Source organism: Pseudomonas sp. PS01299, from assembly GCF_029960145.1.
GTDB lineage: Bacteria > Pseudomonadota > Gammaproteobacteria > Pseudomonadales > Pseudomonadaceae > Aquipseudomonas > Aquipseudomonas putida_A.
Map to the genome: position 1 here is coordinate 1 of NZ_JASCPO010000001.1, position 56,408 is coordinate 56,408.

At 55.9% G+C, this 56,408-nt stretch carries 57 protein-coding genes and 1 pseudogene; 13 read left to right on the top strand and 45 right to left on the bottom strand.

Annotated elements, in window-relative coordinates:
* From QMX91_RS00005 to argC, 4 genes and pseudogenes are all read right to left on the bottom strand, one after another.
* The coding region (locus tag QMX91_RS00005; protein WP_146469857.1) for a helix-turn-helix domain-containing protein at window positions 1-71 on the bottom strand (71 nt) is incomplete at its 3' end.
* 24 nt (window positions 72-95) lie between these two features.
* Complete coding sequence (locus QMX91_RS00010) at window positions 96-722, bottom strand: DNA methyltransferase (protein ID WP_003465024.1); 627 nt, start codon at window positions 720-722, stop codon at window positions 96-98.
* A 414-nt stretch (window positions 723-1,136) separates the two neighbouring features.
* A pseudogene (locus tag QMX91_RS00015) lies at window positions 1,137-1,292 on the bottom strand (OmpA family protein); the annotation flags it as partial.
* 413 nt (window positions 1,293-1,705) lie between these two features.
* Window positions 1,706-2,635 carry an N-acetyl-gamma-glutamyl-phosphate reductase gene (argC, locus tag QMX91_RS00020; RefSeq protein WP_003465021.1) on the bottom strand — a complete coding sequence of 310 codons (930 nt, stop codon included), beginning with the start codon at window positions 2,633-2,635 and terminating at the stop codon, window positions 1,706-1,708.
* Window positions 2,636-2,749: 114 nt separating this feature from the next.
* On the opposite strand from argC, the gene QMX91_RS00025 reads away from it, so the two are divergent.
* Window positions 2,750-3,634, top strand: coding sequence for a LysR family transcriptional regulator (locus QMX91_RS00025; protein ID WP_003465017.1), 885 nt, complete (start codon window positions 2,750-2,752; stop codon window positions 3,632-3,634).
* Between the two features lie 183 nt (window positions 3,635-3,817).
* On the opposite strand, the gene QMX91_RS00030 is transcribed toward QMX91_RS00025, so the two are convergent.
* From QMX91_RS00030 to QMX91_RS00045, 4 genes are read right to left on the bottom strand one after another with little or no spacing between them, the layout of a single operon-like run.
* Entirely contained in the window at window positions 3,818-4,030 is a 213-nt protein-coding gene (locus QMX91_RS00030) for a hypothetical protein (protein ID WP_223866296.1), read from the bottom strand.
* On the bottom strand, window positions 3,933-4,463 hold the full coding sequence (locus tag QMX91_RS00035) for a uracil-DNA glycosylase family protein (protein WP_077203601.1): 531 nt from the start codon (window positions 4,461-4,463) through the stop codon (window positions 3,933-3,935). The genes QMX91_RS00030 and QMX91_RS00035 overlap by 98 nt, the downstream gene beginning before the upstream one ends.
* Window positions 4,464-4,491: 28 nt before the next feature.
* Complete coding sequence (locus QMX91_RS00040; RefSeq protein WP_003465000.1) at window positions 4,492-5,040, bottom strand: cytochrome P460 family protein; 549 nt, start codon at window positions 5,038-5,040, stop codon at window positions 4,492-4,494.
* A gap of 27 nt (window positions 5,041-5,067) precedes the next feature.
* On the bottom strand, window positions 5,068-5,601 hold the full coding sequence (locus tag QMX91_RS00045) for a carboxymuconolactone decarboxylase family protein (protein ID WP_020309197.1): 534 nt from the start codon (window positions 5,599-5,601) through the stop codon (window positions 5,068-5,070).
* A gap of 51 nt (window positions 5,602-5,652) precedes the next feature.
* Here QMX91_RS00045 and QMX91_RS00050 point away from each other — a divergent pair, with 51 nt between their 5' ends.
* The gene (locus tag QMX91_RS00050; RefSeq protein ID WP_282412118.1) at window positions 5,653-6,561 is read left to right on the top strand and encodes an AraC family transcriptional regulator; all 909 of its coding nucleotides are present in this window, start codon (window positions 5,653-5,655) and stop codon (window positions 6,559-6,561) included.
* 864 nt (window positions 6,562-7,425) lie between these two features.
* Here the strand turns inward: QMX91_RS00050 and QMX91_RS00055 are convergent.
* Genes QMX91_RS00055 through QMX91_RS00070 form a run of 4 tightly spaced genes read right to left on the bottom strand, consistent with a single transcriptional unit; the run spans window position 7,426 to window position 10,104 of the window.
* Complete coding sequence (locus tag QMX91_RS00055) at window positions 7,426-7,992, bottom strand: OsmC family protein (RefSeq protein ID WP_004574805.1); 567 nt, start codon at window positions 7,990-7,992, stop codon at window positions 7,426-7,428.
* A gap of 14 nt (window positions 7,993-8,006) precedes the next feature.
* Window positions 8,007-8,783, bottom strand: coding sequence for an SDR family oxidoreductase (locus QMX91_RS00060; RefSeq protein WP_004574804.1), 777 nt, complete (start codon window positions 8,781-8,783; stop codon window positions 8,007-8,009).
* 59 nt (window positions 8,784-8,842) lie between these two features.
* On the bottom strand, window positions 8,843-9,427 hold the full coding sequence (locus tag QMX91_RS00065; RefSeq protein ID WP_004574803.1) for a TetR/AcrR family transcriptional regulator: 585 nt from the start codon (window positions 9,425-9,427) through the stop codon (window positions 8,843-8,845).
* Window positions 9,424-10,104, bottom strand: a complete 681-nt coding sequence (locus QMX91_RS00070; RefSeq protein ID WP_004574802.1) for a cupin domain-containing protein — start codon at window positions 10,102-10,104, stop codon at window positions 9,424-9,426. The genes QMX91_RS00065 and QMX91_RS00070 overlap by 4 nt, the downstream gene beginning before the upstream one ends.
* 237 nt (window positions 10,105-10,341) lie before the next feature.
* Between QMX91_RS00070 and QMX91_RS00075 the strand changes: the two genes are divergently transcribed.
* Window positions 10,342-10,593, top strand: coding sequence for a hypothetical protein (locus QMX91_RS00075; protein ID WP_047883099.1), 252 nt, complete (start codon window positions 10,342-10,344; stop codon window positions 10,591-10,593).
* A 39-nt stretch (window positions 10,594-10,632) separates the two neighbouring features.
* On the opposite strand, the gene QMX91_RS00080 is transcribed toward QMX91_RS00075, so the two are convergent.
* On the bottom strand, window positions 10,633-11,097 hold the full coding sequence (locus tag QMX91_RS00080; RefSeq protein ID WP_047883100.1) for a hypothetical protein: 465 nt from the start codon (window positions 11,095-11,097) through the stop codon (window positions 10,633-10,635).
* A 34-nt stretch (window positions 11,098-11,131) separates the two neighbouring features.
* The gene (locus QMX91_RS00085; RefSeq protein ID WP_047883101.1) at window positions 11,132-11,668 is read right to left on the bottom strand and encodes a hypothetical protein; all 537 of its coding nucleotides are present in this window, start codon (window positions 11,666-11,668) and stop codon (window positions 11,132-11,134) included.
* 221 nt (window positions 11,669-11,889) lie between these two features.
* On the opposite strand from QMX91_RS00085, the gene QMX91_RS00090 reads away from it, so the two are divergent.
* Window positions 11,890-12,837, top strand: a complete 948-nt coding sequence (locus QMX91_RS00090) for a hypothetical protein (protein WP_242070958.1) — start codon at window positions 11,890-11,892, stop codon at window positions 12,835-12,837.
* Here the strand turns inward: QMX91_RS00090 and QMX91_RS00095 are convergent.
* The 13 genes from QMX91_RS00095 to QMX91_RS00155 form a co-directional block, all read right to left on the bottom strand.
* Window positions 12,758-14,698 (bottom strand): AAA family ATPase, encoded by a 1,941-nt coding sequence (locus QMX91_RS00095; protein ID WP_011078026.1) that lies wholly within the window; start codon window positions 14,696-14,698, stop codon window positions 12,758-12,760. The genes QMX91_RS00090 and QMX91_RS00095 overlap by 80 nt on opposite strands.
* A gap of 105 nt (window positions 14,699-14,803) precedes the next feature.
* Window positions 14,804-15,031, bottom strand: a complete 228-nt coding sequence (locus tag QMX91_RS00100; RefSeq protein ID WP_011078025.1) for a hypothetical protein — start codon at window positions 15,029-15,031, stop codon at window positions 14,804-14,806.
* 68 nt (window positions 15,032-15,099) lie between these two features.
* The gene (locus tag QMX91_RS00105) at window positions 15,100-15,666 is read right to left on the bottom strand and encodes a hypothetical protein (RefSeq protein ID WP_047883104.1); all 567 of its coding nucleotides are present in this window, start codon (window positions 15,664-15,666) and stop codon (window positions 15,100-15,102) included.
* A 25-nt stretch (window positions 15,667-15,691) separates the two neighbouring features.
* A complete protein-coding gene (locus QMX91_RS00110) occupies window positions 15,692-16,174 on the bottom strand; it encodes a ParB N-terminal domain-containing protein (protein ID WP_011078023.1) in 483 nt (160 codons plus the stop codon).
* Between the two features lie 88 nt (window positions 16,175-16,262).
* Window positions 16,263-17,012 carry a hypothetical protein gene (locus QMX91_RS00115; RefSeq protein WP_011078022.1) on the bottom strand — a complete coding sequence of 250 codons (750 nt, stop codon included), beginning with the start codon at window positions 17,010-17,012 and terminating at the stop codon, window positions 16,263-16,265.
* Between the two features lie 12 nt (window positions 17,013-17,024).
* Window positions 17,025-17,372: a hypothetical protein gene (locus QMX91_RS00120; protein WP_256203878.1), complete on the bottom strand. Its 348-nt coding sequence runs from the start codon at window positions 17,370-17,372 to the stop codon at window positions 17,025-17,027.
* A gap of 19 nt (window positions 17,373-17,391) precedes the next feature.
* Entirely contained in the window at window positions 17,392-17,802 is a 411-nt protein-coding gene (locus QMX91_RS00125; RefSeq protein ID WP_011078020.1) for a hypothetical protein, read from the bottom strand.
* A 21-nt stretch (window positions 17,803-17,823) separates the two neighbouring features.
* Entirely contained in the window at window positions 17,824-18,021 is a 198-nt protein-coding gene (locus QMX91_RS00130) for a hypothetical protein (RefSeq protein WP_081664090.1), read from the bottom strand.
* A 96-nt stretch (window positions 18,022-18,117) separates the two neighbouring features.
* A complete protein-coding gene (gene xseA / locus QMX91_RS00135) occupies window positions 18,118-19,512 on the bottom strand; it encodes an exodeoxyribonuclease VII large subunit (RefSeq protein WP_126588705.1) in 1,395 nt (464 codons plus the stop codon).
* Window positions 19,499-19,711, bottom strand: a complete 213-nt coding sequence (locus QMX91_RS00140) for an exodeoxyribonuclease VII small subunit (RefSeq protein WP_011078018.1) — start codon at window positions 19,709-19,711, stop codon at window positions 19,499-19,501. Before QMX91_RS00140 ends, xseA begins: the two co-directional genes overlap by 14 nt.
* A gap of 73 nt (window positions 19,712-19,784) precedes the next feature.
* Window positions 19,785-20,414 carry a hypothetical protein gene (locus QMX91_RS00145; protein WP_011078017.1) on the bottom strand — a complete coding sequence of 210 codons (630 nt, stop codon included), beginning with the start codon at window positions 20,412-20,414 and terminating at the stop codon, window positions 19,785-19,787.
* Window positions 20,415-20,735: 321 nt separating this feature from the next.
* Window positions 20,736-21,443 (bottom strand): DUF2786 domain-containing protein, encoded by a 708-nt coding sequence (locus tag QMX91_RS00150; RefSeq protein ID WP_060765412.1) that lies wholly within the window; start codon window positions 21,441-21,443, stop codon window positions 20,736-20,738.
* Between the two features lie 29 nt (window positions 21,444-21,472).
* Window positions 21,473-21,949: a hypothetical protein gene (locus QMX91_RS00155; RefSeq protein WP_011154398.1), complete on the bottom strand. Its 477-nt coding sequence runs from the start codon at window positions 21,947-21,949 to the stop codon at window positions 21,473-21,475.
* Window positions 21,950-22,335: 386 nt separating this feature from the next.
* On the opposite strand from QMX91_RS00155, the gene QMX91_RS00160 reads away from it, so the two are divergent.
* Window positions 22,336-22,596: a hypothetical protein gene (locus QMX91_RS00160; protein WP_156796376.1), complete on the top strand. Its 261-nt coding sequence runs from the start codon at window positions 22,336-22,338 to the stop codon at window positions 22,594-22,596.
* A gap of 782 nt (window positions 22,597-23,378) precedes the next feature.
* Here the strand turns inward: QMX91_RS00160 and mobI are convergent.
* Window positions 23,379-23,873, bottom strand: coding sequence for a conjugative transfer protein MobI(A/C) (gene mobI / locus QMX91_RS00165; RefSeq protein ID WP_013100926.1), 495 nt, complete (start codon window positions 23,871-23,873; stop codon window positions 23,379-23,381).
* Between the two features lie 260 nt (window positions 23,874-24,133).
* Here mobI and QMX91_RS00170 point away from each other — a divergent pair, with 260 nt between their 5' ends.
* The 7 genes from QMX91_RS00170 to QMX91_RS00200 all read left to right on the top strand — a co-directional run bounded on the left by QMX91_RS00170 (window position 24,134) and on the right by QMX91_RS00200 (window position 29,294).
* The gene (locus QMX91_RS00170; RefSeq protein WP_028621613.1) at window positions 24,134-25,114 is read left to right on the top strand and encodes a ParM/StbA family protein; all 981 of its coding nucleotides are present in this window, start codon (window positions 24,134-24,136) and stop codon (window positions 25,112-25,114) included.
* 36 nt (window positions 25,115-25,150) lie between these two features.
* Window positions 25,151-25,423, top strand: coding sequence for a hypothetical protein (locus QMX91_RS00175; protein ID WP_080922816.1), 273 nt, complete (start codon window positions 25,151-25,153; stop codon window positions 25,421-25,423).
* Window positions 25,416-25,985, top strand: a complete 570-nt coding sequence (locus tag QMX91_RS00180) for a transglycosylase SLT domain-containing protein (RefSeq protein ID WP_013100924.1) — start codon at window positions 25,416-25,418, stop codon at window positions 25,983-25,985. The genes QMX91_RS00175 and QMX91_RS00180 overlap by 8 nt, the downstream gene beginning before the upstream one ends.
* A 10-nt stretch (window positions 25,986-25,995) precedes the next feature.
* The gene (locus QMX91_RS00185) at window positions 25,996-27,030 is read left to right on the top strand and encodes a hypothetical protein (RefSeq protein ID WP_013100922.1); all 1,035 of its coding nucleotides are present in this window, start codon (window positions 25,996-25,998) and stop codon (window positions 27,028-27,030) included.
* 82 nt (window positions 27,031-27,112) lie between these two features.
* On the top strand, window positions 27,113-28,414 hold the full coding sequence (locus tag QMX91_RS00190; RefSeq protein WP_028621615.1) for an RNA-guided endonuclease TnpB family protein: 1,302 nt from the start codon (window positions 27,113-27,115) through the stop codon (window positions 28,412-28,414).
* Window positions 28,415-28,432: 18 nt separating this feature from the next.
* Complete coding sequence (locus QMX91_RS00195) at window positions 28,433-28,804, top strand: hypothetical protein (protein WP_282412119.1); 372 nt, start codon at window positions 28,433-28,435, stop codon at window positions 28,802-28,804.
* Between the two features lie 184 nt (window positions 28,805-28,988).
* A complete protein-coding gene (locus tag QMX91_RS00200) occupies window positions 28,989-29,294 on the top strand; it encodes a hypothetical protein (protein ID WP_043859881.1) in 306 nt (101 codons plus the stop codon).
* A 27-nt stretch (window positions 29,295-29,321) separates the two neighbouring features.
* Here QMX91_RS00200 and QMX91_RS00205 read toward each other — a convergent pair whose 3' ends face one another.
* The 6 genes from QMX91_RS00205 to QMX91_RS00230 all read right to left on the bottom strand — a co-directional run bounded on the left by QMX91_RS00205 (window position 29,322) and on the right by QMX91_RS00230 (window position 37,124).
* The gene (locus QMX91_RS00205; RefSeq protein ID WP_047297001.1) at window positions 29,322-32,480 is read right to left on the bottom strand and encodes a conjugal transfer protein TraG N-terminal domain-containing protein; all 3,159 of its coding nucleotides are present in this window, start codon (window positions 32,478-32,480) and stop codon (window positions 29,322-29,324) included.
* A gap of 11 nt (window positions 32,481-32,491) precedes the next feature.
* On the bottom strand, window positions 32,492-33,892 hold the full coding sequence (locus QMX91_RS00210) for a conjugal transfer protein TraH (RefSeq protein WP_011078005.1): 1,401 nt from the start codon (window positions 33,890-33,892) through the stop codon (window positions 32,492-32,494).
* On the bottom strand, window positions 33,889-34,914 hold the full coding sequence (locus QMX91_RS00215; protein WP_011078004.1) for a thioredoxin family protein: 1,026 nt from the start codon (window positions 34,912-34,914) through the stop codon (window positions 33,889-33,891). The genes QMX91_RS00210 and QMX91_RS00215 overlap by 4 nt, the downstream gene beginning before the upstream one ends.
* Window positions 34,915-35,032: 118 nt before the next feature.
* Window positions 35,033-36,148 carry a toprim domain-containing protein gene (locus QMX91_RS00220; protein ID WP_011078003.1) on the bottom strand — a complete coding sequence of 372 codons (1,116 nt, stop codon included), beginning with the start codon at window positions 36,146-36,148 and terminating at the stop codon, window positions 35,033-35,035.
* Window positions 36,149-36,195: 47 nt separating this feature from the next.
* Window positions 36,196-36,819, bottom strand: coding sequence for a hypothetical protein (locus tag QMX91_RS00225; protein WP_011078002.1), 624 nt, complete (start codon window positions 36,817-36,819; stop codon window positions 36,196-36,198).
* Window positions 36,816-37,124, bottom strand: a complete 309-nt coding sequence (locus QMX91_RS00230; protein WP_011078001.1) for a hypothetical protein — start codon at window positions 37,122-37,124, stop codon at window positions 36,816-36,818. Before QMX91_RS00230 ends, QMX91_RS00225 begins: the two co-directional genes overlap by 4 nt.
* Before the next feature lie 409 nt (window positions 37,125-37,533).
* Here QMX91_RS00230 and QMX91_RS00235 point away from each other — a divergent pair, with 409 nt between their 5' ends.
* On the top strand, window positions 37,534-38,220 hold the full coding sequence (locus QMX91_RS00235) for a DUF1845 domain-containing protein (protein WP_011078000.1): 687 nt from the start codon (window positions 37,534-37,536) through the stop codon (window positions 38,218-38,220).
* 232 nt (window positions 38,221-38,452) lie between these two features.
* Here the strand turns inward: QMX91_RS00235 and QMX91_RS00240 are convergent, their stop codons facing one another.
* The 11 genes from QMX91_RS00240 to QMX91_RS00290 all read right to left on the bottom strand — a co-directional run bounded on the left by QMX91_RS00240 (window position 38,453) and on the right by QMX91_RS00290 (window position 56,185).
* A complete protein-coding gene (locus QMX91_RS00240) occupies window positions 38,453-39,172 on the bottom strand; it encodes a nuclease-related domain-containing protein (protein WP_126588711.1) in 720 nt (239 codons plus the stop codon).
* Window positions 39,173-39,208: 36 nt separating this feature from the next.
* Complete coding sequence (locus QMX91_RS00245; RefSeq protein ID WP_011077998.1) at window positions 39,209-40,261, bottom strand: TraU family protein; 1,053 nt, start codon at window positions 40,259-40,261, stop codon at window positions 39,209-39,211.
* A complete protein-coding gene (locus QMX91_RS00250) occupies window positions 40,248-41,486 on the bottom strand; it encodes a TrbC family F-type conjugative pilus assembly protein (RefSeq protein ID WP_011077997.1) in 1,239 nt (412 codons plus the stop codon). Before QMX91_RS00250 ends, QMX91_RS00245 begins: the two co-directional genes overlap by 14 nt.
* A complete protein-coding gene (locus QMX91_RS00255; protein ID WP_011077996.1) occupies window positions 41,480-42,052 on the bottom strand; it encodes a S26 family signal peptidase in 573 nt (190 codons plus the stop codon). The genes QMX91_RS00250 and QMX91_RS00255 overlap by 7 nt, the downstream gene beginning before the upstream one ends.
* The gene (traC, locus tag QMX91_RS00260) at window positions 42,052-44,517 is read right to left on the bottom strand and encodes a type IV secretion system protein TraC (protein ID WP_011077995.1); all 2,466 of its coding nucleotides are present in this window, start codon (window positions 44,515-44,517) and stop codon (window positions 42,052-42,054) included. The genes QMX91_RS00255 and traC overlap by 1 nt, the downstream gene beginning before the upstream one ends.
* 11 nt (window positions 44,518-44,528) lie before the next feature.
* A complete protein-coding gene (locus QMX91_RS00265; protein WP_011077994.1) occupies window positions 44,529-45,242 on the bottom strand; it encodes a DsbC family protein in 714 nt (237 codons plus the stop codon).
* A 118-nt stretch (window positions 45,243-45,360) separates the two neighbouring features.
* A complete protein-coding gene (gene traA, locus QMX91_RS00270) occupies window positions 45,361-45,705 on the bottom strand; it encodes a TraA family conjugative transfer protein (protein WP_011077993.1) in 345 nt (114 codons plus the stop codon).
* 139 nt (window positions 45,706-45,844) lie between these two features.
* Window positions 45,845-53,239 carry a DUF4165 domain-containing protein gene (locus tag QMX91_RS00275; protein WP_282412120.1) on the bottom strand — a complete coding sequence of 2,465 codons (7,395 nt, stop codon included), beginning with the start codon at window positions 53,237-53,239 and terminating at the stop codon, window positions 45,845-45,847.
* A 130-nt stretch (window positions 53,240-53,369) separates the two neighbouring features.
* Window positions 53,370-53,870: a type IV conjugative transfer system lipoprotein TraV gene (traV, locus tag QMX91_RS00280; RefSeq protein ID WP_052959453.1), complete on the bottom strand. Its 501-nt coding sequence runs from the start codon at window positions 53,868-53,870 to the stop codon at window positions 53,370-53,372.
* An 11-nt stretch (window positions 53,871-53,881) separates the two neighbouring features.
* A complete protein-coding gene (locus QMX91_RS00285) occupies window positions 53,882-55,198 on the bottom strand; it encodes a TraB/VirB10 family protein (RefSeq protein ID WP_047296883.1) in 1,317 nt (438 codons plus the stop codon).
* 12 nt (window positions 55,199-55,210) lie between these two features.
* Window positions 55,211-56,185 (bottom strand): type-F conjugative transfer system secretin TraK, encoded by a 975-nt coding sequence (locus QMX91_RS00290; protein ID WP_261754838.1) that lies wholly within the window; start codon window positions 56,183-56,185, stop codon window positions 55,211-55,213.
* Window positions 56,186-56,408: the final 223 nt, after the last annotated feature.

Sequence of the window (56,408 nt, forward strand, 5' to 3'; positions counted from 1 at the left end):
AGGCTGAAACCTTGGGCATGACCGATTTGAATGGTGGCGCGCTCTTCAACGCTGAGTTCGGAATAAGACATAGGGACAGCACCGTACCGGAAAGGTCAGGTGTTGCACTCAGTTTTCGCCGCCGCCCCCTTATTATCACTGCGAGGTGAATAGCTTTTCTGCCAATTGATTATGCCAATGCGATTCTCTTCGCCGAAGATTTCGTCCATGAGCATGCCAAGTCTAAATAGTTCCCTATGATCAATACAGATAGCCATAACCCCGCCTGGGGTTAGCATCTCACGCATCATCCAGATTCTGGGTGTCATGAAGCGCAACCATTTGCTGTGCTTGGACCCATCATCTTTAGGAACTACATCGCCGAGATCTGGATCGTTTGGATCCTTGTCCCACTTGTCGTTATAGCGGAAGTCCTCGCCGGTGTTGTACGGCGGGTCTGTTACTACAAGATCAACTTGACCACGATATTTATAGAGCGTGACCATCGCAGAAAGGTTTTCACCGTCCCAGATCTCATTCTCTGACTGGGCGGTTTCCTCTCCAAAGGATACTTTCTTGATAATACGATGCAGCTTCGGCTTGACCTGGCGGATGATCTGCCAGGGAGCAGCCCGCCCGGTGTAACTCATAACGATGCCATTCTTGCCAGCATCGGCAAGCGCCGCATCATGCTCCTGCAGCATACGGACCAAGGCGGCCCTCGGCAGTTGTTCGTAATCCATGCTTGCCCCTTGAATTCGTGCGGCGGCACCGAAAAGCTGAAAATTCTAGTACCGCTCGTGGATGCTTCACCATCCCTAGGGTGGCGAGTGTACTTGTGAACGTATTGATTTGGCTGTTAAACCGTTGAAAAAGACGGATCAACTGAGTTCCAAACGGGCTGCGTACTGGCTGGCAGATGCGAATCCGGCGCACGCCGCTCCCTTCTGGGCTCAAGCCCGCGAAGCGGGCATAAAGAACCCGGCCGAGGCCGGGATCCTTATGGGCTTATGGGCCGGCGTATTGGTCTGCCCAGTCCAAAGCCGGTGCCACGGGAGCTTGCACCTCCTGAGGCCAGGTTTTGGAGCCCACTGCAAATCGCCCGTAACCCATTAAAAGATAGCTGGGCATCCGACGAAAAGAGCACCAAGGCACCATTACCCTTGAGCTACAGCGCCGCTACGGGGCACCAGTTTGATTTCAACGCGGCGATTTTGGGCGCGACCCTCGGCGGTGTCGTTGGGGGCAATGGGCGAGCTGGAGCCTGCACCAAAGGTTTGCAGGCGCGAAGGATCGACGCCATTGCTGCGCAAAGAGAAAAAGGGGACTGATTTATGTGCGCCAGGCAAAGCTTGGTCGCCTGGGAATGACGGCGCAAGCCGTCACGAAATGGCGTAAGAAACCCAGCGGGTATGACCCCCGCCCGGTAAAGGTTAGCCACCGACCGGAAGCGAGTCTTGCGTGGTGACCGGGTAACCGGCGCTGCGAAGCGTAGACAGCAGAAAAGGGGATTTATTTTCCCTACTCTAAAACGGCCGCTGTTGGCCGATTGCTGCCTGTCGTGGACGACCGTTTAACTTCAAAGCCTGACTGGATTGCAAACTGCTGACACGCGTAGATTCTGTTTTCGACTCGTTTAATGCCGTCGATGCCAGGCCATAAACAGAGAGGAAACAACCGCTCGAAAATTCGAGCCATAGACTCTAGAGCCAGTGGGTAGTCGGAGTCATGTTCCTGCAACCATCAAATCCAGATTCTGCACCGCCGCTCCAGCGGCTCCCTTCCCAAGATTGTCAAACACCGCAGCCAACAAAACCTGCCCCGTCTCATCATTTTCACACACCACCAATCGCAAACTATCAGTCCCGTTAAGCGCCTGAGGATCAAGGCACGTCAACCCTTTGGCCTCCTGCATCGACATCACCTGTACATGGTCCGCATCGACGTAGTGCTGCATAAGACACGCATGCAACCGCACCGCATCCACGCCCGGCGCCAACAAGCGAAGTTGCAACGGTATGGTCAGCACGATCCCCTGCCGAAAAGCCCCATAAGCCGGCACAAACATCGGCCGCTCCATCAGACCGCTTTGCTGCTGAATCTCCGGAATATGTTTGTGTGCCAGCCCCAGACCATAAACCTGAAACGCGGGCGCCTGTGATGCGCCCTCTCCCTCATGCTCTTGCACGCCAACGCGCCCTTTTCCGGAATAGCCCGACACAGCATGAATGTTCGTCGGATAGTCCCTGGGCAGCAACCCGGCCTCCAGCAATGGGCGCAGCAGCCCTATCGCCCCCGTGGGATAGCAACCGGGATTGCTGACCCGCCGTGCCGTGGCGATGCGTTGGGCCTGCTGCGAGTTCATCTCCGCGAAACCATAGGTCCAGTCTGGATGGGTGCGGTGCGCCGAACTCGCATCGATCACCCGAACGGCGGGGTTTTCGATGCTCGCTACAGCGTCGCGTGCGGCTTGGTCGGGCAAGCAGAGAATCGCGATGTCGCAGGCGTTGATGATTTCGGCGCGACGTTGCGGATCCTTGCGATGTTCGGGGCTGAGCGTGATAAGCCGCAGATCGGTCCGGTCGCGTAGACGTTGATGGATTTGCAACCCGGTGGTGCCTTGGTCGCCGTCGATGAATATAAGAGGACTTGCCATGGAATGCTCTCGGACATAGGAAATCAGGAGTTCCAATCTTCAGTGAGGGGCTAAGATAGGAAAAGTTGAATTTCTAAACGATGAAATTCAGCTTTTCTGAACAAGGAGTGACTCATGCGCGAAATCAGCCTGGACCGTCTGCGCACGTTGGTGGCCATTGCCGACCTGGGTTCGTTTGCCGAGGCGGCCCGTGTGCTGCACCTCGCGCCACCCACGGTCAGTTTGCATATTGCCGACCTGGAGTCGCGGGTTGGCGGAAAGCTGTTGTCGCGCACACGTGGGCGCATTCAGCCTTCGGCGATTGGAGAAACGCTGGTGGAGCGCGCGCGGCGCCTGTTGGCGGATGCGGAGCAGGCGCTTGAGGACGTGGAGCGTCAGGTGCAGGGCTTGGCCGGGCGTGTGCGGCTGGGTGCCTCCACAGGGGCCATCGCACAGTTGATGCCGCAAGCTTTGGAGACGTTGGGCCAACGCCATCCCGCTATCGATGTGCAGGTCGCGGTGCTCACGTCGCAGGAAACTTTGAAGAAGCTTGCCGAGGGCTCTTTGGAGATCGGTCTGGTCGCGCTGCCACAGACCCCGGTGAAGGAATTGCGGATCGAGCCATGGCGGCGGGACCCGGTCATGGCCTTCTTGCCGGCTCGCTGGGAATGCCCGGATGTTGTGACCCCCGGTTGGCTGGCCGCCCAGCCATTAATTCTGAATGACAAAACTACTCGGCTTTCGCGCTTGACCTCGGAGTGGTTCGCCAGTGATGGACGGCAGCCCACGCCGCGTATTCAACTGAACTACAACGATGCGATCAAAAGCCTAGTGGCGGCCGGTTATGGTGCGACGTTGTTGCCGCATGAAGCCTCCACGCCATTGCCCGATACCAGGATCGTCATGCGGCCATTACAGCCCTTATTGTGGCGTCAACTTGGTATTGCCCACCGTGGTGGGGACGTCGAGCGGCCTACGCAACATGTGCTGGATGTGTTGTGGGGGTTGAGTGCGGGCTAGGGCGATGTTGTCAGAGAAAGGACCGCTTTCGACCCGGTCATACGGTGATTGAGGTCCCAGGCGTCAGCTACCGCACCTGAAGCCGTCGTTCATCGCTCCAAAGCCGGTGCCTGTCTCCGTTCGCCCAGGCCAGGGTGTCGTAGTACTTGTGCAGCAGCTCGGTAATGGCGGCGGTGTCGTCGGTCATGGGGTTTCCTTGGGGTTGGCGGTGAGGACTGCCTGGACGCGTGCTTGCAGCGCGGGCAGCACGTCTTGTTGGAACCAGGGGTTGCGCACCAGCCAGCGATTGTTGCGCGGGCTAGGGTGAGGCAGGGGGAACGCTTGCGGCCAGTGCTCGCGCCAGGCTTCGACCACCCGGGTGAGCGGCGTCTTGCCAGTACCGAGGTGGTAGTCCATGGCGTAGCTGCCCAGCACGATGACCAGCGACAGGCGCTCGAAACGCTGCATGAAGGCTTCGCGCCAGGCGGGGGGCGCACTCCGGGCGTAGCGGCAGGTCACCGCTTTTGCCGGTGCCCGGATAACAGAAGCCCATGGGCAGAATGGCGATGCGGGTAGGGTCGTAGAAGGTGTCGCGGTCCACGCCCAGCCAGGCGCGCAGACGCGCGCCGCTGGCGTCGTCGAAGGGCACGCCTGAGGCATGGACCCGGGCCCCCGGTGCTTGGCCGGCGATGAGGATGGGCGCACTCGGGTGAAACTGGAAGACCGGCTGCACGCCGTGTGGCAGATGCGGTGCGCAGCGCGTGCAGGCGCGGACGTCGGTCAGAAAGGCGTCGAGTGTCGGCATGGCGCGCTTCCGGAAAGGGTGGCTCGCGCAGGACGGAGGTGCCATCCTGCGCGAAGCGTAACCCGGCAGCAAGTCAGTGCTGGGTCAGTGTCGGATAGCCCTGGATGAATACGCGGTCGGTCTTGGCCGCCGGCACATGGCAGCCCATGCAGTCGGCTTCGTAGCTGACGGCGACATTCTTGGCGGGGGCGTCGGCCTTGAACAGCGCCCAGCCCCAGCCGTCGCCCCACAAGGGGTTGCTGGCGAAACGGCCTTTGGCGTCCTTGACCATCACGAACCACACGGCCGCATCGGAACCCCAGACCACAGGGTTGCCAGTGGTCATGGCGCTGGTTTCGAGCTTGCGGATCTCTTTCACCAGCGTGGCGCCGTCCAAGAACTTGCCGGTCTTGCGGTAGTGCTCGGCCGAGGCCTTTTCGGTGTACACATCGTGCAAGCCGCGAGAGGCGGATTTTTCGTCCAACACCGCATATGAGCCCAGGTGGACGAAGTTTGTGCGGAAGTCTGTGGGGCGGCTGATGCCGCCCTGGCTGTCCACATAGGGCGAAAAGTCGCCGGCCGTGACGGCCAGTGGCAGGACGAGGGCGCTGGCGAGCAGAGCGCCGGTGAGTGCGATTTTCATCGTGTTCTCCTTATATGCCTATGGAGATCAGACGGCGACCACGGGGAAATCCACCGTGGTGTCGGCGATGTGGTTGGTGTAGTTGGTGAGCGTGTTCAGCGCGACGTTGGCGATCACTTCCAGTATCAGGCCGTCGTCGAGCCCCGCGCGGCGGTAGTTGGCCATGGCGTCGGCCGACACCACGCCGCGTTGCTCGACCAGCGCGCGGGCAAAGCCGGCGATTGCATCGTCAAGTGCGTTGGCCGCCTGGCCGGTGCGGGCCGCGGCGATGGCCTCTGCCGACAGTCCGGCACCTTTGCCGATCAGGGTGTGTGCGCTCAGGCAATACTGGCAGCGATTGGCTTGACCGGCAGCGAGCGCAACGATCTCGCGCTGGGAGGCATTCAGGCGGCCGGTGCCCAGCGTTTCGGACAAGCCGAGGTAGCCATTGAGCGCCGCCGGCGCGTGGGCCAGCGTGGCGAACAGGTTCGGCACCATGCCAAGCTTGGCTTTGACGGCCTTGAGTGTGGCAGCGGTAGCGGCGTCAGCGGTGTCGATGGTCAGGGGGGCGATTTGGGTCATGTCTATCTCCGTAGTGGGTGAGGTGCAAGAGCACGTGGGCATGATCGCCCTTTGTTTGGTACGATATGGCACGTAAAGTATCAAATACGTAACCTATCGTCTTATATGGAGAGTGGAATGGCGGATCGACTGGCCGGCTTGCTCCGGCACTACTCGCTTTCGGCGCGCGTTTTTCACAGCGGCGCCTTCTGTGGGCAGCATCATTACGCGGCGCCGCATGGCTATATCCATCTGGTGCGGCGCGGCCCGATTACGGCGCGTTCGCCCGTGCATGAAGATCTGCTGGTTACCGAGCCGAGCCTGCTGTTTTATCCGCGCGTGGCGTCGCATCGTTTTGTCGCCGCCCCCGGCGATACCGCTGAGCGGTTGTGTGCGGAGGTCGACCTGGGCGCTTCGACGGGCAATCCGTTGGCCATGGCCTTGCCGTCGATGCTGCTGATTCCGTTGGCGGACTTGCCCGGCCTCGGGCCGACGCTAGAGTTGCTGTTTGCCGAAGCCGAGCGCGACCAGTGCGGTCGGCAGGCCGCCATCGACCGCTTGTGCGAGTTGCTACTGATCCAGTTGCTGCGTTATCTGATGGATGGGCGGCTTGGCGCCACCGGACTGCTGGCGGGCCTGGCCGACCCGAAACTCGCGCGCGCCATAACCGCCATGCACGATGCGCCGCAGACCGCGTGGTCGCTCGAGGCGCTGGCGGCGAAGGCGGGCATGTCACGCGCGCGCTTCGCCGCCGCGTTCAAGGACGCGGTGGGCGTCACGCCGGGCGACTATCTGGCCGACTGGCGGATGAACGTCAGTTGCACCCTGCTCAAGCAGGGGCGGCCGGTGGCGGTGGTGGCCGACCGCGTCGGCTACGGCAGCCCGAACGCTCTGGCGCGCGCCTTCCGCGTGCGCATGGGCTGCGCCCCGCGCGACTGGCTGGCGCAGCAGCGCGGTGACGCGGCGCTCAGCGGTTCGTGAGTTTGAGTTCGATTCGCCGGTTCTTGGCGTAGGCGGCGCCGGTGTTGCGCTCGTCGAGCGGGTGAAATTCGCATCACGCCGGAACAACTGGCGGAACTCCAGGTGGCGATCCGTCAACGGCTGGTCAGTCTGTTCGTGCGGCGCGGCCGGCTGGACAAGGCTGAGTCAGTGGCGCAGGTAGCTGGATGACGCTGTCCCGCCCTGAGCCGACGCTCACAGGCGGGGATTTCCAGTGTCGTCATTGTCGGCTATTGGCCGGCAGCAGCCCGTCGTTGCCTGATGGATCCAACCCCTCCGCTGCTATAGTGCAGTCGGCTTCTGACGTTCAGTGCAGCCGTCTTCTGAAAACGACAGGTTGAACGCCAAAGAGGGGGCGGGAGCGCTGCAACCGGAGCAGCGTCAGAGCCTCCAGAATCGCCCACACAACGCGGAAGCTGTCAGTCAGGGGGCAAGCCTACCTTGGCACCAGAAACGCGCCCAGGAGGCCGCAGGGGGCGATTTTGGCCGCTGCAACTGTCCAACCTTGGCCGGGCCTCGCCGGGCCGAGTGGGGCGGCCTTCGACCAGGGCGGGCCGGCGACCGTCCGTCGGGCATGGAGGGGACGATAGAGAAAACGGACAAAATCGTACGCTAAGCGTGCGGCCTGTCAGGTTGAGGCCCTAGAGGTTGCAGGCGAGTCGTCAGAAAATGCTGGAATCGGCCCTATTCTGACACTGCCCAAGGTTCCGGCCTGACGCCCAGTTAGGGCATACCTCAAATTGACACTGCGTATTCCAGAGAACGTGATGACGGAAGGTTGAACCTTCCGTCATAGCGCATCTGGTTTGGCCTCCCGTCAGCCAACCACGGGAAACACTGACTCGATCATTGGAGAATGGTCAGCTTGGCCTTGAGATCAATGGCTCTCGCGAAGTTGTGGTAATTCGGCGATGTTCGCTGCACCTGCGCGTGCAATGCTTTCAGCGCCGCCGAATCCGCCGACGACTCCATTTCGACCTCATACTCGACCTGGTCGTACCCTGGATTGATCCCAGGATCGATTCCAAGAAAACCTCTCAGATCGAGGCTTCCCTTCGTGCGGATAGTCAGCGATTGCAACTCGATGTTCATTGCCGCCGCATTTGCCGCGTAGGTTGCAGTCATGCATGCGTTCAACGCAGCCAGGATCAATTCTTGTGGATTAGCGGCCGTGTCGGTACCGAGCAATTCTGCCGGTTCGTCCGCGTCGATGACAAAGCCGCGCGCCAAGGCCGTGTCACCTAGTACGAGCGGCATGGTTCGCGCACGCGTCCGGGTGCCACCCTCCCAGGTTGTCACGACGCCGAACGTCGCGATGCCTGCGGCGGGCTTTGCTGCGACCTGATCTGCAAACTCACGCAATGCGCCGACGTTGATCCCGTTGCCGGGAGTTCCTTTAATGTTTGTGTTCATTTCTCGTTCCCCCATTATGTGTTACGCCCGGCCATCACGCCGCCGTCAACGTCCCAGATTGCGCCCGTCACCCATGCTGCCTTGTCCGACAACAGGAAGAGGATGACCTCGGCGACGTCTTGTGGCGTCCCAACCCTGCCGATTGGGTGGAAGCTGTTGAATCCCTGTAAGGCGCCATGAACCTCGGCCTTGGGTATGAATCCCTCGTAAATCGGCGTTTCGACAACCGCCGGAGAAACGGCATTGACCCTGATTTGTTTGGATGCCAGCTCCATCGCAAGGTGCTGGGTCAGCGAATGCAAACCTGCTTTTGCCATCGAATACGCGGACGACGGCGTAGCCGCAATCGCCTGCTTGCCCCACATCGAGCCGATGTTCACAATGGCGCCGGGACGCTCGCTGGCCACGAGATTGGCCACGACTTTTTGTGTGATGAAGAAGAACGCTTTATTCAACGTCAAATATTGTTCGTAATCACTTTCCGTGTGCTCAAGAAACGCCTTCGGGAAGAACACCCCAGCCGCGTTGACCAGAAGATTGATGTCCTTGTGGTGTTCATCGATGGTATGCAGGAGTCGCTTCACATCTTCGGCTCGCGAGAGATCGGCAGTCAGGGCGGTCACGGTGCCCAACGACGACAGCGCCTTGCGGGCCTCTTCGGCCTTGTCTTCACGGTGACCGACGATGACGACGCTTCCGCCTTGCTCAAGAACCATGCGGGCAGTTTGCAGTCCCATCCCGCTAGTGCCGCCGATGACCAACAACTTCTTGCCATTAAATTCAGTACTCATAATAATCTCCTTAACTACCAACTAAATGGTAGGGTTGTGTTGCAAAAAAAGTGCCGACCTCAGGTCAACACGGTGGAAAGAAAAGTGTTTCCAACTTCGGCCGGTCCGCGTGACGACCGCATGCCACGGCCCACCATCATCGAGCCTTCCAACGCGCACAAGAATGCCTCTGCGAGAGCCTCTGGGGTGGAATTCGAGGTGATCAGCGCGGCACGCTGACCATCGGCAACGACAAGAGTCAACCAGTCGAGATTGACTTTAAAGAATCGCTCGACCTCGCTCACAACGGCGTCCGGCAGCGAGTCCGACTCGGCACCCAACATGCCGCAGACACAAAGGCGCCGGTCCTTGGCGAAGGTGCGTTCGAAAAGTGCCGCATACGCAGTTAGCCTGTCAGGCGCTTTCGCATGCTGCCCTTCGATGCTCAGCAACTCCTCACGAAACCGGTGCGTGTAGCGCTGTGCGACCACGGCCACGAGTTCACCCTTCTTGGGAAAGTGGTGGTGGATACTTGGTTTTTTGATGCCTACCAACTGGGCCACGTCGTCGTATGAGAAGCCGTTGTAGCCGTGCTGCTGTACCAACCCTTCAGCGGCATCGACCACCCGCTCGGCGGTCGGCGAGATTTCGGAGAAATGCTTCATGCAAGCGCCTCATTTGATTCGGCGACTGGCAGGTGGCCTGTCTTGACCAGGATGGTGCAGCCTGTATTGCTGAAGGGACGGTGAGCACTCAAATGCGGACTGCGCATCCATGTGCCGGTAGGGTAGCTTCCGAACTCATCCTCAAAGACGCCTTCCAACACATAGATTTCTTCACCGCCGTAGTGACGATGCGAATTGAATCGTGTCCCCGGGGCCCAGCGCACCAAAGCCGTATGTTGTGTGTCGAACTCAGAAAGTGGCATCACCGACAGACCCGGCACGAGGCCTGGAAACCAGGGGCCGTTACGGGTGTCGACCACGGTGCGTTGGCTGTCGGCTAGATCAAGATGGCGCAGCTTGACGAACAACGTGCAACCCGTCGCGGAGCTCGGTGCATGCGAAGAACCTGGTGGATTCTTGATGTAAGTCCCAGGCCCGAAGGTCCCGGATTCGTCGCTGAATTCGCCGTCCAGGACCAGAATCTCCTCGCCCAAGTCGTGCTTATGATTTTCAAAAGCGGAGCCCGGCGCGTATCGCACGATCGAGGTGGCACGCGCCACTTCGTCGCCATCACGCTCCAGTAACTGGCGTTGAATCCCGGTCGCTGGCGAATCGACCCACTGTAAGCTTGAAGGCTCGACGACAACACGCTGCGAAAGATCTGAATTGAGTTTCATGGCTTTATTTCATCTACCGACTACTTGGTAGGTAAGTTATAAGATCCCGATTTGTTTGTCAAATAGCTTTCGCCATTTTCTTTCATCCATTGAAAAAACAATGAATTGGTTACAAGAACTCGCGAAGCTTAGCGTACGATTTTTTCCGAATTCTCTATCGTCCCCTGATGAGAGCCGTGTAAGCAACAACCATAATCCTGTGCGACTATACTGTTTTTACATACAGTGAGGCGTGCTATGCCCTCTTCGGAACTGCCGCCATTCGAGCCCGTGACGCTCGACGAGTTGCGTCGCATTTGGTCGGCGCATGAAGATCCCGATATTCGCCGCCTGGCTCTCGAAGTAGTTCGATATCGGCGTGTGCTGGCAGATGTCGACAAGCTCTATAAGACCGTCCACCAGTCTTGGCGCGACCAGGTGGGCGGTGATCTAGTGGCCCTGCACCTCTTGAAACTGGTCATGTATCACGAACGGATGCGCTTGCCCTAATGGCTGGCTGCTTCGTTCTACAGCGCCAGCAGTACGCCATCAGGATTGAATGCGCTCGAAAGTTATTTGGACAGCGCTAACACGTGCGCGATATGCAGCGCGGGAATCTTCCTCCAGCTTCCTTAGGATGGCGCGCCCGGCCAGACTCATTCCGCCGTCACGGAGGCTGCCAAGCTCGAGAACCGCGCTCAGGGCCGCGTAATCACGGTTGAACTGCTCCCCGTCATCTTGATCAGCCGTTCCGTCCTTGATCTTTTCAAAGTAGGACATCACTGCCTCAAAGCGGTTAGTGGCTGACTGAATTATGGTCTGTTCCAGTTGGGGCAACGCTGGATCTGCATTCAAAGCTTCATCGCACCGCCGAGTCAGCAGGTCGTGCAGCAGATCGGCATCATTGGCCGCATCCACGCAATCGCGGTGGAGCGCATTCTCCAAACTGCTCTTCAGCCAGTAGCTGGTTTCCGGGTTGCTGAGTACCGCCTGAATTTCTTCGTTGATGGCCATTGTTGGATTCCTCTGTCCGGAAAGCGTTGTGTGCTCAGCGTTCCGCCGTCGAAGCACTGGAAAGATTGCGGTGTTCCTGGGCAGCCATCGGTTGCTCCATCAGCTCAAACGACGGTGAAATGAACTCGGCCGTGATGGCAGCGGACAGCGCCTCCAGCTCGAAGTCGGTCACCTGAAAGCTCCCCGGCCAGATCCTGATGAGTGCCGATTTTCGTGCGACAAGGAATTTCTCCTGTTTGAGCATGGCCTCGTTGACGGCGATACCAACAGCCTCGGCAAGCGCATCGCGGCTCCTGAAGAAATGAGTCATGGAGGAAAATTGGTAGTCGATCAGCACTCCGTCGACGATCACTTGATTCGGCTTCAGGTCGATGACGACGCGATTCGCCACCACTTTCCGCTCCGTCCACTCAACAAACCAGGCCCCGAGAGCGCCAGCAGCAGCGAGGGTGCCGGTGACTATCCAGGTTCCCTGGCCGGGAGCCTCTACACCAGGTAACAAAGCAAGTGGTCCCAGCAACGTGAGGGGCATAATCCCCAGCCCCAGGATGGCTTTCGACAGATCATTCATTTGGAGAACCTTGATCGCTGATTTCGAGCGATTATTCCACGCTGTCAGCGCCAGCAAGGCCGTATTCAGGCCGTAAAGCGGTCAGAAAACGCTCTTCCTACTCAGGGAGATCATTTCTGTTTGGAGTACTTGTATCTGGCCCTATCAGGCATTGCGCCGGAGGCCGTTGGGATTTCGGTAGGAAATGAGACGGTGGCCACCTCCTACCAGGAACCACCAGCATGGAACTAAACCGCCTCCCCGCTTGGCTTCAGGCTTACCGCGATGGCCATCGTCAAGGCAACGCCCAAGCGCTAGCAGCCTATGCCGATTACTACTGCATGGACGGGTCAGCCGACATGGAGTTGGATATTGAGGAGCGGCTTGGCTACATCCCTCCGCCGATGGTCTCGTATGCAAGCCGAACGGGCACACGCCGCAACCTCGCAGCAATGCGCGGGGCGGGTTGGCGCTTACTCGTTTCTGCGGCCGGGGTTCTGCGCACTGAGGGGTTCCAGCATTACGCCTTGGACAACGGAGCGTGGAGCGCTTTCCAGCAGGGCACGCCGTTCGATGAGCGTGCTTTCGGCCATGCCGTGGATCTACTTGGCGAAGACGCTGACTGGGTTGTCCTACCTGACATCGTGGCAGGTGGGATGGAGTCGCTGGATTTCAGCCTGCGCTGGCTGGATCGGCTAAAGGGATTCCCTCAAAGGTTGCTCATTGCTGTGCAGGATGGAATGGAGCCAGACGATGTGCGTGAGTTCTTGAGCCCATCCGTAGGGATCTTTCTGGGAGGGAGCACCCCTTGGAAGCTACAAACCATGGCTGCCTGGGGTGTCCTTTCTCGACGCCGCAACTGCTACTACCACGTTGGCCGGGTCAACAGCGCTCGACGGATCGGAATGTGCGCTGCCGCCAGTGCTAATTCCTTCGACGGTACTAGCGTGACACGCTTCGCCGACACGCTGCCTGCGCTCCATGCCGCGCTGTGCTATGCCGATGACCAGGGTGATCTTTTCTCTCTAGCCAAGGAGGACGTTGCAGCAACGCCATTCAATTGTTGTTGGCCGCTGCCTTCGAGACAGCACTGTTTCATGGAGCCCACCATCATGAAGATGGGGTTATCTGAGCTTTCGCCGCCGTGGACATATCAGACGCCCAGTCTCGGAGATAACCAGGAACGATGAGCTTGTGTCGAGCTCTCGATCCACCAGTGTAAAGGGCTGCAAAAGCCCTGCTCGCTGCAATGCGGTCACCAGGTCCTACTTGACTGAGCAAGTCTGGTGCGAGCATCACAGCGTCGATCTCTGAATTGCGTGCGTCCATGACCCGGCCGAGCTGTAGCGGGGCTGTCCCTGACGCATCGAGGTTGAGTAACGATGCTTCGAACTCTGATGAGCTATAGCCCTTACTGAGCATCCGGTCGATGCGCTGAAAGCTACTATTTTTGCTGCCCATGTCCGCCCGGAGATCATCCCAGTGGGTGTACCTGAAGAGCGCGCTGTGGGTTGGCCGTACCTGATCATGGAACAGGCCAATGCAATCGAGAATGAACCGGCGGAAAGTGTTGATTGCTCCAGGTAGCAAGCTGAAGGTCGCGCCAGCGCTCCCCAGGCGCTGAAACCACTCGAATAATCCCCACTCGGAATCAACCAGGATGGTCACGGCCCCAGTGGGAACCTCTGGCTTGTCGTAGTAGATAACCTTTGTCTCAATGCCGTTGTTGCCCTCGAGCGAAGCCAATTTCAGTATTGGGTGTTTGTCGATGAGGGGGTTTATGACTCCCTCGATCTGCCGGCCGGCGCGAATGGAGTGGGTGATCTCGTGCTTGCGGAGTGTGCTGGCCCGTTGGTAGTAGCTCCCATCCAGGCGCTGGCATGCGTCACCCAGGGTAATCACGGGTTGGCTACAGCGGTCGAGAAATACAGAGAGTGGCCAGCTCAGGTCGTGCGCTTCGTCGACAATGATGTGGGTGAACTCCAGGCCTATGACCGCCTCGTGAAGAAGGGTCATGTGCTTGATTCGGTGATAACCGCGAAGCGGGAGCTGAAGGCGCTGATCGGTAGGTTCTATGGTCTGGTCCCACAGCCTTTGGGCATACCCTACCAGCACCAAGCGATCTACGACTTCGAGGGTAAGCCCTTTGGGGATGTGCTGCTCTGATAAGGCAAGGTCAGTACTGTTGCAAAAAGAGGCAACCATTCTCGCGCAGGCCGTGGCTACTTGGGCAGGGCTGAGCCTACCGATCGACCCGAAGCCTAACCGGGAAGCGATGTCTTCCGGGGTAACCTGGTGCCGAGCGGATGCCCGTTTGCCAGGCCTGTAGTAACCAAAACTTCGCTCAAGCACATGGTTGGCAAGATCTCCGAACGTCATTCCTCTTACGTTCGCGGCTCCGATTCGCTGCATCAGGGCCTGGAGCTGCACCGCGGTGAACGCCAGCACGAGTGGTCGACATGATGAAAGCGAGTCCACCAAGCGTTCGATCATGTGGGTTTTGCCGGTACCAGCCAGGCCCTGGATATGGATGCTTTCATCGGGTTCGGCGTGGATAACGCGAAACGTCCGGCTCTGCTGATTCGACAGAGAAATTGTTTTCCCCGATGGGGTTTCGAACGAATGCTTGAGCGGGTTGAGCTTTTGGGTGTGCGCCGCACAGAAGTTGAAGTCCCAGTGGCCACCATTCAGGAATTGCTTCGCGTCCAGCGCCTCCTCATCCAGGAAGCGCAGCCGCAGCCTAGGCATAAGCGCCAGCCCTCGCTCAAACAACTCTCGCTTAAATCGGCCGGCAATCAGGCTAGAAAACGTACCAGGTGGATGCGTTTGGCTCAGTTCCGTTCCGACTGAGATCAACTCGGCCAGGGCCTTCTCAACGAGCATTTCGCTTTTCGGCTTTCCGTCCAGGGCCGGTAAATTCTGGATGACAGCTACCGACGCCACTTGGGCCACGTCCCATTGCCCCAGCAGAACACGGGCAGAACCGCTCGGATCAACCAAGGTATCGGCCTGTGAAGCCAGCAGTGGGATGTAAAGAACCGGGTCGGTCACGCTTTCTTCTCGATGGAATGCACATCGTCGACCACCACAGCGCTAGCGCCGGCGGCGGGGCTCAACTATCCAGTGTATGCCAGGCGAGCTGGAGATCACACTGTCTCACCGCCGGTACCAGTTGAGCTGGTAGCACCTGGCGTCCTCGGGAATGTCGCCAGGTGGCCACCGCAGGCAGTCGAGATACAGACGCTCAGGTTTGCTCGGACTGGGCCGGGTACCTTGCACCAGGTAGGCCGACCCACCGGAAGTGAGGATGTAGTCGCCAGCGCTCAGGTCGTCAGCGCCATCGATGTAAAGCTTGCACGGAGTGTAGGGCAGGCGGCTGGCCATATCCTTTTTCCTCAGATTCCAAAGATGGTCAGGGCTTGGGTGCAGCCGGCGATATTTCCACTCCAGTTTTAATCCGTTGACTTCGAGCCAATTTCTTTTGACCTGATCAAGGCTTCCAAGTTGGGCACGACATTGGCGTCTAGGTGATCCCTCATACTCTGGCTCAGATGGTGCTGGTTGGGAATATCAATGCCTTCTTGACTGGCCCATTCCCGCAAAACCCCCAGCAACACCATGCTGACGGTATGGCCATCATCCATATACTGGAGCAGAAAAGCCTTGAGCCTATTCCGTCCCTCATCGGAATGCAGGTCAAAACCTCCTGGCACATCATGTAAGCGATGCGCGATCACGTTGCGATTCTGGAGGAAGCGATCCAACTTTTCGTCGAAGGTGGGATGCAGATCAACCCGCTTCCGCAGCGCTTTGAGCAGTTGTCCCAGTGTGGCTTTTGAGTGTCGTTCAAGCAGAGTGTGAAGCTGTTCAACAGTTTGCAGTGGCTCGCCATGCAAAGGATACGTTAGGCAACAGCTCAACAAGTGCTCAACACCCTGCCCGGCGATCACCGCAAGGCCCAATGTCTTCAGCACATCGTCCTGAACAGGCTTGTAACCCGATTGCACTTCATCTTTCATGATTTTATCAGTCCTTGAGAGCGCTCTAGGGAGCATGTTCGCTTTCGATTTTGCAACGCGCGAAAAGAGCATTGATACGGGCTTGTAGCTCAGGGTCAGCTGCGGCTGCCTCACGAAGTGAGGGCATTTGCTCCATGACCAGATCAGATGCATTCTCTCCAAACTCCTCGATCAGCCTCTCGAGGTTCCCTACCGTCTCTTCGGGGGCGATGGGCTCGCGACTGGTGTTGGCGAGGAGTGAAGATACTGCACAGGCCTCTTCGTCGAGTTGCAGCACACGAATCGGGACGATATCTATCCCCAACTCCGAAGCCGCAAGCCACCGAACCAGACCTCCACCAGGAATGATCTCATAGCGTTCGCCCACCTTTCGAACGAGGATGGGCTCCATGATGCCCAGCTCTTTGATACTGATAGCCATAGCATCCACCTGGCTCTGACTAGGTGGCCTCGCCGGGCCGCTAGCAGGCATGATTTTGCTAGTTTGGATTACGGTTGGAGTGCTCATCAATTTTCCCTTCAGTTCTGAAAACCGCGGCCCAGTTCGTCGGGGGCTTGGCGATACCGCGATTTTCCTAGCGGAAATTTTCTATCGACTAATTCTTCGAGGGCATAACGCTGGTGATGAATGCCGCGCCTTTCAGCGCATCCGTCCAGATGCGGAGAGTTTCGACGGATTGAGGTCTGGCCAGAACCTCGGCGCGCTGAGTGTCCAGGCTGCGCTGCAACTCCTCCAGCTTCTGTGCTGGTGAAACATCTAGGTCCAAGCTCAGGTAGTCCTGCAGGGCTGAGTGGATATCAGACAACAAGCTGGACACCCGACTACGATGCCATTGCGCGGTAGTGTGGTTGGCCCAACGCGGCGCCTCCTCTTGCATTGATTTGCGCAACGCCAGGTGGCTCGGCAAATAGACGGCATGCCCCAACACCACCTGAACAACAAGGTGCAGTTCCAGTATCCGCAACTGCTCGGCCACTGTATCGCTGGGGAAGGAGAAGCGGGCTTTAACCAGTTGGCCGGCTTCCCGCGCCCACTGCTGGCGTTTTTTGGCCCTGGCTTTCTCTGCGCGGTCTTTGCGCTCCTTGGCATGCTCGACGTTGTACTTCACCGAGTCCAAAAGTGCTGCGGCGTTGGTCAGCAACTCCCGTTGCTCGTGAGAAAGTTTCCCGCCAAGACGTCCAAGCAGCGAATTGTTCTGCGTAAACGCACGTAGCTCGCGGGCGGCGGTGGTAAGGCCCGTCTGCACACTGCGCATTTCCTTGGCGCTGAAGTACGCGCCAACTTCCATCACCACGTCCGCGGTAATTCCCGTCGCCTTCGTCAGCTCATCACGTTGATTTGCCATGATTATTTCCATCTATGCTGGAGTAAGGATGCGATAGGCGACGCCTGGAACAGCTAGTGGGATACCCAGCGCATAAAGCCAGGGAGAAATCATACCGCCGAACAGCGCCGCCCCCAGCAAGGCGTGCCCGAGAGCAAAAATCAGCATCCCGCCGATACCTCCTCGATAGACGCCGACGAAACTGATAAATACGGCCGCGCCAGCCGCTATGGAAAGCGGGATGTTGGCCATTGCAAGGGGGTTTGCACCAGCGCCAAAGATCAAGGCCCCCAACATGATCGAAAGCAGAGAAGCGGCCCTGAGTGGCATATCCCAGCTACCAGATCCATCGCTTTCATGATTGTTTTTTTGTGTGTTCACTCGGTCCCTTCCGTAGAAATCAGTTGAAGAAGCCCTCGGCCTCCAACTCTTTGTACTGCTGCTCAAGAATCCAACCTCGAATCTGCTCAGCAGACAACCTGCCAGGCGAAACCTGCAAATCCTTGGATGCAGCCTCGCGGCTTGCTTCAATCTCTGCCTCTTCGGCCAACTCGATCAGCAACTCATCCTCTTCGGTGCGACTCCGGCCAACGGCGATCCTTGAAAAATCGTACTTATTGGCGCAGCGGCGGCAGAACAGCAAGGCCACCTTCGCATTCTCGACTTCGACCTCCGCCATTTCACCTCGAAGCCCACGCCATGTCTCGTTTGCCACGGTAATGGTTACGGTCGATTGCCCGTCAGTAATCCAGGCATTGCACCGCGAGCAATTCGTGATGACGTGCTTGATAGGGGTAACGGTCGCGGTCACAGGGATTCTCCTACTTATTGCTCAGCTCCGACCATCATATTGAGCCTTTGAACGTTTCTCCCAGTAAACACCGAGCAGAACCACATACCAAAATGCAAGGACAAGCCAAGCGCCCCAATGCCAGCGGCGCGGATCTGGATGAACGTCAAATGCGAAATAGGCGTAAACCAACGCGGTGATCGCTACCAAATTTCGGAACAAGCTAGCTACGGTCGTCATTTGTCTTTTCCAGTGCAGGTGGCCAGGATAACGGCAATTCGCACAACCCCAACTCACTGAGACAAGTTTCCCATACCTCTCGAGGATGTGACTCCATCAATGCGGAGTCGCCACATCCGCAGTGACATGGCCATCGGCAAACGCCAGATCCAGCTTGCCCGCATCGCGAGCCTGCTCGGCGCTGCTGATTATCACCCCACCAGGGCCACGGACTAAGGCAAATCCTCTCCCGAGCAGTGCAAGCGGGTTCGTCTTGTCGAAGACCGTGGATGCAAGCTCCAGACGCGAAGTTTCCTTGGTGATCAGCGCCATACTCAGGGAAGCCACCCTCGAGGCGGCAAACAGCCCCCTTTGGCGCTCAGCTACACACAGGCCAGCCCCGAGCCTTGAAAATCGATCCTGCGCGAGCTGGAGGGCCATGCGCTGTTGGCTGAGGAGGCGGTCCCGGCCTTTGTCGAGGCTGCTTTGCTGTTGCAACAGTTGCCGCTGCTCCCTATGGAGCGTTTCCGTCACACGCCGGCTGAAGGTGCTCCAAGCGCGATCCAGATGCGGGGCTTGCCCAGACACCAGGCGCAAGATCATGCCGTTGGCCCGCTCGACCTGAGCCCGAGCAGTTGAGGCCTCAGACATGAGCGCTGTTTTGATGAACCCGATGACCTTCGATGGTGTGTCGAACCGGCGGTGTGCCACGAGGTCAAGCACGCATTCGTCGATCTCGTGCCCAATGCCGGTGAATACCGGAACAGGCAAACGGCAGACCCAAGCCGCAAGGTTCGCGTCGTTGAGCCAGGCCAGATCGCTTTTCGCCCCACCCCCGCGGATGATGCATACGGCGTCGAATGGCTGCTGTTGATGTTGCTCATGAACCGTCCGCAACGCAGAGCGGATGCTGTCTGATGCGTCACGCCCCTGGAACGTCGCTGAGAAATACTCGAAGCCGCACACTTCGGCCGCAGCCAACTGCTCTGCATCACGCCGAAAATCGGCCAGCCCAGCAGCCTCGTGCGGAGCCACAACCGCAACGCGCCAGAACCCTCCTGGAGAGGGAAGTCCCCGCTGTAGGTCGAACCACTGCCGCTCCTTCAGGGAAACAATGATCTTCTGCATCTTGGCCTGCATGTCACCCAGCGTGTAGCTCGGGTCGATGCCGGTGACCATCAGGGAGAAGCCAAACTGAGGGGAAAAATCCGCCCTCACTTTCAGCAGGACGTTCATTCCTGCTTGGGGCAGGCCTCCGGTTGCCTGCTGCCACTCACCAAGTACCTTGCCGGCGACGTTCGCAAACATGGTGCACCGTGCTTTCGCGACCTCGGCTCCCTCACGCGACTCCAAGATGTCCATGTAGCAGTGGCCGTTCGGACGGCGCTTGAAGTCGCTGAGTTCCGCAATAACCCAGCTGCTGTCTGGTACCGCAGCACGGACAGCCTTCTGGATCTGGGTAAGGTATGCGCTGAGAGTGAGGTGCTGCTCAACCGGATCAGGTGCGTTCACCGGACTGACCCTCTTCAGCGCCCAAGGTTGCCTGAACAACGCTCTCGATTCGGGTAAGCCGGTCGGCGCAGAACTTACGTGCATCCGCAAATTCGCGAGCAAGGGTCTCCAGCTCGTCGATGCTCACCTCATTGCGCTCCAGGCGCTTTACCGTCTGGTCGATGAAGGCGATGTTGGCTTCGTAGGTGTCTCGGCTCATGTGGGAAGTCCTGGGGAAGATGAGATCAATCAACGTGCCAATTGTCGCAGCTTCCCCAAAGGACCCAACCCTATCAGCCTTCAGGCTGAACCCACGTTGTCTGACCCTCTGGGATCACGCCCCGATTGCAGCCGTATTTGGACAGGTACAACACCCTGCTCTGCCGCAACCAGGCCTCAACGGTTGGAACGATCATCGCGGCATACTCGGCAAGGCTCGGGTGTTTCTTCCAGCCGCCATTGCCGATCGCGGATTCCAGCGAACGGTCATACCAGGCGTTGACCAGTTGCTCGACTCCAGCCAATTCTTCGCCGGCGGACGGTGCGGAATGGATCAGGTTATGCGCCTCGCGTTTCCTTTGCTCTCGGGTGGCATGTGCAGCTGGTAACGCTCCGAGGGAGAAAAGAGCGTCCTCAAAATTGAGGTGACGCTTCTCGTGAGTAGTCGAGTCCTCGGCTACACCGGGGACGAAAGAAAAACGGCAGAGCTTGCAGTAGACCACGCCACTGTCCTTCCGCTCGTAGTGCTGCTCCAACGAGCGAGCGATCCACTTGCGAACTTCGTGATAGCTGCGTGCCTGAAGATGATGCTGCGCCATCAGGTTGAGGCGCTGCGCATGGCTCAGTCCTGGGTGAAGGGCCTTTGCCTGCTTGGCGAGTTTTTTGAGGTTTTCGATATCGCGGAGTGTGATTGGGTTTTGCATACGGCAGCCTCCAAAGGCTGATGCTCTGTGTCCACTTCGGAGCACCCATAAGGGTTCCGTTGGTTTGTCGGTAGTGCTTTCGCTTTGCCAATGTGGACGGCAGGCACCTACCCGTGTGCCGAGAGGAATATCTCTGTCTCGATTGCGAACGTCAAGTGTAATGTCGAATTTCGCCCGGCTGGTTGAAATTTGAGCATCGCCGGGGGAGCGTTCCCAGACCGCCACGCCAGGACTTTATCCACAGGCTTACCCCCACTTTCAGGGGACAAACCTCGGGCGAAAAAAATCCCGCTCGAGCGGGACTTATTCCTGGGCCCTGCGTCATTCCAACTCCAACTGCCTGTGCTCGTCACGCCCCATGGGTTTGTGCAGAGAAACGCTTTCACCGTCCCTTTTGCCCTGAATGTAGGCTCGGTACGCATCCATATCCAGTTTTCGGCGTTTCATCTTTGTGACCGGAACACCTGGATAATTTCTCTGCGTATAAGCGTGGATTGCCCTTTCCACTTCTTCCGTAACGCCGGAAAATTCCTCTACTCGTTTGTGTACGCCGATGATCCATGCTTCCGCATACAGCACCCCCGCTTTGCGCCTTTGAACTGTGCCCTGAATACTGACTCCTGAGAGGTATTTTCTCTTGGAGTCTTTCAGTTGCCGGATAAGCACCTCATACGCATAGGCCGACATTTCAGCGCTACCGATTTCTCCAATAAAAATCAGCGATTGCCCGTCAGGGCCATAGCTGTAGAAACTCACACAGCCAAACGCTTTAGAAACCGTCATCGACAACATGCGAATCCATTGTGGCGGAACGCTTTTGGCTTTACCGATCCGCAGGGAAAATTCTTCCGTCTGGGTGGCATGCACATCGCCTATCTCCAGCTTGAACTTATCCATAAGTTTGCGGGCTTGCCGCATTGCTGCTTCGGCCTCATGCGGGTTGCTGGATTTGGCGAGCGCAAAACATTTCTTGATTCTGTCCAGTGCGCGAGCGCGCTTATTCTTGTCTCCAGTCGCGCACTCACTCACCGCTCAATCCTCCGCTTCGCGACACGTTATTAAGCATGACGCTTCAGCGACAACCAATATCTCCCCGTATTGGGGTTGCTCAGCAAGTATACTTGCTCCATCCCCTCAAAGGAGGTGTCCAACTTTTGGACGCCAGCCCCGAAATACTCCCCCAAACGCGACAACACTTTTTCCTGTTCTGCTTGCGGCTGGTCTTTAAGTTCATCGAGAACCATCTTCAGCTCTGTGATAGCGGCGGCAAAAAACGTTCTTGCTCGCAACGCATCCGCTTGCCCGAGCGTTGACTCGTATTCACTAAGCACTACCGCCATCGCCATAGAACTACGCTCACGCAACCCTGCGCACTCCTGAGTGAGTACGATTGCAATTAGGAGATCATGACTGCCCGGAATGTCTGCATGCAGCACCTCCAATATTTCCTCAGACCACTCCTTATCCGCAGGGAGGTTGTATCCTTCAAGAGAAAAACTACCGCTGGCCCCGATCAACTCATTAACGCCGTACATAAAATCCCCTTGTCCCTAAATTTGTGGTTCACCTTAACAACATGCATCCATCCGCTTCGCGACACGTTTAAAAGCGCACGAACGCAGCATCGAACTAGATCTTCCTGTTTGATTCGTAACTGATTCGGTTCATCAGGCAGTAGTCGACAGTGTATCCATCTATCCGGGTAACGATTTCCCCAGTCAAATCGAGCAGAGCAGATGCCCCTGCGTAAAATCCAATTCCGCCGCTGGCATATTTTCCGCTCCGAATCTGGAATCCTTTGGCGTCAGTGATGGATACGCCGGATATTTCGTGCCATAGGAGAAATACACCCTCCCCGTACAGGCCGTCATCCCGCACTGAAAAAAGAACCTGCCGGAGTTGGCTCCCATGGGCAACGCCTATGAAATCGCCGTTTGGTAGCACCGGCGGGAATAACCTGCCGTCATCTCTTTTTCTAAACTCCAAATGTCACCGCCTGTTCATTGCCGTGTTTCGCCGGCTCTTTATGTTCGATATCACGCTGGTGACAACCAATGCTGACTTGATCGACAAGCTTACGCAGCAAGCGATGCCGGTAATGCACATGCCAGTGAAAACCATCCCGTGGATTGCTGATGTCCATGCTCCGAGGTATGGCAGGTTCGCGAAGATCATTCGCTAGGCCCTCCCCTTACGCTCGCAGATTTGCCAGCCAAGGCTTTCATCGCCGCCCGCAGTTTCGCGCAGTCGGTTTTCGCATCGCTGAGTACATACCTCGATCCGTAGTAGGTCAGCCAGGCGGTTGCTAACCCGGCACTCAACGCGCCGATTGATCCAAGCAGTAGTTCCAGTTGTTCGCTCCCGAGCATGAGATTTACTCCCTCTCAATCCTGGCTGCTTACTCCAGCCCGCAAATTTGCGCTGTGCCAATGCTCCCACCATCGCAATCAATCCCAAGGATTTAGTGCGCTCCGAATCCGCTGCCCGCCCTCTACCTGCCCGCAGGTGCTTGCTCACTTCCGTTACACCCCCTTCACCCGCTTCGCGACACAGGTTCAGGAAAACCACCCTCACACCACCTCGCTTGCTTATGGGAGTCTGACGGTTCACCTCACATAGAGAGAAAATCGCATTGGGGCTAGTTTCATGCGCGCCGCTCTGAAAGGCCCGCGCAACGGGGCGTGTAGCGATATCCACGTCAGATGGTTGCCGTGAAGGGGTGTCGTCATCGCCAAAGGGGTGTCGTGAAGGGGTGTTGTGAAGGGGTGTTGCTGGACTGAAACGCCCGCCCGCTAAGGCGTCGCGGCTATTCAGCCGGGTCAGTTTGCAGCAAACGGTACTGTGAAGAGGTGTCGTCATCGTCGAAGGGTGTCGTGAAGGGGTGTCGTGAAGAGGTGTTGTAGGTCGGAGCCCTTGATTTTGTTGGGCTCCACCATTTTTCGGCACAGTTCCCAGGCGACTCGCTTAGTCGGACGTTGCGGGGTAATCATGAGTGATGAACGCAGAAATCGAGCCGTCAACCACGCCAGCTTTCTTCACCGCAGGGACAAGCTGACGGCGGACTCGCTGAATGACCGAGCACGTTTCCCGGATCTCGGCGAGCTGGATTTCGTAGGCCCGAACGATGTTCTTCAAGGGCTCCTTGACGAATGAGAACGACGAGACCGGGTACTTGCTTCCCTGACCCTTATTGATTGTCCGGATGACCCGCGGTTTCTTGGCTTCGCCTTCCTTGAGCCTCGGCAAAATGACTTTCGCCCATTCGATGGTGACGGCATTCGGGCTGGATTGCCGGATACGGATCACGATCGGTATGTGCCCTGGCTTACCTGCGTGCAGTGAAAGGGCTGTCTGGAAGAAAGAGTCGCGCAGCTCCTCCGCTCGGCCGACAAGGCTGGAATAGACGCGATCAAGCTCCGCTACTGCTGGGTGCTTGGGGGCTTCAGAGGGTGAGTTCATATGTTGCTCCTTTGTGGATGGGAGCATTTTGCGGGTCGACAGAGAAGGCGTGGATCGTTTTCAGACGCTAAAACGTCCTGAAAACGAAGCCCAAAGCTTTCAGGAAGGCTGATTATTACGGTGCGTCGTCATCTGGTGACCGGGTGATGCAGATATAGCGCTTGGGATTCTTTGGATGTGGGGTTTCATGTGCTGCGGGGTCATTCGCGTCGTCATCTGACGCACTTCTTTTGTCATTTTTTGCTGGGAGCGGCATTCGAATGGGTAACGCCTTAGGTCTGGATATTGGTTACAGCAACGTGATTGGCGTTTTTGGCAGTGGGGATGGGCATCCGGAGTCGATTATTCGCCCCTCGCAGGCCGCTCCCTTGAGCGTTCTGCCTGGGGATTCTGGGTTACGCGCTGGAGAAGTAATCGTGGAGGTTGATGGAGCGCCCTGGGTGGCATTTGCCGCGCCCGGCCGTGTTCAGGATGGACGAGAACTGCACGAGGATTACACGTCTTCGCACGCCTATGAGGCCCTGTTTAAGGGAGCTCTGCTGCATGCTGCGGGTGATAAAGACGTGATTGACTGCTTAGTAACTGGCCTTCCTGTCTCGCAGGCTCGCGATAAGGCCTATGTGGAAGCCCTAGTAAAGCGTATGACTGGGACGCATCGCATTACGCCAAAGCGAGAGGTTACCGTTAAGCGAGTAGAGGTTGTTGCTCAGCCGATCGGGACTCTGACAGAGATCTACTGCAACTCAGATGCATCGGAAGTTATTGAGGAGTCAGTTTCGATCATTATCGATCCGGGATTTTTCAGTGTTGATTGGGTCGTATTTGACCATCGCGAGCTGGTAGTCAACTCCAGCAGCAGCAGCCTCAAGGCTATGTCTGTTGTACTTGAAGCGTGCAATGAAGAGATTGCGAAGGATCATGGCGGTATTCCTGGCGTAGAAAAGATTGAACATGCGCTCCAGTCGGGTAAGTCATACATCCTGATTTATGGCCGCAAGGTTGAACTTGCAGAATATCTAGAGCGTGCTGCCGAACGTGTTATCCCATCCGTTTTCACTGAGATTAAGCAAGGACTTCGATTCCTGAAGGGCCGTGCTATCGACTGTGTGATCCTCGGCGGCGGGGGAGCCTCATTGTATGAGCCATTTGCCAGAAAAGAATTTCCCGATGCATTGGTAGTCAAGCCCGTGAACAGCGTAAAAAGCAATGCCGAAGGTTTCTGGCATATCGCACGCTCTTAATTTAACGGGTGCGCAAGGACGCGCTAAGGAGGGAATGTGGATAAAACGATGAGACTACAATGTCGAGTCACGCCAGCGACACAAGAATTGCACGCGCATCTTGAAACTATTGACCCCGATTATCGGGGTAAAAGACTTGTTGCAATGGCAGCGCTATATCTAAGCATGATTAGTGCGACCGAAGATGCTAAAAGCAAGCAAGCAGATACTCAGCAAGATAATATTGTTGCTGATGACAAAAAGGAACAGGTCAGTAATGAGCCAGCCTCTCGTCCAGTTGCCAGCTGGATAAGGGGGGCAAATGTTTAATATCCGTATCAGTTCTTTTATTGCAGTATCTGCATGCATTGCCATAGGTACTTCAGTGAGCGCTAAAGCTAATGGCTTTTCATTAAAAGGAACGATGTGGGAGCGAGCGTCAATGGCCTCCGCATGCAAGCCGGACCCTCTGCTTCTATATTCACTAGCTCTAAAGGAATCTAAAACATCTGCCGGAAAAGGGATGATTGCACCACACCCGTTTGCGCTTCGCAATGAACCTAGTGGCGCTCTGTACCCTAATACCTACATGGATGCCAAGGCTGTACTCGGCAAATATATTGCCGAAGACATCCTCACCGACATAGGGATTATGCAAATAAACTATCGTTGGAACGGCAATAGAGTAGCGCGCCCGGAGTTTCTTCTTGACCCCGAGGTGAACATCCGCGTTGGTGCTCAGATACTTTGCGAGTCGATTGCTCAATATCCTGTCGATATGCAACTTGCTATTGGTGGGTACCATACACGAAACCCAAAGCGTGAACTTGACGCACGCGAGTATGCGAGTAATGTGCTCAGCATTTGGCGTTCACTACAGCGTTTAAAGTAAGGGCAGGGACATGCGAGTTAAGATCAACGCATCGATGATACAAATGGGCCTGCGCTGGCTGACATCTGGCTTGCGGGATTTCAATGTCATTCTCGCCGAGCAGCGCTTGACTCAAAGCGATATGGTTTGGCTTTCGTCTTTGAGCGCGAACCAGCGTCAGTTGAACGCTGTAGATGCCCTTCCCGTTTCTCTCTACCGTGTTCACTACAACACCCTGAAAGTCGGCAGGGGCTACCTGGACGATGAGGAGTTCAGGGAGATTGGCAACAAGATGGTCATGTTCATGGAGTTTTGTCATTTCTCCCGCGTCAACGAAACAAGCCCTATTCTGGCTGTAGGCCTCGACGATGTTGGGTATCGGGTGTTCGAGGCAGGATCTTTCGACTCTCGCATGATGCTGGTGAGCCGCGGCGGGTTCTCGATTGGCACCAGGTGCAACCTCAGGAAGCTGAGGATGAACTTATCATCGCCAGATGATCAACTGAGAGACGTGACCACCGTATTGCTTGGCGACCTTCGGTACTTCCTGAAGCCTGGCGTAAGTGGCATAGGCCGGGTTAAAGACTATCCGTCTACGATGCCCCTCGATGTGGTTGCGACCGAGTTGCTTCAGCAGAAGCTACAGCCGAAGCTGGTCGCGCAATGGACAGGATTGAATGCAGACGAGGTAGTTCGGATGAAGCGCTCCTTGCTACGGGATACCCCCCTTGTCCAGTCCCAAAGCGGGCGCATACAGGCACCGAATAAGACACTGGCTGAAAGCCCTCTTCACAGCCTGCTCTACCTCACTGTGTACAGGCTGCTCGCCGACAATCCTCTTCGGCGGACGAATGCTCGCGCGGTGGTTGCGGCTCATCGTGAGTATGTGGAGCTGTGTAAAGCGGTTGGCGTCGAGGCCAGCGATATGATCTCCCCTTCCAATGGCTACCAGCTCAGCAACGCAATGAAGACCGGAGACATCACTCTCACCCCATGCAGCAAGTGCAAGGAGATCAATGCTCGTTACGCGCTCAAGCCCGGCCGATGCATCTGGTGCAACCACTGAACATCCTCTGCCAGGCCCGTAGCCAGGCGGCATGCCAAGCGGACGACTTGGGTTATGGGTGAGATGCTGTAGGGTCGGAAGCATGCAAAGGCGAAAAGTGACCTTTAGGCTTTACCCCAATGTCAGCCAGCAAGAACGGCTGGACGGCTGGGTGCGCCTGCACGCCGAACTGTACAACGCTGCGCTTCAGGAGCGCATCGAGGCGTACCGCAAAGCTGGTATCAGTATCAGCTACTACGACCAACAGAACACGTTACCCGTCATAAAACAGTTTCGGCCGGAGCTGGTCGAGCTGGGTAGTCATGCCCTGCAAGAGACCCTGCGCCGACTGGATCGAGCCTTTCAGGCGTTCTTTCGCCGGGTCAAAGCTGGCCAGTCACCGGGATTTCCCCGCTTCAAATCCAGCGCCCGCTACTCGGGCTTCTCCTACCCCGATCCAGCCGGCTGGAAGCTCCAGCAGCTCGGCCAGCGCGGCGGCACGTTGCGGCTGGGCAGCGGCAAGGGCGCGATGATGATTCGTCTGCGGGGCCGCCACCGTTTCGCCGATTTCACGCCGAATGACCTGACCCTCAGCCGCCGCCGCAATCACGCCACCGGCCAAGATCAGTGGTATGCCTCGATCACCCTACGGGTGCCCGAGTCCGCCTGTCGGCGTGAGCGAACAGGCGACGATGCAATTGGTATCGACCTGGGCGTCAGTCACTGGGCCAACTTTGATGATGGCAGCCAGATCGAAAACCCCCGCTGGCTGCGCGAGGCGCTGCCCCAGTTGGCCAACCTGCAACGACAACGCGCCAGAAGGAAGCGGGGTTCGCACCGCTATCGGCTGCTAAGCCAGGAAATCATCCGTCTGCACCAGCGCATTGCAGATGGACGGCGCGACTTCCTGCATAAACAAACGACTTCCCTGGTGCAGCGCTGCGCCCTGATCGCCACGGAAGAACTGCAACCCCAGAACATGAGCCGCAGCGCTAAGGGCACGGTTGAGAAACCGGGCCGTCGCGTGCGGCAAAAGGCTGGACTGAACCGGGAAATTCTCTCGGCCGGCTTCAGCATGGCGCATCAGATGCTCACCTACAAAGCGCACGAAGCTGGTTCCGTTTTGCATCTGTCCGATACGCGCCGATTAAAACCCTCGCAGCGCTGTTCAGCCTGCTGGGCCATCGTGCCCAAACTGCTCAGTGAGCGCATGCACCGCTGTGCCTGTGGCTGCGTGCTGCCGAGGGATCAGAACAGCGCCAGGGTCGTACTGCTCGACGCCTGGATACTGCAAGACACGCCTGGGACGGGCGTGACGGCGAGACTCAAGCCGCTGTCCGCGCAAGCGGTCAAGCCCAAGTCAACGACCCGCGAAATTCCGACGACAACCGCACATGCGGTTTAGTGGCGGAAGAGTTCATTGGTGAACGAGATGCGAAACGACAAAGTTGAGTGCCAGTGCTGCAAGAAAATGATGGTCCCGAAGGTGGTCACTAGCGCCCCCTTCTACACCAGCGGCGTCCCCGTTGGTGGCCGGGACCCGGAGTCTTCGGTTTGTCCGTTTTGCCTGTCGCCCAAGTGGATGCTGACTGAGCAGCAGGTTCTCACTGGAGCAAAAGCGAATGCTGAGTTTTTTGGCATCATGGTGTTGCTTCTGATCAACATCGTCGTGTTCGCCCGCTTGGGTGCCGAGGCGTTGGGCGTGAGCCTTGGCCTGTCTGTTTTGATGTTCCTGTTGCGGGAGCGAATTGCCATCGCGGTGAAGGGTTGGCTGGCCGAACTCTTCAAGGGATGAATTGGGCAGTCGATAGAGAGAAAGGTTTCGTTGTGCGCCAGGCTCGCCCGCAGTCGCGAAGGTGAGGTGTCTACCCATCCAGGGAGAGGCCTGCCCTAGCCAGTTCCTGCCATTACGTAGATTCGCTTGGGTTTACAGCGCGCTGTGAGATTCTTAGGGTAAGAACTTTCGAGGGGTGAACGAGATGCGAAACGACAAGGCTGAGTGCCAATGCTGCAAGAAAATGATGGTTCCACGTGTGGTTATGGAGCGATCGATTTATGTCGATGGTGTGCAGGTCGGGGGTGAGAAGCCTCTCAAAAGCATCTGCCCCTTCTGTTTGAGCGAGGAGTGGAATGGGATGCCTCGGAAAAGCGGGCTTGCTCGCTTGCGTCGTGATGCCATTCTTGGGCTTCGAGCGATTTCTTTGGAGCTGACTATCATTGGTGGAATCGCCCTCTTTTTCGCTGTCATGGCGATCTACCGATTTGTCTTTGTCGGCTTCAACTAAAAAGGGGCTATAAAGCCCCTTTTTTACTCATTCGATTGACGGTCTCCTCGGTCCGCTGGCCTGTTTGGGTTGTTCAGCATTTTCAATTGCCGCAGGTCTAAAGTTTTTGGGCAGGGGATTGTGACGATTGCCCGCAGCGACAGTTTCCACAACCGGCCGGTCAGCAGATGTTCCATCACTTCCTGCTGCCTGGTACGTCAATGAAGCATGGACGCCCTTCGCATAGTCTTCATCCCCGCCAGACGCGATCATGGCTTCCGAGTAGGTGTGGTAGGAGGACCACTGATAAATATCAGAGTCCGTTGGCATGCCTGCCCGGCTAGCTGCTCGAAGTGCGGCTTGGCTATCTGTCAGCCCCAGTTGCTGCCCTTCAGAAACGTCATTGCTGAATTGTGTGTTCTCGTTGCCAGCCAGGAAGTTCGTAAGCGTTTTGCCGCCCGACTGGATGCTCTGAACCGCCGATGCGGCCTTGATCATCAAGCCCTTATCATCGTAGTTCTTACCGAAGGTCGATAGTTGCTGCGCGGCCTCTGAATCTGCCGCCCCTCTAACATCCTCACTGTTGCGAGCATGCGCGAGTTGTGGGGCTAGGCTGTTCTCCGCATGACGGTTTCCGACAAGCTCAGCACCTTGGTCTTCAGCCGCTTCCTTAGCAGAAATGTTCATGTCCTGAGCACCTGCATATGCGTCACTGTTACCCTGCCATCTTGAATTGAACTCGCCTTGCAAACCTGAGTTCCCGGCCGTTGCTGCGCCGGCTTTGTCTGCTATGTTTGCAAACTCTCCCGCATTACCCTGAGCTACGTTGAAGTCGAATGGATTGAATTGGCTCATGACCAATTCGCCGAGCCTGCCTTGCTGGTTAATCGCCCGGATTGCCGCCATCGCCCTCTGCTCGTCCGTATTCGACGACATATCTTTGATGCTTTGGCTATTAAATGCTTCAGCGAAGAGCTTTTTCCCTTCATCAGTTGCACCAGCCATGCGCTGAAGTTCTAAGCCAGACTCTGCTCGAGATACCCCGCCTCTCGATAGCGACTTGATCGCTGCATCGCGAAGATTGAGGCCTTGACTTGCCCTGATGGTGTCTTGCTGAGAAGCCGCTTGGCTGTACGTATTCTGTGCCTGTAGAGCTTCAGTGCGGCTTTGATTTATCTGATCAGTGTTGCTAACACTACTTTGGGCCATCGACGAGTCACGGAAGGCATCACCGGTGGCAAATGTCAGGTCACGGGTGTTAGCGCTCTCCACGGAAGAACTTAACTGCGAGAGAGATTTTTCGGCAGTTCGACGCTCTGTGCCGCTCATTTCGGAAAGCGACTTGCCATCACTGGTTTTGAGGTTGGCCATGATGCCTTTCAGGCCGGCTTGCCCACCAAGCGCTGAGGCTGCGGTTGCCATGTTTATCGACGACTCAGAGAAACCACTGCTTCGAAGATTCTCAACTGCCTGGTTATAGGAAGAGCTTTGCTTGAGAGCATCGCTAGCTTTGATGCTTTCGCCCATTTGCGTCATCGCTTCGCGCCCCGTACTCGTCGAGGCTAGTTGCTGGCCTGCCGCTGAGAGGTTGCTCTGGTACTGGCTCGTGGCCGTTTGCGAGGCGGTTTGGGCGCTCTGAAGGACTGCACTCGCAGCTTGGTCGCCGGTTATCGTCTCAGCAAGCTGCGGCGATCCCGTTCTGCTCACCCCGGAGCTTACCTGGTCGGAAGTAAACGAGGCATTTTGACTGAGAACAGGTGCGCTATCCTGGGCCCGAGGATTCACGTCTTCGGACTTGAATTTGTCGCCTGCCGTCATTTGGCTCATGACGCTGTTGGCAACCATGGCAGAGCCGGAAACGATGAACAGTGCCAATGGAGGCACGGACGCCGCAAGCAGACCGCCAATACCCAGTGCCTTGCCGATGGCTTTGTCTATGTCCATGAGTTGGAGCATTGCGAAACCAGAACCTGTGGGGTCGTAGCCGTTGAATACGGCTTCCATCTGGGAGCCTGCATACCAGAGGGTAAAAGCATTCACGATACTCAACAGCGGCATCCACAAACCCACCGCCAGCGGCAACACGAGATACTTGCCGAGGATAGAAAGGCCAGGCCCACCCAGGAGCAAAGCAAAGGCCATGAACGGCGTCATCGCATAGAGCATGCCCTCGAAGAAGGCGATCATCGGTCTCATGTAGTGTTTGAAGCTGTCGCCCTTCCCCGCCCATTGAATTTCTTGCTGGTTGAGCGATTCGCGAAGAGCCATTGCGGCTCTTTGCTCTTGCCAATGGTTCATGGCATCGACACGGGAATCGTTGAAAATCGGCGCAATTAGCGAAGTCAAAACGTAGTCCTGAGCCGACTTGCTACTCAGTGCGAGGCTCTGAATAGCTTGGTCAGTAGCGGCTTGAACCTGGATACCGCTGGTCATGCGGTTGGTCTTGGCCTCTTCGCTGAACCCTTTCTGGAGAATGTCCTCTAGCACGTCTGTATAGACGTTCTGCAAATGGGCGTTGAGAAACGACCGCGCCTCTGCACAGCTTTTCATGGTGCCGGCGGTACCGTCATAGACGTAGATGAACATCGATGAGTTCTGGTTTGACAGCACCTCCGCCCAGCCAGGCGATCGGTACAGGTCGGTCAAGGTCTTATCCGTTCTCAGCGCCACGGGGTTCAGTGAACAGAATGTCATGTACTCGTTCACCGATCGGGGCAGATCCCACCCGTCCGCTTTTCGGTAGTTTTGGAAGCCGTCCAGTGCCATCGGGTTCCGAAGAGCGTCGCGCACTTTCGACAATGTGCTCAGACTCGAGAACAGCCCGTAGTCGGTCATGCTTGGAGTAGAAAATGCCTGCTCCGCGGTTTTTGTAATGCCGTAGGCCACCGTTGAGATGACTGAGCCGACAAAGGCAGGGCCAAGAGGCACGTTGTCCACCACCCGCACCTGCGACGACACCGTATCCTCGATAACAGTGGTGGCTGTAGGCCCGTAGAACATCATGTAAAGGACGAGCACAAGGCCCGCCTTTCCGAAGGTAATGGCCTGGTTATTAAAAACTGCTTGGAAAGCCAACAGAAAAAGACCTATCAGCGCGCCAATACGGGCAAGATCTTCTGCGTCACCGCTGCCTGTGATCATTGCGCAGGCATTGAGCATGATCTCAAGGAACTCGGCGCTGCCTGTGGTGTAGATAGTGAAGTCCATAGATATCTCCGTTACGCGCCTGCGTTATCGTTGATGGTTCCCTGTGGCAGAGTTCCGCTATCAAACACAGGGGCCATCTGGAGCATTTTTTCTGCTTGGCCATCGGCATCTTTGCCCTGCATTGCGTCCTCGATGTACGAGCGGTATTCGTCCATGAGCTCACCCTTTGTAGCCCGCAGATCCTCGATCACCTTCCCTGCGTCCGCCATGTTTAGGCTGGTCAGGCCCTTCTCTGTGTGCCCAAGCAGCTGGTAGATCAGGCTCATCGATGCATCAGCAGCAATTTTCTTGGCGAACTGATTCAGGTAGTCATAACCGGATTGCGCCCCTGCCTTCTGGGTGATCTTCATCAGATTCACCCCTACGCGGCTTGATGCGAGGTATGCAATCCGGTTTCCGTCAGCAGCGGTTGCAGTGCCGTTGGCAAAACGCTCAAGGATTCCATTGTTTTGAAGATCCTCAAGGATTCGGGTTTCGAGGCCCTTGAAGCTGGTGAGAGTGCGGATGTTCGGTTCTGAGCAGTCAGGGTCATCCTGGTCGCACTGGTAGACCTTGACATCGAGATTGGTTGAGCCCTCAACCAGAATCTTCAGACCTTCGCCGGTGATCAGCTTCGGCATGGGATGCGCAGCGAAGTTTTTCCCCCCGCTGGCGTCGTTGGTGAGCGACACGTTGTAGCTGCCGACCATCGACATGATGAATTCCGCGTTTTCGTCGCTGCCGAATAGGATCTGCGACTGGAGGCCAGACTTCATCATGGCGCACCACAGAACATTCCCTGTGTTCTCACATTGAACGGCCTTACCAGAGGCAGCAATCCGGTTGGCTGGTGAGTCTTCTTTGGTGGATTTCGCGGTAAAGAAGTCAGATGAGACGTTCGACCCGAAGGCCGTCATCGCGGATTTGAAGTCGGTGCTTTCTTCGTATGCCTTTTTGGCATTCGTAACCAACCCACTCGCCAGCTGGCAGCTGTTGGAAAACATTTGATTGAGCGCCTGGATCTTGTTGGCCAGGTTGCGGATCACACCACCTGTCTGAGCGTCCATCGCATCGAGGGCCAACTCAAAGGCAAAGCCCGAAACAATGCCAGCCGCGTTCGACGCCACATTCCTCATGAGCGCTACAAACTCTTCGCCGTTGATAAAGGAGAACGAGCCGCTGTAAAGGTTGATCCCCCCGCATCCACCCTTTGCGCTTGGCGGGGTAATGCTGATGAGGTTGGCGGTGGATATCCGATTCCGAAGGACAACGGACCCGCCGGTAATAACGCCGCGTGTGGCTGTTTTATATGCCCCTGGACTGGTGACGTTGATCATGCCGCTGAACATTTCATTGACCTGCTGTTGAATGTTCGCGTGAGCCCCGAAGGGCACCATCAGCGCTACAGCAAGGGCGATCGGTTTGATTTTCACTGGGCACCTCCGTTGTCTTTTTGAAAGGCGCGACGAGCTTCATCGCGCATCCGATTCACGAATTCGTTAGGGTTTTTTGTTGCGTCGGGCGGTGCGTCAGCCAGTTTCGTGGCGTCGATCAAACCCATGGTGTTAAGGCGGGATGTAGCGTTGTATTCCTGATCGGAAATCAGCCCTGCTTCATTCGCTGCCATTAAAATCCGAGTGGTTGCCGTCTCCATTGAGACGGTGCTGAAGCTGACGATCTTCACGTCATTCGGAGGGATGACTAGGGCCAGCGCAGGCGAGGTGATGATGCCCAGCTGCTCTGCGAGCCCAGTGTCGTACTGTGTGTTTGGGTATTTGCCGCCAGGAAGGGGGGCCCCATCCATCGAGACGGGCATGACAGTAAACCCGTACCTGAACTCGAGAGCAGAGACCGCTGCCTGGGCCTGTTCGCACAGAATGCAGTCGTTACCGTTGTAGAAGAACATCAGCGCAGAGCTGCCAGCGATGAGCTTCAACAGGGTTTCTTTCTGCTTGCCGGCCGCAGTTGCCAAAGCATCTGAGGCGGCGTTGGAAGCCGGATAACGCATGTCCTCATCGAGCAGTGGATCATTTCGGATTACGTCAGCTGAGCGGCGTGAGAATCGCTCGGCCTTGTCCATCATGATTCGGTTGGCCCAAAAATATGCACTCACGTTCTCTTTGGTAGGGTTATCCATTGCTGCGTCACGCAGTTTCGGAAGCATCTCCCGAATCCACGCCACGCTGCCGGTCGGGGGCAGCTCGGGCGCGGCTGGTTCGGAGGCTTCCCTTTCGGCTTGAGGTGGGGCCGCTGGAACCGGCGCGGGCTCGAGTTTTTCGGGTTCCTGTTCAGGAGGCGGATCTTCGTACCAGAACCAACCGCGCTCTTTGTCCTGGTAGAACGAAGAACCACCAACCTGTGGCGTTTTCGACTCGGTGGGCTTGGTCTCTCCCGCAAGGGATGTGCTGCTTATAGCGGCAGCAAGCAACAAGATGGGAAAATTTAGGGGCGTCATGAGTCCGTCTGGCCAAGATGAGGATGCTCGAATTGTGAGCGTTGGCCAACAGGAGGGGGCGCGTTTTCAGGCGCTTTTACGGTCGGAAAAAGAGGGGGAAGTTGAGAAGGCCAGAGGCCTATCGCTGTGCGCGATAGACCTCGTGGCCGAGGAAGCCGAGAGAACCACGTTCACGAAGAACGTCATTCCAATCGACACCTTTGGAGCCGTCAGGGATGGGCATGTCCGGCAGCATTATTTGCGCCTTGATCCCCATTTCCCACAGACGTTTTTTTAAGGCGAATGCCGCTTTTTGGCCACCTTCTTTGCGGTCCTTATCAGCCCAGATTCGGACTGCTTTAGTGCAGGCTGGTGGTACGAAGCTCTCCAACAGGTAGGAATTCACCAAGGGCCATACTGGTATACCCATAGCTGTTTCCACTGACAGGGCTGTTTCCAATCCTTCACATACATCCAAGACTTCTCCTGGATGCGATGTTGGAACCGCGCAGCCGGGAAGCTTGCGGTAGCTGGGGATTGGGAACATTTTTTTTGGCTCAGCGAGATCGGCTTTCTCACCTTTCATTGTCAGGTAGTGACGGTTGATGGTCACAGCCTGGCCTTCAGGATCGATGAGCGTACACACTATCCCTGGATGCTTAGAACGCTTGCCGGCTTTGTCCTTGTAGGTCAATTCCGGGTGAAAGCGAACGTAGCGGCTCAGCTCTGGTCGATCCCAAGCAAGAATGCCTCGGGAGCGAAGATAGAGCCTTGCTGGTTCCGCTGATGGGTCTGTGAGAGGAACGGTTCCCTTCCACAGGTTGCGCATAGCTTCACGCAGCCAATCGTCTGAAGCCTCTGGTTTTGCTGGGGCTCGCTCCTTACGGATTACAACGCTTGGGATAAATCCGTCAGCGGTGCGTCCATACGGGTCTTTGACCCGGAGCAATGCTCCAACCTCCTGTAAAGCATGATGAAAGCTCCAACGGTTGACCCACATCAGCAAGGCTATGCCATCAGCCTTGACTCCGCAGGTACGGCAGATACCACCGCTCGACGATCCAGCCGTCTTGCGGAAAATCTTAAAACCGTCTTCCCCACCATGCACCGGACATGGAACCCCACGTCCTGCTTTCTTGTGTGCCGGCACCAATGAAGATGCGAGGCTTGCGTAAATGTCATGCCAGCGGCCATCAGCGGCTACCAGCACATCTTGCTTCTCTGGGGCGTAATTGCCTTCTGAGTCTTTGGACATGGGTACCTCCGTTTGGTTGAGATGCGCCCCGAAGGGCGCATTGCTGGCTATTTCACGATTTTGATTTCCCAGGAGTTGCGGTAGGTATCAACCCACTCCTGTTCTTTCTTACCGTCGACAAGGACCTCTTTGAGCACACTCACGGCGGTTTTGCCGAGGAATGTCAGGGAGATATTGTCACCTTGTTGCGCTCCAGATTGACGTAGCTGAGCGTTGAGCTCGATTCCCCACACCAGGTGTTCACCGATACGCAAGAAGAACGACTTTCCGTTCTTCTTGAGAAACCGATAATGGGCGAAACCTGAACCGCGGTATTCGCCGGTAACAGACCTGCCAGCAACGCCTTGGAAATTGAGTTCTGGTGCGCGCTCATCTTGATCTTCATCGCCTTGGGCGACTTGGATCTCTTGAGCTGTTTCTTGATGCGCGGGCTGGGATTCGCGAGGGATGAACTCCCCTTTGATCTCGCCCTGCTCTTGGTTCTCGATCGATGCAACCTGGTTGCGGCCTTGCGGCCGGTACAGTGTGTTGATCACCACCGGTTCAAGCGCTTGGTGCAGCGTTTCATTGCTTTCTGGCCCGGGAAGTTTATGAGCCAGGCGCTCTGAAACAATGCACAGGCCTTGCGGCAGTCGGAGATAGCTTGGAACATCGAAGTCAATACGGATCATTTCTCTTCTCCCTGGCGACGCAGGTAGGAGGGAATGTAGTAGTTGTCATAATCGACGCTGCTACACCAACGGGCGTTGGGTAAGGTCTTGGTCGCTTGAGGAGCCGAAGCCTTCAGACAACCGCGTAGGTAGCTCAGAACACCACGCAGGATCTGCTCAGCATTCAGGATTACCACGGCGAGGAACACGCAGAGAGTCAAAGGCAAAACATGCTTTGCAAACTGCGGTGCGTATACAGCTCCCAACGTAGCAACGAGGAAGCCAAACGCGGTCAGCACTTTAACTTTGAGGGTTGTAGATGCCATTTTTCAGTTCTCCATTTTTTTAAAACGGAGAACGCCCTAACGGGAGTTCCCCGTCAGGGTTTTTTTGACACAAAAAAAGGAAGCCAATGGCTTCCTTTTTTGATCGGCGCTACGCGAACGCAGGCTTGGTTTTTAAGCTGATAAGCTCAGCTTGGCTTGCTCCCAGACGCATACACGTCATGGGTACCAGTGGCAGCAGCATGCTGTCACTTAGGGTCAATGGCCTCCAGGAGGCGAATTCTTAATCGACCTTGGCCGATGAGTGCTGTAATTCTCGCCGCCATTTCAGTCTGTCGTCAACCAGAAAAAATCACTTCAAATTCCGACGCTAATCGTGCGTGAAATCGCGATCCAGATACTCCGCAAGCTGGTGCAATAGTCCGGCCACCAACATCCGGAGAAACCGCTAATGGCGACCACTCAACCACAACCGAAGAAATACCAATACTCCAAACCATCCCTCAAAGGAAAGATGGTACTGAACACTGAGCAGGCGAAGTTCTTCGCCGGCAACCGTTTCGATAGCCTCATGACGGCTCTTTTTATCATCGACGTTACGTCCCGCAAGCTGGCCAAAAACCTCAAGACCTTTGATCACAAAGCGGTGGTTGATGCGGTCTCGAAGAAAATCGAGCGCATGGAAGTAGCCGTGCGTGACGAGTCTGAGCGGATGGACACGCTTTTGAAGAGCCTGGGAATCAAAGAGCTTGCAGGGTACAGCTCACCACTGACTCGCGAATTCGAAATCACCAGCCCGGAAATCAAGAGGATGAGCAGCCTGCTTCAGGCATTTGACCATCTGATTATCCAGGTTGATACAGCTTGGCTGCATGAGAAGATCGATAGCTCGGAAGCTGAGGAGTTTCGTGCAAACAAGAGCAACCAAATGGCCCGGCTGATCCGCTCGCTCGTTGGCCTCGGTCAGAGCGCGCGTGCAAAGGCATACGCGAGCAAGGTCGCAGAGCTTCAGGAAGATATCGAGAAGGCTGAAGCCAAAGTGAACGCTGACAAGGAGGAGCGCGAGGCGGCGGGTCACATTGAGCCTGATGGCAATGCCGACCCTCTCGATTCGCTTCCTGAAGAAGCCGTTGCTTGATCGCGCCAGTTATGAAAACGCCCCGCATTGCGGGGCGTTTTGCTTAGGAGAGTCATTATGCTTGATGATCTTACGTCAACACCGGCAAGAACCAGTAGAAGACGCAGAAAAGCGACGGATCAGCCTCCTCCACGCGAAGCTATCCCACTGTGGGTAGAAGAGCTGGCCACCGACGAATCACTTGAAGCGCCGCCAGAGGCGGTATTTTGGGATACGGTCGCGATCATCTCTGTCACTGCTGCCGTTCTTGTTGGGGTGGCGATAGGTGTTCCTCTCGGGGTCTATCTTCATGGCACGTTATAGATCCATCCTCGCCTCGGCGCTTCAGCTTCTCGACATGCCGTCTTGCAGCCCAATACCCCCCCTTGATTCTGCGCTCGCTCAGCGCCCGGCAGATTGACACAACATGGCCCCGAGTAAAAACCGGGGCTTTGTAGGACTGGATTTTACGAATCACGCCCCAAATGCTGTAGACCCGCTCAGGCATTCCATAGGTGAAGCTGGCCTGCCCTGCCATCACTGCGTAGCTGTGGATTTTCTGAGAGTGGACTCCGGTGACCTTCTGAACTGCCTTCACGTGTGCGTAGTTCTGCATAAGCGGGTTTTGCACGCGGTATTTCCTTCGGCCGACAATCTGCAACCAGCTCTCGGGAGCTTCCGGGTAGGTGATGATCTTTCCCTTGAAACACTTCGTTTCCAGGACAAAGATCCCGTAGCGCGACACGATGATGTGGTCAACCTGTGTCGACTCTCCCCTTGTCTTGCCACGATAGATCGCGTTGGCGAACACCTTGTATTCGCCACTTAGGCATACGCGGAGCATGAAGTTCACCTTGTACTCCCCCCACCACCCTCGGTAGGCTGGGAATTCAAGTAGACGAACGTGGGCGATGCCCGCGAGAACCCCCAGAATCAAAACCGGGGGTAGGTACAGCATTAGAAAGTCATTCATACCATCGCAAATCCGCCCTTACGGGCGGATTCTCCATTAGAGCTTCGAGCAGCAATCTGTCCATCGCCAGAACATGTACATGGCATCGTTCCCAGTACCTGGAACATGCCGACTAGGCCCACCCTCCCAAGTCTGCGGCGGTTCTCCGAGCCACATTGCTCTGCTGTTCTGCGACTTTGGCCAGAACTGGGTCACTTTGTACTGGCTTTTCGGAATCGTCGGGTAGATACCCGCCTTGCACACGTTTTCATCACCCATAGTGCGTCGAGCGAGGCCCCTGCGGTGTTGCTGAGCGATCACTCGCGCAGCCAGCAATGCTGTCGTCCGGTTTGCATCTTGCGCCACGGTTACGCCGGCAAATGGATAGATACTCCCCCATGTACCTGTACACCACCAAAGCGACTCAAGAGGTTCCTTTCGTGCGGTAACCAACGCGGATTCGGCAGCACATGCCGCAATAGCGATTGGGTTTGCCACTGCCGCGGACTCGGGGTGCTGGAAGAACGCCAACGTACCGTTGTTCCAGGTCGGGTCGATCTCAGTGAACGAGATGATATCGAGGTCGAGATAACCGTCCGGATTGCATTTGGTAGGCGTGTAGAGATCGAGGATCTGAAGCAGCGGGAAGGCATACAGGTGAGCGTGGTAGAACGAACCGGCGGCCTGTCCTGTCTGGGTACTATTGTCCTGCCGAAGCCGACCATAGCTGCGCTTGTTGCCAAGCGGGAGCGTCACACCGCCTAGGGTTGGCGAGCAACCAGGCTTGCGGACAGTTTCAACCATCCGGGCCGGCTCCCACATAGCAGTGATGATTCCTGGCTTGTAGATCGAGGACGAGCCTTCCTGGCAGATACAGAAGACCATTTTTGTAGCCTTGGCGGGTGCTGTGCCGGGGGTTATTTGCACACCAGATACACGGATTGGGAAAAGGCACGCCCAGCAGATGTCGGTGAACAACTTCGGACCAAAAAGGCCAGAGTCCTCACACATCACCTCACCGGACGAAGCCGTATCAGCCGCTATCCCTGGCAGGGAAAACATACCTGCAATCATCAGAAGTGCGGCGGCTATTACCTTATTGATGCTCATGATTGGCCTCCTCGAAGGCTGATTGAGCAACCTCGCGGACGATGAAATTTTCTGTGTCGGCTGTTACGACAGAAGGTGCGCGAAGGATCTGGAAGCGCTCCGCCATGTCAGGCGGCAATAGGTAGAGGGGCGCATCCAGGCTGTCCTGTACGCTGTTGAACAGATCCCAACCAGAGGAAGTGGGAATCTGAGTAGCCATTACCGTGACGGTCAGATTTTCCCCGTGGTCTGCGTATTCACGCTTCGCCAGGGCAACCTGCCAAGGCTGCGTCGGATCGATTACTACCAGTTTCTGGTCAAACGGCATCATGTCGAGTGGATTAATCCTTCCGGCCTTTTGAACGACCCTGCCTTGGCTATCGAGGATGTCATCGGGGACAATGACCGATGGGTCGACGAGGCGGGTGGCACTCTCAGTTACCGGCGGCAATGGATGCCCTTTGTGGTTATCCCAAAACCGGGCGATTGCTCGCTTTTTCATGGCGTCGGTGTCCAGCTCTGCAATGCGCTGTTTCGCAACCTCCATGAGGTCTGGCTCTATGATTTCCTGTGTGGAGCCAATAGTGCCTAAATCCCCCCGCTTCCCCTCCTTAACCGCTCCCTCGATATAGCTGACAGAAGACGACCCAGCAGCTTTAGCGATCAGAGCATCATTCGGTGCTTCGAGAGCCACGGTGGGGACGGCTGAAACGCTGTGACGTTGGAATGCGAGAGGGTCAAGCAGAACGCTTACAGTGCTTTGCGTCTCTTGCGTGAGAAGGTGCATTTTGGTCACAGCATCGCCCATCGACATACCATCAGGTATGCCTCGAAAAACGATGCCAACACCAGGCAGTCCGTCAAAAGACAGCAGTATGTCTTTGAGGGCGGTAGCGCCCATCGACCACGACACGAAAATCAGAGTGCGATTTCCATCGCCCAGAGGATGTTTTTTCTCGCGATCTGAGCCATCCGCGCTAGCTAGCCCTGAGTCGCTCTGCTGAACATTTTCATCACCGGCTTGAATGATGGCCTTTTCAGCCATCTCACTCACCCAACTCATGTCATCTTGGCCGCTTTCTGCGCGCGCGGCATTCGCATTTCGGCTGATTTCCCGAACCTGCTCCAGGAGCACAGGATCGAATTCCTTGATGTCGTACTTGCGAATGCCAAGGTCATCGCCGGCGATGGCCATCGTGCAGCCAAAAGCCAACCCAATGCACATGGCTAATTGCTTTTTCACCATATTGGATACGCCTTCCCGATGATTTGGTCTGTCGAAGCTGAGCCCCAGTAGCGGGAGTCGAAAGAGTCTGGCGTGCGGCCGAAGAACCAGTAACGGCCCTCGCCTATTTTCCCTTCCCGAACATATTGCTGGGGATCAATGCCGTGCTGGCTGGCGACCTGAAGCCCTTTGCCTACGGACACTCCATTGATGGTTGTTTCATCAAGCGTGACTTTGGCGTGATCGCCAGGCATCCCCTCAAGCACCTTCACGATGATTGTGCCGTCAGCAAAAATCGGACTCAGACCTTTGGAGTGAAAGGCGTAGATTTCACCGCGCACCAAGTCATCCTGCTTTTTATCGATGATCCATAGCCTGTAAGGGGGCAGGCATAGGGAGTCCTGGCTAGCGATAGCGATCGAGTAACGGGATGCCAGCAGCACAATGCTGCCGGCAACCACTGCCGAAAAGAGTAGGCCTTTGCCGATAAAGGCCACCGAGAGTCGCTTTGGAGCTCGATCTCGCTCAACCTTCGCCATTGCCCTTCGAACCTTGGCCTGAATGCTGAAGGGGTTCGACAAGGCCATTACGCGACTTCCGCCGGATCAGGGTTGTACTCGACACCTCGATCACGGAGCACGCGCAGAATTGCCTCATCCTGCGGAACGCCGGTGAGCGTGTAATTTCGGATCGCTTGCACATCTTCGGGTGCGGTCGAGTAGAGGAGGATCGAGTATGGGTCCACCGTGAGTCGCACGATGCCGGCACCGCGGGGGGTGAGCATGAATATCTCGGAGTAATGCCCTTTGTACGACTTAACAGTCTTCAGGATTCGATACCCGCCCTCACCCAGCGGCAGGCGCTTGTTTTCCTGGATAGCATCAATAGCTTCGGCCTTCTGTCCTAGCAGTAGGGTGAACGCAGAGTTTTCAGCGATGGCTTGTCCGACTTTATTCTGATAGAGGTCGTTGACCCCCTGGGTAATGACGATGGCACTACCGCCATATTTCCGGAATCGCCGGTAACCGTGCTCGATGAACTCACCAACGTTGCCCTGGGAGAGAAGCGACCAGGCTTCGTCAATGATCACGATTTTCGGGCGGTCACGCTCACCAAGGTACATGTCCTGCTGGATCTGGTAGATGAGCTGAAGGAGTACGACTTGCTGAAGGTGTTGACGCCCCTTCAGTTCCTCAAGCTCGAGTACGGTGAAGGGGTTCTTGAAGTTGAGATTGTTCTTACCGTTGAAGAAGCGGCCGTACTGTCCCTTCGAGGTGAATGCGAAGAGCTGATGACCAATATCTTGAATACGCGGGTCTGGGTCGGCAAGGAGAGAGTCAGCAATGCTGTCGACAATCATCGTCTTGCCAAGCGTTTCCCAGCATTGTGTAAGGTGCCTTTTTAGCCCTGCGGTTTGGAAGTCGATCAGAGGTACGGTCGGAGCAGCCATAGCAGAGAGCAACCCAACCAGGACATCCTCCTCCTCGCTGTAGTCTTCAATTAGCTCGAAGGGGTTGAGGCAGAGGTTCGACTCCTGGTCAAAGCGTGCAAAGTCGCCCTTGTACGCTTCAGACAGCTTGAGGTAGGAGAGGCCCACATCGATGACCCAAACCTTCGCCCCAATACTCAGATACGACGTGATGAGATAGTTGGTCGCAAACGACTTCCCGGAGCCCGACTGAGCGGCAATCATTGCGTTGTAATTGGTGTCGGAGTCAAAGAGGTGGAAGCTGACCGGCTGACCGTTTCGGGAAATGAACGGGGCCACATGAGTTCCTGTGCCCTTCCAGTCGCCATAGATTGGCAGCAATGGCAGTGCTTGGGTGAGGCTCAGTGTTTTGAACCGGAACAGCTCCTTCATCGCATCCGGGTCGGCGCACATCGGCAAGGAGTTCACGAACACGGGCAGCACACAGAACTTGTCCTCCATGAGACTGAAGCCCTGCGTAGCAAAGTGGCTCTTCGCATTCGATGCCGCCTGAATAAGGTCTTCGCGGTTCCGGCCGAACACCACGAGGGTCATTGTCGCTTGTACGTTGGGAAGCCCTTTGTCTAGGTCTTCAAACAGCGTGTCATAGGCCTCCTTCGTTTTCCGTAAAACGGGAACGAAATGCACCATCGGGCCGAAGCTCTGGTTGATGGACCATTGGCGGCGTTTCGACAGCTTGTCCTTTGTCTCCAGCTGGGGAGGGAAATACAGGGTCATATTGATAATGCAGTTGCCCCGGATGCCGCCGCGCTGAGACAAAATGTCAGCGAGATACTGAGAGGCATCGCCCTGCCACATGACATCAGGAAAGCGCTTGGCCGAGAGCGTTTTTACGAAGCAGTCCTCTCCGATCTGAAGGTGGTCTTTCTTCACGTCGAGGCTGCGGTTGTAGTCGAGGATCTGCTCATTCAAGGGCTTGTCTGTGTCCGCTTTCATGTCCGGATCTTCGCGCCACGATGCTGTTGGCCCCTGGTTCAGGATGGAGGAGAAAATTTCTCGGTAGGAATCGTTGGTGAGGGGCACGGCTGCCAGGTTGCAGCTGTCCAGCGAGGTTCGCAGTCCGTCGAAAAGCTCCTTCGCCGCGTTCGCTTCTGTCTGGGTAGGCAAAGCATTGGCGATCGGAATAGTTACGGATACGACCAGACTCTGCTCACGAATTCGTACACCCGAGATTGAATCAACTGGGCGCATGGTGCGGTCGCTGAAATAATCGGCTCGCGCGTTTGTCACCTTCTCCAACAATGCTTGAGTTTCTACGGGAAGGTCAGTGCGGCCGGATTCACGGAAGGCCCGGCGCAGACGAAGGAATCCCGTCTTCATCTCATTGATATTTTCAGTGCAAATGAGGCTGAACTGGATCGTCGTCTTCTCAGGCCAGTCGACCGTTAAACCAGCCTTCAGGCGGTCGCCTTCATCCCCGTTTGAGCCTGAGAGAGGGGAACACAGGAATGCGAATCCTAGGCGGTTCCCTTCCAGCTGGAACAAGTAAAGATTCGGCTCGTAGGCAAGGCCGTTGATCAGTTTCGAGAGCCGAGGTGTTGAGCGGATAAGCGCTTTGAGCATTTCTGAATTCCTTAGAGGGTGCGATTCGATTCAATCCAGGCGCGCAAGCCTTCTTCAGGCTTGCCTTCTCGGGTCAAGCCATCATCACGAATGAGGAAAGGAACATTTCGAGCGCCAAGAAACTGAGCAGTCATCCGGCGCTTCGAGATCACATCCAGATCACACTGAGCGGTCGGGAGCTGTTCGAGAGGAGTTTTCATGTCGCCGGACGCGCCGGCTTTCCACGCAGCAACCTTGTCTTTCGCGCAGAGGAGTTCTTTAGTACGCACAGCGCTCTCTTGGCTGAGCAGCGGCAACATCAGCACGTCGAGTCGATACCCTTCGGGCAGAGATGTGCGGGCTTGTTGAATGATCTCTTTGCAGAACCCGCAAGCAGGGTCGGAGAACATGGTGATCGCTTTCTCACCGTTGCCGACAGTGAGAGGGGCGAGATCCTTGAAACCGAGGTTGGTCTTATCCACTGGAATGTAGTTGGCGGCGATCCGAGCATCCTCGATGGTTTTCAACTCTTTCTTCGCCCACACGTCATAAACCGTTCCCTGGATGATGAATCGGCCGGTATCGCTAATGATGGCGAATTTGCCGTTCTTCTCGATCGCCAGCATTGCAGACGCAGGAAGCATCACTACCTTGTCTGCGTTCTTGTCCGCAGGGCTCGCAGCTACTGCGGTGCCAGCCACTGCAAGCAGCGTCATAGCAAGAATGGTTTGGGTTGGTTTGAACATGGGCTTACCTCCTGAGTCGATTCACCCAGAGTATTTGGCCCGGAAAAGAAAAGGCCTCTTTTTCAGGACGTTTTAGCGTCGGAAAAAGAGGCCTTTCAGAGAGGCGTTCTGACTTAGATCAGAAGCCTACAGGCAGGGCTTGGAGAGCGCTGGTGACTACAGCTGCTGCTGGGATAGTTGCCGACATTACCGACTCGATAACATCCGGCGCAGCATAGAGGCCAACACCGCCGCCAACGCCAGTAACGAACGGCATAAGCGATTGGCGAAGAACGCCAGCGCCGATGCCGGTGAGGATCATCAGGCCGATCAGAATGCGGCCGAGGGTACCTTGCATCCACTCGGTCAAGGTAATCCACACGCTATCGAACGTATCGCCGCCGGTACCTGCGAGCGCGGTACCGGCAGCCACCATTGCCGCTGCGATGGCCATCGTTTGGAGGGTTGCTTTGTTGACGTGCATTGGTCTTGCTCCTAGAGGTTGACATGCGCAGGGGCTGCGCTCCGGAGACATTTTTCGTGCTTTCCGTAAGCCTGTGTTTCGCTTTCAAGCGCATTTGTCGACGGAAATTAAAAAGGGCCGCTTTATGCGGCCCTTCCCTTTACTTGTTGGAGACTGGAGGTGATTCGGCACCAGAGTTATCGATGCCTACCAGGGTAATTACCGGTTCGCCATCTGGATAACGCCACATTGGTACGGAGATGCTGTTTGAGCTGAGAGCCTGCTGCTCACCATTGATGAACCAAAGGTTTTTGGCCATGCGGCCATCTTCATCAGTACAAACGGCTTTTGCCAGCCAGGAGGTTCGACCGACCACAACCTCCAGTTTGCAGACAGGGGGCTTATTCCTTGCGACCGAGATGTCAACCTCGCCTGCTGCTGTGTGGCCCATTGCGCTGGCGACATCCAGTTTCACCGTATACACACCCTCTTTTTCAAGGGTCGCCCGGCCATAGTCCCCCGAGCTAGATAGCGTCTCCCCGTTGAGACTGAACGTTTTGCTGAGTATCTGATCCTTAGGGTGCCCGCCGGTGATTGACGGCCGGATCAGAACGCCCAGCGGGGCACGATTCGCGTCGTTATCCCCACTCCAGGACAATTTCACATCCCACGGAATCGGCTCCAAAAACTCCATCTCTGTTTCGGCATAGCTATAGTTGCCCCGCGAGTCGGTGATGTGAGCGCCGAATGTGTAGATCCCCGGCTCAGTCAGCCGCACGATACGACTGGTCTGGTTGGTGTCCTTGATCATTTGGAGGCCAGCGTAGGGTGGGATATCCCACTCGATGGTTAAGCCCTCGAATTCTCGGAACAAGCCAAGAGATCGAGCCGTCATGGTCAAGTCTGCCGGCGCATACTTCGCCGAGTACTTCGTGTTGATCTTCCACTCAGGCCAGTCATAGGACCAGAAAATCAGGCGGTGCTGAGTTAGACCCAAACCGCCTCGATCCTCATACCCATTGATCCAAGATCGGACGCTGATGTGGCTCTCTTCTTTCTCCATGTCCTCCCGAGTGGGGGTGTACTTCACTTCGGTGGAGTCGACGACTGTGCCGTCCGGCAGGATGAACTCACCATCCATTGTCATATCCATTTTTGGGTACGGCATCATCAAGTTGGCGACCCAAGTAGCTTCCTTTCCTACCTCAGGACGACGCGGCCCGATTATCTGTACACGAGGCGGTCGGACAGGTCTAAACGCAACACCTGCGCGGAGGGTTTTGTAGACGCGCTTATCCTCTGGGGAGTCTGAGTACTTCAGCCTGGCCGTGAGGTATACACGATCAGCGGAATTACGGCCCAGTCGGTAGGAGCCTTCCCCGGCGACCCAAGTCTTACCGCGATCCTCCGACCATTCCACAACCATTCCGGTCGTATCGAGCGTATTACCCTTGAGGTCCGTGAGTTTGAACGTGCCGCTATCACCAATAAACACGTTTGCTGGGCCTTTGAGGCGGGCAACAGGCACGACATAGGCAATAACTTCGACCGTAGGCGTCATGGATTTCGCGCCGCTATGGCGGTTCGTCAACTCTGCCCTCAGCAGATATGTACCCCGCTGAAAGATCATGCTGAGCCGTTGCGGCAGCTTCGCATTGGCCTCAACGCCTTCCCACGACACACCGCCGTCTTTGCTCATTTCCCAGCGAACCTCACCAATGTCTCCTGACTGGTAGCGATCATTGGTGACGGCGTAGAAGCTGCTGCGAAGAGGAGCAGGGCCGATAACGCGCAGCGCCTGAATTGAACCATCAAGAGCTTCGCCGTTTAGCACGGAAAGCACCATTGGCGAGCCCGACTCCCGAATCAGCTCGTATTCCGGCACAGGCGAGCGAACACGCGCTTCAGCAATGATGCGAACCGCTTTGTTCGTTAGCGATTGCAAATCGACCTCGAACTCAACCTCCCCGTTCTCGTCGATTGGCTCCCAGTTTGTCATCGGCTCGTAGTTGACTCCGGCAGTTGTCGAAAGCAGGCGAATATCCCAGTCGCCCATGCTGCTCAGCCGATACGCATCCTCCATGTAGCGGGTGTCTTTAATCGCCACGCGGATTGGAAGGCTGACCGTATCCAGAACGGTTCTCTCGTCGTTGAGAATGACAGGGAGAATTTTGTCGTGAGGGACCGACAGGAGTGATGCGGTCTTGGTCGACCTCATATTTGGGAGCGCGGTGTATCCAACGTCAACTGAGTATGGCGTTACGCTCCACAGGGGGGCCTCGGCCCCTTCGATGTAGCGCGTAAACCGCTGGGAACGGCCGTAGCTCGGAATCGTAGAACGTTCAATCACTGCATCCGCCCGGTTAATCGCCACGTCCAGGGAAGCCGCGATTGCGGTCACCGACGCGCTACCAACATAGCCGCCGAGTTGTGACACCGAATACAGCCCCTCTTTCACCAGATTGCTGGCCGGCATATCGATTTCGATTGCGGGCGGCTCGATCACGTTTACGCTGTGCTCTCCGTAGCCAATATCGATTTCCTGACCACTCGGAGTAAACATGGATGCCTTCCAGGAAATGTTGTTTGCCCCGAGCAGACTCATTGCTCCTTCCGCGAGTGGCGTGACGGTGTTGCGCTGCTGGGCCATGCCTTCTGGCATCTGCATCCAACGAATAAGGCACGATGGGCGGCTCGACCATTGCTGTGCTGTCTTTTTTGCAACGCCTTCGTTCGCTGTTGCATCACATACAGGACCATCCGTGTGACGGAGCGACAAGGAAAGCTCCTGGACTTTCTGATAGGCCTCTTCTGGTGCTGGCTTCAAGGCAAAGTGGATCTGATCAGCGACCGGAAGGATCTTCAGGTCACGAGTGAAGCTCGCAACCTTGTATTTCACGCCGCTAGGGTCAAACACATAGGCGGTAGCCTCGATAGTCTGGTTTCCCAAAGAACTCCCGCCGGCATCCATCATCAGGTTGGCCAAAGTACTAGCGTTGCGCCATTCATCGGGAGTTTTCGTCCAAGTGACGTAGCAAGCACGATCCTGAAGTGCATTTTTCGTCTTCGCGACAGCTTCGCTGGTCAAGATGCTGCATGCCCCATTGCTCGGGCTGAAGCTGATTTGAGCACGGCCGGAAGCTTGTAGAATCTCCCATGTATCAGCCGTTAGTACGCCCTCCGGAGCCCATACGGTTACCGGCACGGAATAGACAGGGCCAGTCATATCGGCGCGACTTAGATAGACCTGCGCCTGGCCATCGACCCCAACATCCAGGCCACCTAAACGGGCCTCCAGCAGATCGGCAGTCATTTTAGTAGGTACCAGACGCATACCAGTGCCTTGAGAAAGCTCACGATGCTCCAGTGTCACCCCAACTTTCGAGTCAGGCGTGACGATGGCGATGATCTCGCTGCCGAGAGCCTGAATCACTTTCTGGTCGGGAATTCGGAGCGCATAGGCACCCAAACGGGTCGTCATTTGTTGCTTCACGGCCGGGATGCTCGGGGCCACCGAGGTAGGCTGAACCTCTCGATCTTTGAACATTTCCCAGGCCGGCAAAAGCTTCAGGACGACATCTTGATCGACATAGAGGCCATCCTGGTCAATGGCACGAATCTGTACTGAGGTTTCAGCCTGGCCATCGGTCTTATAGGTGATGCTCATCCCCTCCACCGTCACATGGCCATGTGCTGGCTGTTTGACGACTTGCAATGTGTGCGAGCCCCAATTGTTCGGATCGATTACTTTCAGATCGGCCGTTCCACCGATTCCTGCATACATCTTCACTGTCGAAGGGGTGATACCCGTTGGTGCAAAATTGAACTGAGCAACAGTGACCTTCCCCTCTCCTTCTACACTGAGCCCTTCCTGATCCGTGGCGCTGAAAGTGAACAAATCTTCCCCATAGAAACCAGGATTAGGGGTGTACTCCATACGGCCATAGAACACACGGACAGTCCCGTGCGTCGGGTTCGTGAGGATCTTGAACGTATGGCTGTCCCAGAGATTGATGTCATGGACCTCAGGAGCAACCTGGTCACTCACTTGCCCTTCACGAGCCTGAATGGTTACTCCCGTCCAGGTAGGGGCGTAATTGAACTTCGCGACATTCACAACCGCGGTCGCTTCAGCCTTCATCCCAGACACGTCCTGCACGCGGTACTTGAACTCATCGGAGCCAACGTATCCAGTGTTCGGGGTGTAGGTGAACCCGCTAGGGGTCGCCACTACAGAGCCCTGGGACGCGCTCGACAGAATTGAATAGGTTTTCTTCTCCCACGCTGCCGGGAAGTCCTCGATGGGAGTTGCTTCCACCGACGAGCTTTCGTTGACGCTGACCGTCAGTTTCGTCGTTACAGGCGGTTCTATTACCTGAATGACCGATTGCCCCTCTTCGAGGGTGATCTTTTTCCCGGTGGTGTCGTAGACGCTAGCCGTCCAGCGGATCGGGTGCTGCCCGGAACGGGTGAAAACGCCGGTCAACTCAAGAGGATCGAGCGCTTTGATGCTCAGGTCTTTCGGGATGACCGAGAACTCAATCAAGCACTTCAAGGCACCGCCGCTCATGCCAGCACTCTTTGCCGCTGCGTCATCACCAGTGATCGAACACGTTGGGCCCGAGCGCTGCGTCATGGTGACGGATGCAGTCTCAATCGCACGAGTAACACTTTTCTCATGCAGCGATTGGATGAAGGTTGTTGAGCCGGTCGCAGCTTTGACGCTCAGTATTTCCTCACCGCTGCTCAGCAGTACCTTTTCCGTACCCTTGTTGAATACATAGAGGGAATAAGCAACCTTCTGCTGGCCTGCGTCGAGGACTCGCCCTGTCAGCTGAGTGACCGGGTGCGGTGCACCGGAAACCTCTACTTGCTGAAGGCCTCGGGGAATGCTCGTCCACTCAAGCAAGCAGATGGGCGACTTGATGGGATCGGCAGACCTTGCCACCGCGGAAGATGTCGTTAGAGGGCAAATGCTGCTAGCTGAAGCGGACAGCTTTACCGTGGTGTCAGTCATTGCCTGTACAGGATTCTTATTGTTGATGCCAAGCGTGACCTTGGGCATCCAGGTATTGATATCGGCATACACCACAGGAGCATTCGGCGCGGAGGTAGAAATGATCACACCATTACTTCCGGTAGCTCCCTGAGTTACCGGAACAACAGGTAGCGATATCTTACCGCCGGTACTGGTGAAGTTGAGTTGGCTAATCGTTACCGTTGCTCCCGGATTGACGAGAACACCGCCAATCTTTAGAGGTGTTGCTGCGTCAGACCTGAGCGTTGCCAGCAGATCATAAACACCAGAAACTGGCGTACCGTCTGCAAGCTTTAGCTGTTCGCTGTTTATCACCACAGAGCCATCGTTACGATTGAACTCTTTTGGCACCGCAGGGATATTAACGAGACCGTTTACATGACCAACGATCCCAGCCATCTTAGGGCTGTAGAGGAACGTGGTTGAGCCAACACCCTTGTTCTGTTGTGAGTCCTGCGCATTGACTCTGAGCGTATAACTTTCTCCAGCCGTTAAGGATGGGAATAGGATCGGGTACTCAAGACCGTAGGTAGTCGCATTGAGCTTGCGAAACGAAAGTGCAATCGATTCGTTAGCCGGCCCCCCAGTCAAGCTAATCGATGTAATCTTTGGTGCAGGGTCTTTATTGTCAGTTACCGTGAAGGTGATTTTGTCGAGTGTATCGATAGAATCACTCGCACCCTTGCTTACCGTAACAACTGGTTTTGTCCGATCGCTCTGGAACTTGAAAAGAGGTAGCTTCGTTATTGCGCCTAGATTTTCGCTAGCAACACCAACAAGATCATGGGAGCCTTCCGGTAGGGTTTTCAAATCAAATTCGTACTCAAAAAATTCACCAGATGACGATGTAAGTTTCTTGGTTACGCTAAGTGTTGTACCGCTTGAGTTTTCGAGCCATGACGCACTGTGACTAAGAGCATTTTGGTATGCGCCCTGCTGCGGCTGTCTGACGTTTAGAGTCAGAATCATACTCGACGAGTCGTATGTGTAACTAAGGATTGGCAGGTATAGGTCGTTCCACCACACATTCGCCCATTGACCAGTTGCGCTCAACGAGCCGTCTGCACTCTTCAGAACAGCTTGGTCATGAAGGTATCCAGACGTGCCTTTGTTCAATGGGCGAGTGACAGCGATTTCGCACTGGGTCTGCCCGGCAGGTATAGTACATGTGCCCATATGAGTAGCCACTTGATCGAAAGGGCGCGCCTCGACGGTATACCGAACTTTCGTGACCGTGACAGGCAATTCCTGAGGCGAAACTACTCTTCCCGAATAGCTGAGCCAGCCTTTGTCGCTAAAATAATACTCAACACTACTGATTACCGGCGTTTTAGGTGCAGAGGAATGCAATACCAAATCGTATCGAATAGTCCCTTGAGAACCCCACTCGCCAAAGTTAGAGAACTTGATGTAGTTATTATCCTCTGCTCGATATGGAAGCGACCCGACAAGGTAAACATAGGCCGAATCCTCACCAACAATCTGGTTCTCTCCAAAACTGTTTGTGAAGCGTATACCTCCTTGCCGGTAGGTGTGCCAGTTGCTCTTTGGGATTTTCCATGCAAGCCGTATCGGGTTAGTTTTGACATAAGATCCGGCGACATAGGGAACAAACCCCTTTAGGCCGGGCGCGAGAGTAGTAGAAACACTTGGGTCATACACACCAAACGGTTCAGTGGGCGCGTTGGCAATGTTGTCAAACATTACCTTCTGACGTTTGGTGGCCGTAGAGTTACCTGCTTTATCAGTGACAACAAACTCCAGTCCAAATACCTCATCCAAATCTGAATCAGGAAAGAAATTTGTTCTGTACTGAATTGAAGCCGTTTTGCTCTCTTCCGAAAACAGAACATTATGCGCTTTATAAAGAGCACCAGACTCCCGATATACGTTAGCGGTGACCTTGCTAATTCCCGATGTGTCAGATAACCCATCCAGGACGAAGCTCGAATATGTCAAAGCATCGATTGCTGCAAGGCCGAGTTTCCAAACTTCGCCAGTGAGAACGGGCTCACCCCATGTATATGGGCGCGGAGCAAATGTACCTGCTACAGGGCCAGCAGTATCAATAACGAGGGGAACATTTTCAGTTTGAACAACAGCTCCAGCGCTGGACAGAATTTCTGTTTTTACGGTGTAGCGTCCATCAGGTAGCTTCGGACTAACAAACTCTTCGGCGTAGTAGTTTTCGCCGTTGTATGAAATAACGTCGCTCGCACCAAGAACCTTTGAACTTTCCTTAGTGAAGACAGGTGTGGCGGCACCGTTAGCAGTCACCGCTATGCGCAGTTTTCGGTCAATACCACCGCTAACCATGAACGAGATGCCAGTGGAAGGGTTGATAAACCCTGTGCCTGGCTCCGTATTGATTTGAACCCCTGCACTGTTCGTATAGCCGTATTTAACAAGATCGGCATACGCACCATTGATTGGCACAATGGCCAAAGCGATAGCGCCCAGAAGCGCACCACTCACTTTATTGAGGAACGATGGCCCTCGGGTCTTTGTCGTACCCATCGTGGAACTCCTTTAACTCGCGTTGGCAAGCGAAACCTTAGAGTGTGTTTTGTTAGGTCTTGAAACGACCAAATGCGCCTGCTTTCGCAAGGCGCATTTCTGCTCAACCGCCGGCACTTCGTTTAATGTTCTACTTGGCAGAATTAGCCTGCGGCGGTTGAACGATTGTGAGGGGACGCAAGGTTGGTGTTGCCTGGGGGGCTCGAGCACCGATCTCCCAGCGACGCGCTTCCACTTCGGTGTATATGAAGCCCGGAACATACAGATCGCCTTTCTCGTCCTCCCATGGATCAACTGCGATACGCATGACTACAGCCTGCGACCGGATCGGAAGAGGATTTCTCGCTCTCATCGGCATTGGGGCGTTGTCCGAACCCTCTGCGATAAGCACGCGCGTTGCACCGGTACCTGTTGATTTATCGCTGCCTGCCTCAACGCCTTCTTGTTCTTGCTTCAATTGGGTTTTGTAGTCATCACCCTCAGTTGCTGAGTAAACATCTTTTGCGGACATGCAAGTAACGCCATTCGGCATTCCCTTACATGCATATTCGTCGGAGCCTAAGCCCATGATGCTGGTACAGCCCGAAGTCAATGCAGCTACAGCAATCACCAGGATAAGTTGCTTAATCATCACGATTTCCTTTATTGATTCACGTCATTGACTTTAAGAGTTGTGGAATTGAACTTGACGGTCATTCCCTTGTTGACAATAAAGTCAACGTCCCGCATTGCATCGATTTCAATAACGGGGAAGATGCTTTCAGCCATCTCAAGATAGAAGTCGGCGATCCGTTCTAGGGCCGAGCCCGCGCCGCTAAACCCGGCAGACTGAAGTGCATTGCTATCGAATGCCTGCTCGTAAACCGGAGTAACGGTGTCGCCGTTATCCCCTGCACGGGTGACGTTGATAGTCGGTACCTTTTGGACGTTGAACGCCCCTGCTATACCTTGAAGAAAACCTGCTCCCAGGCTTCTTGCGATAATCTGACCTTGTTTGCTTACCAGCCGGCCGCGCAGGCCTGCTTTACCGTCCTCGCCTGTCGCATAGGCTTCAAGACTCGCCTCAAGTACCGAACCGTCATTGCGAACGCAGGACAAGCGTTCTGCGCGCATGTACGCCCGCTCCGAGCTGAGGTCACCCCAGCCGCCAGCGATCAGGAAGCATTCGCGAAAGTCAGCCCTGAAGCGGTTAGGAAGGATTGCTTCATTCTTGATGCGGATCAGGCTCGGGAAAGGGTCGCGCTGTGCCTGCTTTCCAGTTGGCGCGTCCATACCTGTGACCAAAACTCCAGACAGGATCGATCCAGCGGGGAGGGTCACAGAAAGCTCCTCAGGCTTGTCGCTCTTTCCCTCATCTTCCTTGCCCTTTATCACCCGGATCTTGGGCGTTTCCTTTTTCTCGCTTGATCGCGACTTAGGGTCTTCCGGTTGCTCAGGTGGCAAGTTCGAATAAACGTCAGTCAGATCTGCCGGCGAGCTTGTTGCTTTGTTGATGAATGCCGATTCGCGAGGGGGGATAGGGGTTCTCGCCTGGTTGGCGGTGGAACTATCGGACGAGGTATCACCACCCTCACCAGTGCCTTTCTTTTCGCGTCCAACCCGCGCCAGCTCCTGCTGGAGCAGCTGGAGTTCTTGCTCCAGACCACTTACTTTTTCTTGCGTATTTTTGAGCTGAACGTCCTTTTCTTTCTGCCCCATCACGCGCTCAAGGCGGTTTTGCTGCGCCTGGAGCTGTCGCAGTTGGCTGGCGATCGAGTCCAAGCCCAACGCGCGGGGGTCTTCATCGGTGAGGATGGCCTCGACCTGAGGCTTTGCCGCTGCGCGTGCCTTGCGCTCGGGGCTCGCCGCGTTCATGGCGACGCCAACGATAGTACCCACGACCAGAACCGTCCCGCCGATGGCAAGCATCAGCTTGCCTCTGGGCGTGAGTTTTTCGAGGAATTGCTGAATCGCTTTCACTGATGGTTCCCCTTACTGCAACAGGCTTGGACGAGTGGAGCTTTGCGGTACTTCGGTCGGAACCCGAGTGACGACAAACACTTCTGTTTTCTGGCCAGGTTCAAGCACCTCATCTGGCCATGCGCTTACAGCTGCTCGGTGAGGGTGCGTGCAGGAGCCATGATCGAACTCAACAGTTCTGGCCGACACGTTCTCGGCGGTGGCCACAAAGACTCTGAAGTCATGGCCCTCGATCAACTGCGACTTGCTGAAATCGAAGCTGAGGCTTGGCTGCGCACAGGCGGGGATCTTGTTGCCGCTGGTAAGCGCACCGAAGCTGTATCCACGCGGCAGCTTGCCTAGCGCCATTTCGCGCATGAGGGAGCGAAGAGTGTCCATATATGGCTGAGAACGTTCCCACTTCCGCGCCTGGCCGCTGTAGTTTGTCGACGAGGTGACGGGCATGCCGCTCGCCAGCCCTTGTACGTTTTTCGCCAGGATCAGGTTCGCCTGGATGGGAGGTACGCCCTGAGGCAACAACGTCAGGGAAATTGCAACAGACTCATCGTCCTCAGGTGTGACGAACATGGTCACCGGCTTCTCATCCTGAGTCGTGACGTAGATGACGTTGCCACTTGTCGAAATATCGGCCTCACTTACCGTCTGGATATGAGGGTTATCGAACGGCGTAACGAGACGGTTGATTTGGCCTCTGCTGATCGGAATCAGGGTGTTTGTGCCGCTTGCAACGACCACATCCTGGCGAGACTCGATGGGCTGAACAGGAGTGGGCTTCTTCACGACGCTGGCCGGCACGCTGGGGTTTTCAACAGACCCCGGAGTAATGGCAACGAGACGTGGTTTCTTTTCCCCCTGCGGCTCTTCCTGTCGTTCAGGAACGCTCTCTGGAGAAGTCGCAGGCTTTGCAACGACTTGAGGCTGCGTGCTGGCAGCAACTGGCATGTTCATGCCTGGTATCTGGATCTGCTCCTGGGCAATAGCAGGCATTACGGCAGCCATAGCCATTACGAGCGCAGCTGGCTTGAAGAAATGGAGGGAAACTGGAAGTGACATCGAGACGACCTCTGCTCTGAGTTGTCGTCAATTCTGGAGGGCATTCAGACGCTTGAGTCGCGTTTTCAAGCAGCTTTTGCGTCTGAAAACGGAGGGGAATTTTGTGTAGGCGTTGACTGGCGATACCAACGAAAAAGCCCATGCCAAAGACATTGGC

Excerpts from the sequence above, each read along its gene's own strand:
- QMX91_RS00010 (WP_003465024.1), bottom strand. The coding sequence starts at position 722 with ATGGATTACGAACAACTGCCGAGGGCCGCCTTGGTCCGTATGCTGCAG.
- argC (WP_003465021.1), bottom strand. The coding sequence starts at position 2,635 with ATGGCAAGTCCTCTTATATTCATCGACGGCGACCAAGGCACCACCGGG.
- QMX91_RS00025 (WP_003465017.1), top strand. The coding sequence starts at position 2,750 with ATGCGCGAAATCAGCCTGGACCGTCTGCGCACGTTGGTGGCCATTGCC.
- QMX91_RS00030 (WP_223866296.1), bottom strand. The coding sequence starts at position 4,030 with ATGGACTACCACCTCGGTACTGGCAAGACGCCGCTCACCCGGGTGGTC.
- QMX91_RS00035 (WP_077203601.1), bottom strand. The coding sequence starts at position 4,463 with ATGGCACCTCCGTCCTGCGCGAGCCACCCTTTCCGGAAGCGCGCCATG.
- QMX91_RS00040 (WP_003465000.1), bottom strand. The coding sequence starts at position 5,040 with ATGAAAATCGCACTCACCGGCGCTCTGCTCGCCAGCGCCCTCGTCCTG.
- QMX91_RS00045 (WP_020309197.1), bottom strand. The coding sequence starts at position 5,601 with ATGACCCAAATCGCCCCCCTGACCATCGACACCGCTGACGCCGCTACC.
- QMX91_RS00055 (WP_004574805.1), bottom strand. The coding sequence starts at position 7,992 with ATGAACACAAACATTAAAGGAACTCCCGGCAACGGGATCAACGTCGGC.
- QMX91_RS00060 (WP_004574804.1), bottom strand. The coding sequence starts at position 8,783 with ATGAGTACTGAATTTAATGGCAAGAAGTTGTTGGTCATCGGCGGCACT.
- QMX91_RS00065 (WP_004574803.1), bottom strand. The coding sequence starts at position 9,427 with ATGAAGCATTTCTCCGAAATCTCGCCGACCGCCGAGCGGGTGGTCGAT.
- QMX91_RS00070 (WP_004574802.1), bottom strand. The coding sequence starts at position 10,104 with ATGAAACTCAATTCAGATCTTTCGCAGCGTGTTGTCGTCGAGCCTTCA.
- QMX91_RS00075 (WP_047883099.1), top strand. The coding sequence starts at position 10,342 with ATGCCCTCTTCGGAACTGCCGCCATTCGAGCCCGTGACGCTCGACGAG.
- QMX91_RS00080 (WP_047883100.1), bottom strand. The coding sequence starts at position 11,097 with ATGGCCATCAACGAAGAAATTCAGGCGGTACTCAGCAACCCGGAAACC.
- QMX91_RS00085 (WP_047883101.1), bottom strand. The coding sequence starts at position 11,668 with ATGAATGATCTGTCGAAAGCCATCCTGGGGCTGGGGATTATGCCCCTC.
- QMX91_RS00090 (WP_242070958.1), top strand. The coding sequence starts at position 11,890 with ATGGAACTAAACCGCCTCCCCGCTTGGCTTCAGGCTTACCGCGATGGC.
- QMX91_RS00100 (WP_011078025.1), bottom strand. The coding sequence starts at position 15,031 with ATGGCCAGCCGCCTGCCCTACACTCCGTGCAAGCTTTACATCGATGGC.
- QMX91_RS00105 (WP_047883104.1), bottom strand. The coding sequence starts at position 15,666 with ATGAAAGATGAAGTGCAATCGGGTTACAAGCCTGTTCAGGACGATGTG.
- QMX91_RS00110 (WP_011078023.1), bottom strand. The coding sequence starts at position 16,174 with ATGAGCACTCCAACCGTAATCCAAACTAGCAAAATCATGCCTGCTAGC.
- QMX91_RS00115 (WP_011078022.1), bottom strand. The coding sequence starts at position 17,012 with ATGGCAAATCAACGTGATGAGCTGACGAAGGCGACGGGAATTACCGCG.
- QMX91_RS00130 (WP_081664090.1), bottom strand. The coding sequence starts at position 18,021 with ATGACGACCGTAGCTAGCTTGTTCCGAAATTTGGTAGCGATCACCGCG.
- QMX91_RS00140 (WP_011078018.1), bottom strand. The coding sequence starts at position 19,711 with ATGAGCCGAGACACCTACGAAGCCAACATCGCCTTCATCGACCAGACG.
- QMX91_RS00145 (WP_011078017.1), bottom strand. The coding sequence starts at position 20,414 with ATGCAAAACCCAATCACACTCCGCGATATCGAAAACCTCAAAAAACTC.
- QMX91_RS00155 (WP_011154398.1), bottom strand. The coding sequence starts at position 21,949 with ATGTACGGCGTTAATGAGTTGATCGGGGCCAGCGGTAGTTTTTCTCTT.
- QMX91_RS00160 (WP_156796376.1), top strand. The coding sequence starts at position 22,336 with ATGAAATCGCCGTTTGGTAGCACCGGCGGGAATAACCTGCCGTCATCT.
- mobI (WP_013100926.1), bottom strand. The coding sequence starts at position 23,873 with ATGAACTCACCCTCTGAAGCCCCCAAGCACCCAGCAGTAGCGGAGCTT.
- QMX91_RS00170 (WP_028621613.1), top strand. The coding sequence starts at position 24,134 with ATGGGTAACGCCTTAGGTCTGGATATTGGTTACAGCAACGTGATTGGC.
- QMX91_RS00180 (WP_013100924.1), top strand. The coding sequence starts at position 25,416 with ATGTTTAATATCCGTATCAGTTCTTTTATTGCAGTATCTGCATGCATT.
- QMX91_RS00185 (WP_013100922.1), top strand. The coding sequence starts at position 25,996 with ATGCGAGTTAAGATCAACGCATCGATGATACAAATGGGCCTGCGCTGG.
- QMX91_RS00190 (WP_028621615.1), top strand. The coding sequence starts at position 27,113 with ATGCAAAGGCGAAAAGTGACCTTTAGGCTTTACCCCAATGTCAGCCAG.
- QMX91_RS00200 (WP_043859881.1), top strand. The coding sequence starts at position 28,989 with ATGCGAAACGACAAGGCTGAGTGCCAATGCTGCAAGAAAATGATGGTT.
- QMX91_RS00205 (WP_047297001.1), bottom strand. The coding sequence starts at position 32,480 with ATGGACTTCACTATCTACACCACAGGCAGCGCCGAGTTCCTTGAGATC.
- QMX91_RS00215 (WP_011078004.1), bottom strand. The coding sequence starts at position 34,914 with ATGACGCCCCTAAATTTTCCCATCTTGTTGCTTGCTGCCGCTATAAGC.
- QMX91_RS00220 (WP_011078003.1), bottom strand. The coding sequence starts at position 36,148 with ATGTCCAAAGACTCAGAAGGCAATTACGCCCCAGAGAAGCAAGATGTG.
- QMX91_RS00225 (WP_011078002.1), bottom strand. The coding sequence starts at position 36,819 with ATGATCCGTATTGACTTCGATGTTCCAAGCTATCTCCGACTGCCGCAA.
- QMX91_RS00230 (WP_011078001.1), bottom strand. The coding sequence starts at position 37,124 with ATGGCATCTACAACCCTCAAAGTTAAAGTGCTGACCGCGTTTGGCTTC.
- QMX91_RS00235 (WP_011078000.1), top strand. The coding sequence starts at position 37,534 with ATGGCGACCACTCAACCACAACCGAAGAAATACCAATACTCCAAACCA.
- QMX91_RS00240 (WP_126588711.1), bottom strand. The coding sequence starts at position 39,172 with ATGAATGACTTTCTAATGCTGTACCTACCCCCGGTTTTGATTCTGGGG.
- QMX91_RS00245 (WP_011077998.1), bottom strand. The coding sequence starts at position 40,261 with ATGAGCATCAATAAGGTAATAGCCGCCGCACTTCTGATGATTGCAGGT.
- QMX91_RS00250 (WP_011077997.1), bottom strand. The coding sequence starts at position 41,486 with ATGGTGAAAAAGCAATTAGCCATGTGCATTGGGTTGGCTTTTGGCTGC.
- QMX91_RS00255 (WP_011077996.1), bottom strand. The coding sequence starts at position 42,052 with ATGGCCTTGTCGAACCCCTTCAGCATTCAGGCCAAGGTTCGAAGGGCA.
- traC (WP_011077995.1), bottom strand. The coding sequence starts at position 44,517 with ATGCTCAAAGCGCTTATCCGCTCAACACCTCGGCTCTCGAAACTGATC.
- QMX91_RS00265 (WP_011077994.1), bottom strand. The coding sequence starts at position 45,242 with ATGTTCAAACCAACCCAAACCATTCTTGCTATGACGCTGCTTGCAGTG.
- traA (WP_011077993.1), bottom strand. The coding sequence starts at position 45,705 with ATGCACGTCAACAAAGCAACCCTCCAAACGATGGCCATCGCAGCGGCA.
- QMX91_RS00275 (WP_282412120.1), bottom strand. The coding sequence starts at position 53,239 with ATGGGTACGACAAAGACCCGAGGGCCATCGTTCCTCAATAAAGTGAGT.
- traV (WP_052959453.1), bottom strand. The coding sequence starts at position 53,870 with ATGATTAAGCAACTTATCCTGGTGATTGCTGTAGCTGCATTGACTTCG.
- QMX91_RS00290 (WP_261754838.1), bottom strand. The coding sequence starts at position 56,185 with ATGCCTGCTATTGCCCAGGAGCAGATCCAGATACCAGGCATGAACATG.